The following is a 57479-nucleotide window of genomic DNA, read 5'->3' on the forward strand; positions in this document are numbered from 1 at the left end:
CTCGCCAGTTGTGGACCGATGGTGATTTCGCGGCCAATTCCAGACATTTCAACATTACCGGGCAATCCGCATTGTCTTCCCTTCCGCAAGACGCTCCGGTGATCGCGCAGGCGGGAGATTCCGACCAGGGGCGGGAGCTTGCCGCCAGCCATGCCGACCTGATCTATTCTCGCCACGGCACGCTCGAAGCCGGTCAGGCCTTTTATGCCGATGTGAAGCGTCGTCTGACGAAATACGGCCGAAGCCCGGATGCGCTGAAGATCCTGCCCGGCGCCAATTTCGTGATCGGCGACACGCAGGCGGATGCCGAGGAGAAGTTGAAAGCAATCCGTCTTCAGCAAGTCAGCCCGAGGAATGCGATCGTGTTTCTGGAGCAGGTCTGGAACCGGGATCTTTCGAACTACGATCCGGACGGACCTTTGCCGGATATCGAGCCGGATATTTCCGAGACGCGGCTGGCACAAGGACGCGCCAACAATCAGGACGTCGCCGGCAGGCTGGAAACGGCGCGTATTTGGCGTGAGCTGGCCGAGCGCGACAAGCTCAGTATTCGCCAGTTGATCATTCGCGTCACCGGCCGCCAGCATTTCGTGGGTACGCCGGATGAGATCGCTACGGAGATCAACCACTATGTGCAGGCAGACGCTGCCGACGGGTTTGTCTTCGCGCCGCACCTGACCCCCGGCGGCTTCGACGAATTCGTGGAACGGGTCGTACCGATCCTCCAGGAAAGAGGGGTCCACCGGACCGACTACGTCGAGGGCACGCTGCGTTCCAACCTCGGGCTGCCGGATCGGGCTGCGCAATATTCGACACCGCATCTTGCCGCCGCCGTTTAGGGCCTTCGCCCTTGTCTCCCGTTCCAGCGGGCGCCAATGAGCAGGCAAGGACGCATGCGCCGATGAGGTGATGACTGTGACGATTTCGATCGCCGCTCAAACCGACAGCCTTCGTTTTACATTTTGACGACGGTGAAGGACGGAACCCGCCACATCGGCCCAGTCGGCCCGAAACTGCGATTTTGGCCAACTCAAAGAACGAATAGCGAACGTGTAATCATGTCGAAGCTGACTGCGAACCTTGACCTTCCAAGGCGCGGTAAACAGTCATCCTGGAAATGTTCAGGTCACGAGCAACGGCGGCTTTCGTTGCGCCAGCCGCGATTCGCCTGCGGATTTCCGCGTCATCAACATTCTTTTTCCTACCCGTGTAGATGCCGTCAGCTTTTGCCGCGTCGATGCCCGCTCGTTGCCTGTCTTTGATGAACTTGAGTTCCATGTCAGCGACCATGCCGAGGATGGTGATGACCATTCGACCCATGCTTCCGGCTGTCGTGACTTCGGGCTCAAGAATGCGGAGTGACGCGCCCTTTTCGTCAAGCTCATGAACGAGATTGAGAACGTCGCGTGTGGAACGGCCGAGCCGATCAAGTCGCAGAACCACCAGCTCGTCGCCCGCATGCAGAAACTGCATAATGGTTTCCAGCTCGGATCGCCCCTTCCGGGACGCTCCGGATCCGGTTTCCGAACGGATGATTTCGCAACCTGCGGCCTTCAGACGCTCGTTCTGAATATCGAGGTCCTCATCTGTAGTGCTGACGCGAGCGTATCCGATGCGGGCCATGCGATTCTGTAACATTAGGGTGGTTCCGATTGTGTAATGTCACTTTGATCGAAAATCCACCCTTTTGTTACACTCTACGCTCGTCACCCTAGGCGAAACGCTGTCGCAAAAGTCCGCCGCTTCAGGCGGACTCTTGCGACCGACATTTGCGAGGCGAACTTTAGCGTGATTTCAGTCCGCGATATTTGCAATGAAAAATCAGGAGTTACGCGACAAAGAAGGACGTTGCTTAACTTGGACTATTGGAAGCCCTTCGAAACATTGCCTGCTCTCGAGCCTACCCCAAGGTACAGTTCGTGCGCGAAGGTTGTCCGCACCTAGCTCACCCGCGCGATCGGGCATCGCATCGCCTTCCGAGTGTAGAATTGCTCAGGCGCTGAGTATGAAGAATGATCATACAGAAGATGCAATTAATTAATTTGAATAATTTTCTTGGTGTGAGCATCATCGTCCTGCAAAACAGCAAAGGGGAACATAATGCTGAACCGAGCCTTTTTTCGTATCGCCGTCGTAGGAACTGTACTTTCCGCACTCTCAAGCACCTCATTCGCCGATGACATTCCGATCATCAAGGAGGTTAAAGACAGTGGCAAACTCACCATCGCAAGCTCCCTCGGTTATGCGCCCTTCGAGTATATCGATGAACAGGGCAAACCAGTGGGACTCGATATTGAACTTGCTACTGCGGTCGCCGAACTGCTGAACGCAAAGCTCGATATCGTAACAATCCCATTCGCTTCGCAGATTCCGGGACTTGCTGCGGGCCGCATCAAGGTCGGCTGGGCAACATTCTCCGTTACGGAAGAGCGCCTTAAGCAGGCTGACTTCGTGACATTTATGCAGGCAGGGACGGTGGTCGCGACTACGCCCGATAACAAAAAGAAGTTTGCGGCCAAAAACAGCCTTTGCGGCGCGAAAGTCGCGGTCCAGAGCGGCACTTCTGCGGATTTTGCCGCAGACAAGCTCGACGTAGAGTGCAAAGCTGCAAACCTCCCCGCCCTCAACAAGGCGATTTACCCCGAGCAGAAAGATACGATCCAGGCTGTTCTTTCCGGTCGTGCCGAAGCACGGCTCGATGACTCAACGTCTGCCGGATACTATGAAGTGACCAGCAAGGGGAAGCTGATTGTGACCGGAGATAGCTTCTATCCCACCCCGCTCGGCGTCGTGATTGCCAAGGGTGACAAGGAGACGGCCGCCATGCTGGAAGCAGCGCTTCAAAAGCTCATTTCGAACGGTACCTATTCGAACATTCTGAAGAAGTACAACATGACGACCTCGTCGGTCGAAAAGCCGACGATCTATACCGACGCGGCTCAACTCGCACAGTGATTGGACCATCGGCGCGTCAGTAGCAGCGCCAACGTCCGGGCGGCGGGTGCCGACAGCAGTTGGCACCCCTCTTCGTCATTTAGCGGGAGGAACTCATGAGCACAGAATCCATTGCACTAGAACACCCATCAAGTATCGATCCCAATAAGGTCAAGGTCGTCCCTTTGCGCCATCCCTGGCGGTGGGCGGCGGCCCTTCTCGTCGCGATCGCTATCATTATGATGGTGAGGTCGGCGATTTCGAACCCCGAGTTTCAGTGGCCGGTTGTTGCCAATTACATCTTCAATCCCATGATTATGCGCGGCTTGGCCCAGACGATCGTGATCACGATCCTGGTCATGATCCTTGCTGTCATCGGCGGCACCGTCGCCGCGCTGATGATGCTCTCCCCCAGCAAGTTGCTATCTGTTCCCGCAGCCGTATTCGTGTGGCTCTTCCGGGGGACGCCAGCGCTCGTGCAGTTGATGCTTTGGTACAACCTTTCCCTTGTCGTCAAGGAGTTCAGCCTTTGGCTGCCCGGTTACGGAACCGTGTTCTCCATAGCAACCAACGACATCATGACACCCTTTGTGTCAGCCGTCGTTGCGCTGTCTCTCCATGAGGCGGGATATATGGCTGAGATTGTCAGAGGCGGACTGAAGTCCGTTAGTCAGGGCCAGTCGGAAGCCGCCGCATGTCTCGGCATGAAGCCGAGCCTCTCTCTTCGCCGCATCGTTCTGCCGCAAGCCATGCGCATGATCATTCCGCCGACTGGTAATGAAACGATCAATCTGCTGAAGACCACCTCATTGGTCAGCATCATTGCCGTCAGTGACCTTCTCTATTCCGCCCAGGCGATTTATGCCCGGACCTTCGAGACCATCCCGCTGCTGATTGTCGTCACCTTCTGGTATCTCGTGGTGGTTTCGGTCATGTCCATCGGACAGTACCACCTCGAACGCCACTTTAGCCGTGACGAGCGTGGGCACGAACCAGGTCTGCTAAGTGCAGTGTTCGGCAAATTATTTCGCTTCCGTCGAAAGGAGGTCATGGCATGACCGCCCCCTTAACTCACCACGACCGGTTTGGCGTTGCCCGATCCACAATGGTCCATGCTGCTGGCATCCGTAAATCCTACGGGAACCTTGAGGTTCTAAAAGGCGTAGATTTGACTGTGCCGGAAGGCTCGGTGGCCTGCATCATCGGGCCGTCAGGATCGGGCAAAAGCACGTTCCTACGTTGCATCAACCACCTTGAAGAGATCAATGGCGGGCTTATGATGGTCGATGGCGACTTCGTCGGTTACCGGCTGGAGGGAGACAAGCTCTATGAGTTGCCGCCTTCCGCCATCTGCAAACGGCGGGCGGACATCGGCATGGTGTTCCAGCAATTCAATCTATTCCCGCATATGACGGTGCTGGAAAACCTAATCGAAGCGCCTGTCCGGGTGCGTCGCGAGCCTATAGCAAAGGCCACAGAAAAGGCCGTAGCGCTCCTCAAGAGGGTTGGTCTGGCCGAGAAGTGCAATGCCTATCCCAAACAGCTCTCAGGCGGTCAGCAGCAGCGTGTTGCCATCGCCCGCGCATTGGCGATGAGTCCCAAAGTTCTGCTGTTCGATGAACCTACGTCGGCTCTCGACCCTGAGCTGGTCGGCGAGGTTCTCGAAGTTATGAAGGATCTAGCGCGCGACGGCATCACGATGGTCGTCGTGACCCATGAGATCGGCTTCGCGCGTGAGGTCGCAGATCAGCTCATTTTCATGGACGGAGGCGTCGTTGTCGAGGCAGGCGATCCTCGCGAAATGATCGCCAACCCGAAATCGCCGCGCACGCGCGAATTCCTCGCGCGGGTTCTCTAACAAACATTCCATTTCGATATTGCGCTGGCAGTCCTGTCCGCGCCGAGGGATATCGCATGACCAAAAGCCAAGCCAACACATCAAGCTCTGCTCCACCGAAAGTCGATGGACTCGATTTCGGGTTCAACGTGCCTCTTGATCGGGCAGAGCTTAGCTCCGCCAAGTGGGAATATGAGATTGCCCGCAAAGGCGATCCGACGCTCCTTTGTTTCGGGACCGCAGAGATGGACTACCGGGCGGCCCCGCCGATCTGCGCAGCGCTTGAACGGGTCGCCAAGGCAGGGCACTTCGGATACCCGTATAAACGGGTGTCATATTACGAAGCGATCATCGGCTACTTTAACCGGCACTTTTCATGGAGCATACAGAAGGATTGGATCGCCAGTAATGTGGGCATCTATCCCTCGATGCAGCCGATCATCGATGAGCTGACGTCTCCTGGCGATGAAATCATCTACCAGCCGCCAGTTCATCATATCTTCCCAGAGGTGATCACAGCAGCCGGTCGCACAGCCGTAGCAAATCCGCTGGTCAAGCGCGGCACCCGTTACGAAATGGACTTTGAGGATCTCGCTGCCAAGACCACAGCGCGGACCAAGATTTTGCTCCTTTGCAGTCCGCACAACCCAGTCGGGCGCGTCTGGACGCGCGAGGAACTTGAACGCCTGAACGCCTTCTGCTTGGAACGCGGCGTTATCGTCGTTGCCGACGAGGTGTATTGCAGCCTTGTCTTCGAAGGCGTTGAGTTTACGCCCTTCGCTGGCTTGTCCCAATCGGCCTCTTTGAATTCGATTACGCTCGTCTCGGCAAGCAAATCCTTCAACGTGACCGGTTTAAAGCACTCGCTGTTTGTTGCCGAAAACCCGGATCTCCGTGACGCCTATATGCGCGGATTGAAACGGAACAATCTTTATTTCGGGGGGTGCATCTTTGGCCAGGCGGCGACCGAGGCCGCGTTCCGCGACTGCGATGACTGGTCGCTGGCGGCGGTTCGCTATATCCAGGGCAACTTCGAATATCTCAGGTCCTTTATTGAGAAACATCTACCGCTCGTCACGGTAACAACGCCGGAAGCCACATATTTCGCATGGCTTGATTTCGGCCGTCTCGGGCTATCGGTAGATGAACTTCGCAGTTTCTTCGAAGATGAAGCGCATGTCGTCGTGACCCTCGGCGAGCCTCTCGGAGCTGGCGGCAAAGGCCATGCCCGCTTTAACCTTGGCACGACACGGTCATTGGTTGAAGAGGGTCTTCACCGCATCGCGCAGGCCTATGAGCGCAGAACTGCCTCCTGATCCGTAAAACAAGGACAACTCCATGACATCTTCCTTCGAAGCCCGCATATTAGAACTCGGCCTTGAACTACCCCGGCCTCCCAAATCTCTCGCCAATTATGTCGCCACTTACACGACCAGTAGCCTGCTGTTCATCTCCGGTCAGCTCTGCATGGGCGTCGACGGCAAGCTGGTCGCCGCTGGCAGCGTTGGCGAAGAAGTATCGTTGGAAGACGGTGCCCTCGCTGCGCGGGCTGCCGCGATCAATGTCCTGGCGCAGGCAAGGGCAGCACTCGGCAGTCTGGACCGGGTCAAACAGATCGTCCGCCTCGGCGGCTTCATAGCGGCTCCAACATCCTTTGCCGACCATGCTCGCATCATGAACGGTGCGTCGGATTTGATGGTCGAGGTATTCGGCGAGCAGGGTCGCCACACACGCAGCACCATTGGCGTAGCATCACTTCCGCTTCAGGCCGCCGTGGAAGTGGAAGCGTTGATAGAAATTCAGTGAGTTTTAGGACTACGGGCGATTCATAGGCAACTTAAGTCGCTGGTAAACAGTCGCCTTGCGCTTCCGCTGAGAATCGGAAACCGACTTGACGAGATCTCGGAACCATCGCTGGCCGGGATCTTCGCTGACACCCCGCTCGAAAATGAGCGAAAGTATTACGTTGGGTAGTGGTATGGGCGGTGAGACGATCCGCATCTCGCTCTCGTCGGAGAGGGCGAGAAGCACGCTGTCACCGAAAGCCGTGATCAGTTGCGTGCCCTTGATGACCCACGGTGCCACCAGATAATGGGGCACAGTAGCAACCACCCGACGCGATAGTCCCATTGCCTTCAACGTAACGTCTGCGATACCCACGGCTGTTCCGTCAGCAGAGATTTGCAGGTGTGGTAACGCGAGATAATTCTCCACTGTCATGTCGTCGAGCATCGGATTGCCACGCCATCCCGCACAAACCATTTCATCCCTTGATAGCTCCTCGACCGCAAGCAGGCCATTCTGCAAGGTCGAATTGCCGAGGATAGCGCACTCGATTTCGCCGTTCCGAAGCAATCCCGATACATCTGTTTCCCGGACGTGCAATACATTCAAAGTGGCATTCGGCGCAGAGCTGGAAAAGGCCTCGATCAGGCGGGGCAAAATCGCGACGGCCGTGTAGTCCGAGAGACCGACGCGAAAGTTCCGTTGGGTCTCTTCGGGTTTAAAATTGAGATGCCGGTCGACTACGGATCGTATATCCGCCAAGGCACGAGACAACCCAACGGCTAGCTCGCGTGCGCGCGGTGTTGGCTCCATGACGCCCGCATCTCGCGAGAACAGCTCGTCCTTGAATATCTCCCGAAGCTTCGCAAGGGAATGGCTGATTGCCGATTGCGTTCTCCCAAGACGAGAAGCCGCTTTGGTGACGCTTCTCTCTTGCATGAGGACATCGAACACTCGCAGTAGATTAAGATCGATATGGGTCAGCGAGAATTCGGCGCGGCTTTGGGATGGATGCATTGGTGTCATGCGATAAAACTAGCATGAACTGTCCAAATATCAGAGCGGTTCATGATGCTGTTGTCTGGCCCAACCCCGGACCGTTGCGAAGTTGAAGGGAAAGTCCGGTTAGTGGTAGCGATCACGCTGATGCAACCACGAGGGCGGATATGGTTGAACGCTCGCGCGCCTGTGAGGTAAACCTCCAGAGACCGGTTGAATTGATTATGTCGCAAAAATCCCATGAAGCCAGCCATCGAGATATTGTTGCCGTTGCGAACGAACGAGCCGTTCGAGCTCCTTGGCAGACGGACCATAGATATTGCGATCCCGGCACCAGAGGAACACCGCCTCGAGCATGGCGCTGACGGATTGTCCGGACGGGCAAAGCTCGCCGATAATCCAGTAAGAAAGCGCTTCGCGGTCTTGTCGCGTCATGCGGCCAAAGCCGAGATACTGCAAAATCTCTGTGCAATGCCGACGTGCTGTTCTCCCGCCGAAATCATTGCTGGACAGTTCGTCGGCTCGGACACCGATCTGCTCAGCCAGATATTCGACGCCATCGTTTGGGATCAATGTGCCATCGTCAGCGAAAAAGCCGCGTGCGCTGAAAACTTCAACTGCGAGGCCAAGCCGAGCCTCGTCGCGGCGGGTTTGGAATTGATGAAATCAATGTCGGCGAAGCTCAGGCTCCATTGGCCGACAAAATCCGAACTCGAAATACCCGTACTCATCAAAACGCTCCTCAAATTGGAACGCAATGTCACGAACAGGCGCGTCGAGGGTCAATCCTGCAGGCTATGTTCCCACAAGGTTCTGCGAGTTGGCCAAAATCGCAGCTTCGGGCCGACTGGGCCACATCGGTGAAGAAGCCGATTTTCCAAAGCTCGCTGACAAGATTTTTGCGGAACGGATTTTTTTAATCCGCAGGCTCAAATGGACCAGAATGCCTTTAGTCTATAAATTTTGTAGACAATAAATGCTAACGCGTTGAATGTTCATCGACGCATGAACAGCCGCCGGGCCAGACCTGAAGCATCACCAACTCCGGGACCAGATATGACCGTAAAGACTTTCAAGACATTGCCTAGACGAAATCCCATTGCCTTTGCGCTGACATTTTCCCTTCTGGCATTTGCAGGCCCACAAGCGCATGCGGCCGAGAGCGCAAAGCCGGTGGATGGCGGCACGCTGACCGTCGGGCTCGCCACGGACACGGCGATCATAGATCCTTCGATTACCGGCAGCTCGATCACCGCCGTCATCACTCGAAACCTCGTCGATTCCCTCGTCGGGCAAGCCGAGGACAATAGTTTTACGCCGTGGCTGGCCGAGCGCTGGGAGATCAACGGCGACAACACGGTCTATACGTTTCATCTCAAGCAGGGCGTGACCTTCAGCGACGGCACGCCTCTCGATGCCGCCGCGGTCAAGTACAATTTCGAGCGGATCCTGGATCCGAAGACGACGTCGAGCTACGCGAAATCGCTGCTCGGTCCGATCGACAAGATCGAGGCGATCGATGCCGGTACGCTCGTCATCCACTATAACAAGTCTTTCGCGCCGCTGCTTCAGGGGCTGAGCCTGCCTTATCTCGGAATCCAGTCACCGACCTATCTGCAGAAGGCGACGAGCACGACCAATACGGTTGTCGGCTCCGGCCCCTATATTCTCGAAAGCTTCGTCAAGGGCAGCGGCAGCAAGCTCACGCGCCGTGCCGACTACAATTGGGGGCCGGGTTATGCCAAGCATGTCGGCCCGGCCCATTTCAACGGGATCGACTTCAAATATCTGCCGGAATCATCGGTTCGCCTCGGCGCCCTGGCAAGCGGCCAGGTTCAGGCGATCGACGAAGTTCCGCCGGCCAATTACCGCTCCGTGCAGGGCGATGACAAGCTTCAGGTCGTGACCCGGGAGAATCCCGGCGTCAACAGTTCCTATTTCCTCAACACGTCCAAGGAGCCCTTCCAGGACACCAAGGTGCGCCAAGCCTTCCAAAGCGCCGTGAACGGGGCGGCGGCAGTAAAGGCAGCCTATCTCGGCACGCTCAAGCCGGCCGACAACATCCTTGGGCCGTCGACGCTTTATTACGATGGCAGCGTGGCGAGTAAGTGGGGCTTCGATCTCGCCAAGGCGAACAAGCTGCTCGACGAGGCCGGTTGGACGAAAAAGGATGCCGAGGGATTTCGCACGAAGGATGGCCGACGCCTGACCGTGCATTATGTTTACGACAGCGCGTCCGTCGGCGCATCGAACGTGACCCTTGCGCAGGCGGTGCAATATCAGGTCCGCCAGGCCGGCTTCGACCTCCAGCTCGATCCGGCCGACGCCGGCGGCTACACCGCCCGGGCCAACAGCAATGATTACGATCTGGTTTCCTTCTACTATGTGCGGGCGGAACCGGACATATTGCGCACCGTGTTCCATTCGGCCTATGTGCCGCCGAACGGATCCGATTACGTCCGCGTCAACAGCCTCGATGAGAAACTGAGCAAGGCCATCGGGGAAAGCGATGCGGAACGAAAGCAGCTCTATGGCGAGATCCAGTCGGAAATCGTCGGGCAGGCCTATGTGGTACCGCTCTTTGTCGCAGCATATCAGCTCGGGGCGTCGAAGAAGCTTCACGGCATCAACTGGGCAACAAACGCAAAGCCGCTTTTCTATGATGCTTGGCTCGAGCCGTGATTTGATCCGCGCCGGGCTGAAGCGGCTCGGTGTCGTCGTTGCGGTGCTCTGGGGCGCCGCAACGATTGCCTTTATCGCCGTAAAGCTCATTCCCGGCGATCCCGTCTCGGTGCTGTCGGGCGGCGAGAATGTGGTCGATGCGGCTGAACGGGCCGTGCTGACACAACAATATGGACTGGATCAGCCGCTCTACGTGCAATATGCGCGCTACGTGCTCAATGCCCTGACCGGCGATTTCGGTGAAAGCTACCAATATCGCCAGCCGGTTACGGAGCTCATCTACGAGGCGGCGGGGCCGACATTGCAGCTCGCCGGCAGCGCGATTTTTATCGCCTTGATCCTGTCCTTGAGCATTGCCCTGGCGACCGCCGGCCGGCGCAGGGGGATCGCTATTGTCGTCTCCGGAATCGAACTGGTCCTGCTCAGTACGCCCGTCTACTGGATCGGGATCGTGCTGCTGTCGGTCTTCAGTTTCCGGCTGCAATGGTTTCCGGTGACGGGCAATGCTAGCTTTTCGGCGCTGGTCCTGCCGGCCATTGCGCTGAGCCTGCCGCTGGCGGCACTGCTGACCCAGGTACTGCGTGACGGCCTGGAGGAGGCGCTGTTTCAGCCCTTTTCGCTGACGGTTCGCACGCGTGGCGTCAGCGAGACGGCTCTCCGGTTACGGCACGGCCTGCGCCATGCGGCCCTTGCCGCTTCGACTTTGACGGGAACGCTGTTTGCAAGCACGCTCGGCGGCTCTATCCTCACCGAGACCGTGTTCGGCCGCTCGGGCATCGGGCAGATCACCCTGCAGGCCATCAAGACCCGCGACATGCCGCTCGTCCTTGGGCTGGTGATGCTGTCCGCCTTCGTCTTCGTCATCATCAATCTTCTGGTAGATGCCCTCTATCTGCTGGTCGATCCGCGCCTGCGAAGGAGTGCAGCATGAGCAATACGGAATTGTTCGATACGGTGCTGCGCGGCCGGCCGGCTGCCGGTTCTCGTCGCAGGCATCCCTGGCTCGCGCCGGGGCTGCTGCTGCCGCTTGCCGCGGTCGCCGTCCTCGCCTTCGCCGTCTGGCTACCGCAATGGTTTACGGCGTTCGATCCGGACGCGATCGACACCAATGCCATATTGGAAGCGCCAAGCGGCATTCACTGGTTTGGAACCGATGAACTGGGACGCGATCTCTTTTCTCGTATCGTCTACGGAACATCGCAGTCGCTGACGATCGGGATCGGGGCCACGGTGATCGCCTGTTTCGGCGGCGTCATTCTGGGGACGGCTGCAGCCCTGTCGCCGAAGCCGATAAGCCGGCTTCTGGTCCGTGTGATAGACATTCTTCTGGCATTTCCGGAAATACTGCTGGCGCTGCTGGTGATCGCCGTGCTCGGGCGCGGCCCCCTCAACACCCTGCTGGCCGTTGGCCTGTCCTCCATCGCCGGTTACGCCCGCCTGATCCGCTCGCAAGTCTTGCAGGTCAAGCTCTCCGGTTATGTCGAACATGCCGTAGCGCTTGGTGAACATCCCTGGACTGTCATTATCGAGCATATCGTGCCGAACGCCGTCCGGCCGCTGGTCATCCTCGCGACGATCGGCGTCGGCGCCTCGGTGCTGACTGCCTCGGCCCTGAGTTTTCTCGGCCTCGGTGTCGTACCGCCTGCCGCCGAATGGGGAGCGCTCTTGGCGAACGGCCGCAATTTCATCGATATTGCCCCCTGGACAAGTCTGCTGCCGGCCACCGTGGTCGCGGTCTCGGTGATTTCGATCACCCTTGTCGCCAGGCGATTGCAGACGCTTCTGGCACGGGGGGATGCCCGATGAACATACGACCCGGTCCGAGCCCGCCCGCCTCCGCCTCGTCCGGCCCACCGCTGCTCGAGATCGACGGGCTGCATGTCGCCTTCGATACGCCACAGGGCGTCGTCGAGGCTGTTTCGGATCTTTCCTTGCGGATCGCGCCGGGCGAGATCCTCGCGCTTGTCGGCGAATCCGGATCGGGAAAATCGGTGACGGCGCGCGCGCTGGTCGGCCTTGCTGGTGCACATGCGCATGTCCAGGCCCGCAGAATGGTGCTGGAGGGACATGATGGCCGGCCGCTCGATCTGCTGCGGCAGTCGCAGAAGGCCTGGCGGGAGATCCGCGGGCGCGAGATCGGTTTCGTGCTGCAAGACGCCCTGGTTTCCCTTGACCCGCTGCGTATGGTCGGGCGCGAGATTGCCGAGCCGTTGCTTGCGCATCGGCTCGTGGCGCGATCGCAGGTGGCCGCGTGCGTTGGCGAACTGCTGACACGCGTCGGCGTTGCCGAGCCGGAGATCCGCGCTGCCCAATATCCGCATGAGCTTTCCGGAGGGCTCCGGCAGCGGGCCCTCATCGCATCGGCCCTTGCGGGGGAACCGCGTTTGCTGATCGCCGACGAACCGACCACGGCGCTCGACGCGACTGTCCAACAGCAGATTCTATCGGTCTTCAAAGGTCTCGCGAGCGCCGGCTTCGGCGTTCTCCTGATCACCCATGACCTCGCCGTTGCAGCCCAACTGGCCCATCGTGTCGCTGTCATGCAGAATGGCTGTCTCGTTGAATCTGGCCCGGCACAAGACGTGCTCTCCGCCCCGCAACATGCCTATACCCGCCGTCTTCTGGCCGCAGTCCCGACCGGCGCCACGCGCGGCCGGCGCCTGAGCGCGCCGGATCCCGCGCCGGTCTACAGCCGCGCGCCGGTGGATGGAGAGCCGCTGCTTCAGGTCCGTCATGCCTCCGTTAGTTTCAAGCGCCCCGACGGCAGCCTCTTGGAAGCGGTTAGGGAGGTGTCGTTGCAGATCGGTCGAGGAGAGACGCTGGGCATTGTCGGCGAATCCGGTTCCGGCAAGACGACGCTCGGCAAGATCGCCCTGGCGCTGCGCAGGCCGGATAGCGGTGACGTGCTCTTCGACGGGGGCCCCTGGAGTGCGCTGACCGAAGCCGTCCGCCGGCCGGTACGAGCCGGCATCCAGACGATCAGCCAGGATCCTTTGAGTTCTTTCGATCCGCGCTTTACCGTCGAGCGCATCATAGAGCAGCCATTACGGCTGCTCGGCGGCCTCGACAAGACGGCACGCCGGCGGAAGGTGGCAGAGCTTATCGAGATGGTTGGCCTGAGGCCGGAGTTGCTCGCCCGCCGTCCGACCGCGCTTTCCGGCGGGCAGCGCCAACGTGTCTCCATTGCGCAGGCCCTGGCAGCACAACCGAAGCTTTTGGTCTGCGACGAGCCGGTTTCCGCGCTGGATGTGACGACGCAGGCTCAGGTGTTGGATCTGCTGGTGGACCTTCAGCACCGGCTGGCGCTTTCAATGATGTTCATCTCGCATGATCTGGGTGTCGTCCAGCACATGAGCCACCGGATCGCCGTCATGAAGGATGGGGTGATCGTCGAAAGCGGACCGGTGGAGGAGGTCTTCGACCATCCGCAGCATCCCTACACGCGCTCGCTCATCGCTTCCGTCCCGAATTTGGCGGCGCATCAGGCGCATTTCAGGGCTCCTCAAACCGAAGGCAAGTTCGCCGAATAGCAGTTCAGTTTGCCGAGAATGCCGCACCCTGGTCCTGATGGACGACGATATTCCTTCCAAAGGGATTGAGCGCGACGAGGCCGAACATGGCCGCAAGCAGGATCACGGTTATGATCGAAGACATGCTCAGTTTCATGGGCGGCCCCGCGCCAGATGTGTCGATCCCGGCGTCCTTTGGTGAACGCAGGGTGGTCAAGGTCTATGTCGCTTGCGCGTCCAAAAGGTCGGCATGATGCTCCCGCGCCACGTCAGGATGCGAGCGCAGGCGCGATTTCAGCACGTTTCGGCCCACCTCGCGGAACAAAGGATTGAGCGGATCCTGCGTCACGCCCCGCACCTCTGCAAGAAGCGCCGGCGGTAAATCGAGAACAGGGATGGTCGCAGCCAGGTTCGCGCCGAGGAAGAACGGAATGGATAGCCTGTTACCGCCGGCCGGCGGGGTGACGACGCGATGGATATTGGCCTTGAGGTAACCGTTGGAGGCGAGTTCCAGCAGCTCGCCGACATTGACGACAAAGGTGCCGCGGATGGGCAGCGCGTCGATCCAGCCGCCTTCGCCGTCATCGACCTGCAGGCCGCCGATGACGTCCTGCAACAGGATGGTGACGAAGCCGCCATCCTTGTGGGCGCCCACGCCCTGGTCGCTTTGCGTTTGATCGCGACCGGGATACCGCACGATCTTCAGAAGCTGGTTCGGACCATTGGCATAGATCGGCGCGAAGACATCCGGGCTCTGGCCAAGCGCCTCGGAAAATGCCTGGAGGACCTTGAGGCCCACACCGGTCACCTCTTCGATCCATTCGAGCACGGCTGCGCGCATTTGCGGAAGCGCCGAGGGGAATTGGTTCGGGCCAAACAGTCGCTTCCATGGAGGATCGCCCGGGCCGATCTCCAGCTTCTGGCGCTCGGGACCAAAATCAACCTGCTCACGCCAATCCTGCTTGCCGCGCGTATATTCGAAGCCAGCCCTGTTATAGCCGCGAAAATGCGGCGACTTGCGCATCTCGATTTCCAGCTTCTGCTCTTCCGGCAACGAGAAGAAGCGGCGCGCGAGTTCGGTCAGATCGTCAATCCGTCGCTGCGGAATACCGTGTCCGGTGAGATAGAAAAATCCGAGCGTCCGGCTGACGTCGCGAAGCTCCGCGAGCGCCTGCTCTCGTTCCGGATGAGCGGATGCAAAACGCCCGAGGTCGAGTATCGGAAGCGTCCTTGTTGCAGCGGCCACGGCATTATCCTTCTTGATGAAATTATTACGCCGGAAATGGTGAGCTCAGATCTTGAAGATGGGCATCCGCCTTACCCTTGCGGACAACGTCCGCAGTCGTCATCTTCTTCCTAGAGTGTACGTGCTCCCGCATCAGCTTCTCCGGGATTCGCTTTTTTGTTCTGGCCCGGCAGCGAGCAAAAAGAACTGCGCCAGGAATAGATAACGCCAAGGCTATGTTCAGGGCGCGACGCGCACGATCAGTTTTCCGAAATTTTCCCCTTCCAGAAGGCCAAGGAAAGCCTCCGGAGCGTTTTCAAGTCCGTCAACGATATCTTCCTTGTACTTGAGCCGCCCTTCGGAGATCCACGCTCCGGCCTGATGATAGAAGTCAGGACGCTGGTCGGCAAATTCGCGCTGTATGAAGCCTCGTATGGTGAGGCTTTTGCGCAGGATGGCACGCATCACCGCAGGAAGCTGATCATGTCCACTCAAGACAGACGATCCTTCGTTGTAATGCGCGATGAGCCCGCAGACCGGTATGCGCGCGAAGTCGTTCAGCAATGGAAACACCGCGCTCCAGACGTGGCCACCAACATTCTCGAAATAGACATCGATTCCGTTCGGACAGGCGGCTGCAAGTTGTGCCGGAAATTCGCTCGAATGATGGTCTATCGCGACATCGAAGCCGAGCTCCTGGCGTAAGTGGTCACATTTCTTGGACCCGCCTGCAATTCCGACAACACGCGCACCGTAAATCTTTGCCATCTGCCCAACTGCCGAGCCAACCGCGCCGCTCGCTGCTGCGACCACAAGTGTTTCCCCGGCTTTGGGTTTGCCGATATTGCGAAGGCCGGCATAGGCCGTGAAGCCGGGCATTCCAAGAATGCCGAGCGCTGTCGTGATCGGTGCGGTTTGCGGATCTAGCTTCTGCAAGCCCCTACCATCTGAAATCGCATAGCTCTGCCAGCCGGAATGCGAGAGGACGATATCCCCCGCCTTGAACGCCGTGTTGCGGCTGCGCGCGACCTGCGCAACCGTGCCCCCTTCCATCACACCGCCGATTTCGACCGGCTTGGCATAGGACTTGGCATCGTCCATGCGGCCCCGCATGTAGGGATCAAGGGAAAGATAAAGCGTCTGGAGAAGAATCTCGCCCTCGGCGAGATCCCGAACCGTCTCCTGCTCGAGCCGGAAATTCGCAGCCACCGGCTTTCCGGATGGGCGCGATGCAAGGACGATGCGGGTGGTAACGGGTTGACTAGCCATTGGTGTTCTTCTCTTCGGATTATTCCTTGGTGTATCAGGAATTTGCTTCAAGCAAACTGAGCGCTCGCCATCTGGGTTCTACCGGAGCACCCCTTGTCGCCATACCACGGGCGCATTTTGAATGGCCGCATGATTTTATCCTTCAATCGATTTCAATTTAGGCAATTATGCAGCAACCGACACCGGACGGTTTCCCACACGAGACGAAGTCGACAACACGTGCTGACACATGCCTATACGGTCATCAGTCGGCGCTCGTTATCTGATGGCCAGGTTGCTGGTGATCCAACTGCCCGCGCACCTCGTTTCCGCGTTTCAGGAGATTGAGGATTGGACAGAGCTTTTCCACGGTCGCCTGCAGTCTGGCGATGTCCGCGGTACTTGCGGGAGATACCAGGGTGACCAGGTAGTTGATGTCCTGGGGATAGACGGGAATGTCTTCATATCCTTCTGCACCTGCACGCGCATCGATCGTGGCGGAGACTTCGGCATGCAGCGATTCCAGTGGCACGCCCTGATCGGAAGCATGGATCAGAAAGGTATGGGTCAGGCAGCTCGAAAGCGCGCCGAGCAGCAGTTCTGGAGACGATGGACCCAGATTGTAGCCGGCGAAATCGTGCGGGCTGTCGGAAATGACCTGAAAATCCCGAATTCGGATACGACGTACGCCGCTGCGGCCCTCAGCGCTCGCACTGGCCTTCAATGTGACCGCGCCCAGTTCGCCGTTTCTGACGCGCACCCGCCGATCGAGTAGTGCTTCGCGCTTCTGTCGGAGATACTCATTCAAAGTTGTCATCGCTTGATAGTATTCCCTGTTGTCGAGACCGATGCCGGGATGGCCGAAGCGGACGGCCGTTTCTTCGCCAGAGACGGAGCCAGGCGAGGCAACAAGCGCGGCAAGCACCGCGCGATATGAAGCTGTATGGTCGTCCCAAGCATCCGCGTGGCGTTCGAAAATCTCGTTGTTAAAATCGACAGGGCTATGGAACATTATAATCCATATAATCGATAGACAAAATCTTCTAATTTTGTCCGCTTGCCCGAAACAGCCGCCTCCACCACCAACGGTTTGTGCGTGGGCGCCTCGCACACGCCCTCATTCATCTCGGTTCCAGCCCTTGCTTTCAGCCGTCTTTGCGACGAGGGATGCATAGTCTTTACTGATCTCGTCGAGCTTTTTCACCAATTCACCGTCCTGTCCGCCGAGCAGACTTTGATAGTCCTCGCCTCTCTTCGACGTCTCCCAATCATTCCCAATGAAGCGTGCGGTTGCCTTGCCAGAAGAAGACACTTCCAGTGCGGGATCACCGAAGGATGCGGCAGCGCGTTTCAGGCCGTCTTGGAAGGTTGCATCATCAAGGCCGCTATAGGGCTTTCCTTCGGAATTCGTCACGTTGAGGAAGATCTGTTCGTCTCCAAACACGGTGTATCCGCCGCCCAAGCCCTTTTCCGTTGCGTCTGCTGCCTCGAAGAATTTCTGCGCGACGGTGGCGTTAAGGCTGTCTTGGTGAAACCGCACGACAACAAAGCCCGTCTTACCTGTTGTGTCATTGAGGCGAGAGGCAAGAACGCTATATTGGCGGAAGACGTAGCCCAGGGAGCCGGCAAGCCGATCAGCCGCGGTGTTGTCAAGATCCCCCTCGGTCTGAAGTGACGCATTGGTTTTCAGGAGATACCCGCCGGGCGTCACCTCTGTCTCCAAGGTCGCAGGGTCGATACCATTGGCTGTTACGATCTTCGGCACGATCTCTTTTAGCACTTCGGCTGAAAATGCCGCTCGATCATCATAACTGGCCTGGGAAAGCCGCGGCAGATGGAAACCTGCGGAGGGCGTCGCCTCGTAGGACAGAAGCACCTTTTGGTCTGCAAGCGCCGTATTCTGGAACGCAAACGGGATGATGGCAGCCAGAACGGCTGCTCTCAATGTGGTTCGCAACACGCCGGCTCTTTGGGCGAAAAATCTGCTTTGCATGCCTTGTAGTCCTGGTTGAACGTTGCAATGTTTTGTTGTCGATGACGATGTTGAAGATCACCTGTTGAGGGCTGACGGCGCTGTTCCTGCCATGGTGTGAGGAGCCAGAAGCTCTTTCAATGGCAGTGCCGATACCGGCGCGAAGAGATTTCGATAGTGAGCTCGGCGCATTTCGATTGGAGTTCCTTGTCCGTGCCGTCTTCGAAATGGTCGTCGAGGAGCAGGGAGCGATACTCTCGAGCGAGCAACCTCGTTTCAAGATCGTCGCGCAGTGCGGAAAGCCGGAAGAATTGGCGTAGCCTGCCCATGGTGTCTCTCCGATTAGGCGGCGCGATGAACGCCGGCGTTTGATGCCGACATCAGTTTGTGGATTGCCCGCAGCACGTCCGACGGCGAGGCAAAGTGCTGGCCGTCGAGGTCATGAACATGAAACTTCACGGCGATGAACTTCAGCAGGTCCTTGTCTGGAACGACGATACCGACCGGAACGCCGGCGTATTCGATCACCTGTTTGGCCATTGCGATCATCCGATAAAATCGGCCCTCTTGCGAAGTGCACTCGGCGGAGGCACGTTATAGTCTATTAATTTTATAGACTATATAAGAAGGAAATACGGGAGACCATTCCCATCGATGCCAACTTCTCCCCGTAATTTGAGAAAATATTTCTAATTTGAGAGCGTGCGGCTTTCGGGCATGGGTCTAAGTGGCACCCAGACCTTGATTTCCGACGGCGTCAGCATCAGCAAACAAATTATTCTTTTCCAACGCAAAAGAAATTCTGCCTTCCGGCCAGCCACATCCTAAGGATAACTGAACGGGCCGCGGCGACTGCATAATTCATAGTGTGCAGAATCCTCTGTACGTCCAAAAAGACGCGCAGCACCGTAGTCCCGAGCAAGGCAGCGCAGGCGGACACGTTATTCATGCAAAAGCGACTTATCCTTACGGCTGGTATCAACAGTACCGGATATCTTGCCGATTCCTGGCGCCATGTCGGCGGTTCGCCACTCGTCTTCGCGGAGTTCGACCATTATCTGCGCACGACCAGGATTGCCCATGCCGGCACTCTTGATGCGGTGTTCTTTTCAGACCATCCGGCGCTCGGCGCCGATCCTGCGCAGCGGCCACTGCACAGCTTCGAACCGCTGACCCTGTCGACGGCGCTTGCTGTTGCCGTGCCAGATATCGGCTTCGAGATTACGGTTTCCTCCACCTACAGCGCGCCCTATGATCTGGCGCGCCGGCTGGCGACCCTCGATCACATTTCTGGCGGCCGCGTCATCTGTAATATCGTCTCGTCCTTCAACCCTGCCGTCGCGGCGAACTATGGCTCTGCACCTTTGCCGCCGCGCGAGGCGCGCTACAGGCAGGCACATGAATTCATGTCGGTGGTCGGTGCGTTGCTGGACAGCTGGGAGCTGCGTCGGCCAGCCGATCCACAGGCTGGGCTTTGGGATCGGGATTTTGCCCGTCCGATCGGGCACAGGGGCGAATTCTACAATGTCGCCGGGCCGCTCAACGTGCCTCGCGACCGGCAGCGGCGCGCCCTCATCGGCCAGGCGGGAGCCTCCGGGCCGGGGCTCGATTTTGCCGCGACATATGGCGAGATCATTTACTGCTCGCTGCTGTCGCTATCGGCGGCTCGCGCCTTTCGTGACGAGCTCCATAATCGGGCCATCGCGAAGGGGCGTGACGTCGACTCTTTGCGGGTTGTTCCCGGACTGGTTCCGATTATCGGGCGCAGCCGGGAAGAGGCGTTGGAGCGGCACGAGGCGGTGTCGGGCACAGGCAGCGAGGAGGGGCTGTTGCGGCGCTTCGCCAGGGATGCCGGGATCGACTATGGCGCGCTTGATCCCGATGCGCCGGTCTCCGGCGATCTCTTTAAGACGACGGCCGATCAGCAGCGCCCGGCAGGTTTCTCGCAGGCTCTGGCCGAACTTGCGCGCCACGAGCGTATCACGCCGAGGCAATTCGTTCGGCGCATGGAGGGAGGCCACAGGCTCGTGGCCGGCACGGCTGACGATGTCGCGGCCGACATTATCGCCTGGTGGCGTTCTGGCATCGTCGACGGTTTCAACATCCAGGCTCCGGTCCTGCCCGACGATCTCTCCGACTTCGTCGAACAGGTAGTCCCACGCCTGCAGGATGCCGGCATATTCCCGCGGCATTATGAGAGTGGAAGCCTGCGGGAGCGCTTCGGGCTGACGCAGGAAGCATCATCATCAGATCGTTATCTCAAGGAAAGCGGCAGCGCATGAGCGGCAGATTGGACATCGTCGATATTCATACTCACCTCTGGCCGCGAGAATGGGGCCATGATGGCGCCAGGCGCCTTTCCTCCGGGCTTTCCGACGATAGCCTGAGGAAGGTCGTCGATCCGGCCGCGCTGCTCGACGAATTCGAGGCGGCGGGTGTATCGCTTGCGGTGTTGAGCACGACGGTTGAAAGCCTGTTCGGCGTTGCGGGATCGATCGATGCCGAGGTGATCTCCAATGTCAACGATTGGCTGGCCGGACTGGTTAAGGCCAATCCTGGGCACCTTGCGGCATTGGCGACCGTCGATCCTTTTTCAGGCGAGATCGCTGCGCGCGAGGCAGAGCGAGCGCTTGGCGAACTCGGCCTGTCAGGCCTCGTCATCGATTCTTCCCGTGACGGCAAATTCCTGGGCGACGCCAGTGTGCGGCCGACACTTGCGGTCGCAGCCAGGTTCAAACGACCGGTCTTTGTGCATCCGGTCAACGCACCGCAGGCGGATATTCTGATCGCAGGCGCCGGCAAGCTTGGTAACTCCCTTGGCCGTGGGCTGATGAACGGCGTCGCCTTCCTGTCGGTGTTGGAGAGCGGCCTGCTGGACGAATTTCCCGACCTCGATTTCGTTTTCGCGACCCTTGGCCTCGGCGCCATCGTGCAGGCATCACGCGGCGGCCGTTACTCCCGGCAGAACCGCGCCGAGGGCCGTAGGCCGAATATCTATTTCGATACGATGGGTGACGATCCCTCGATCATCGCCATTCTCGCGGAATTCTTCGGTCCCGACAGAGTGCTTGCCGGAACCGACTGGCCGATCCTGCCATCGCTTTCGCACCAATCCCTGGGCAGGAGTTTCAAGAGGGCCGGCCTCGACGCGGCGGCGCAGGCGCTTATTGCTGGCGGCAATGCGCGACGGCTTCTCGGCCGCGCCGACCGGTAGATCGACGGTTCGGCAGATGCTCGATCGTTGCAGCGATCCGGAGACAGGCTCGAAACGCTGACAAGCTTTGCTTTCAAAGAACGATAGAAAATCTGCCTTTGAGTTAGAGGGCTGTACAGGGATCATCCGGACAACGGGGCATGGGGCTCCGTCCGCGGCCTGCCGTGTTTGTGCTTTCGGAGCAGCCTATGTCGATCAATCGCCGCCAGTTCAACCAATTGCTACTCGCAAGCGGGGCGGGCCTCGCGATGGTCGGCGTGCCTCGTTTTGCTGAAGCGGCCGCTGAAACACCGGTCAGGGGTGGTACGCTCAATTGGGCCTATTATCCCGACCCGAGCGCACTGATCGCCATCAACACGTCATCGGGCACCGGTCAGGCGATCGGACCGAAGATCAATGAGGGCCTGTTCGATTTCGACTACGACCTCAATCCGATCCCGCTGTTGGCGACGGAATGGTCGGTCAGCGACGATCAGCTGCGCTATACCTTCAAACTCCGCGAGGGCGTGAAATGGCATGACGGCGCAGACTTCACCGCTGCCGACGTGGCCTTTTCGATTCTTCGGTTGAAGGAAGCCCATCCCCGCGGCCGCATCACCTATCAGAACGTGACCGCGGTCGAGACGCCCGATCCGCATACGGCGATTGTCGTCCTCTCCAAACCCGCGCCTTATCTGATCACGGCACTCAGCAGTTCGGAATCGCCGATCGTACCGAAGCATGTCTATGAAACCTTCAAGCCGGAGGAACAGCCCAAGCTTGCGCAGACGATCGGAACCGGACCGTTCATCCTCAAGGAGTGGGTGCCGGGCAGTCATCTGATCTTCGACCGCAATCCGAACTATTGGGACGAAGGCAAGCCCTATCTCGACCGGGTCGTCCTTCGCGTCATCCTCGATCCCTCGGCTCGCGCTGCCGCGCTCGAAACCGGTGAAATCGACATCGGCGCCAACCCGGTGCCCCTGTCGGACATAGAACGCCTGAAGGCCAATCCAAACCTGGTCGTGGATACGACGACCTACGCCTATTCCGGCCCGCAGCAGCAGCTGTTCTTCAACTATGAGAACGAGATTCTCACCAAGCGCGAGGTTCGGCTGGCAATCGCCCATGCCATCGATCTGCAGAAATTGCTGGATATTGCGCTGTATGGCTATGGCGCCGTTTCGCCGAGCCCAGTCAGCACCGCATTGCCGAAATGGTATGATCCGAGCATCAAGGCCCGGACGCCAGATCCGAAACTCGCAGAAAAACTGCTCGATGAGGCCGGCTATCCCAGAGGCGCAAACGGCAGCCGTTTCAAGCTTCGCCTCGCCTATAACTCTTTCCTCACGCCTTCTTACGCCGACTTCATCAAGCAATCCCTCGCCGTCGTCGGTATCGAGGCGGAGATCCTCAAGTTCGATCTCGCGACCTACCTCAAGACCGTTTACACCGACCGCGCATGGGATCTGGTCATCGAATCTCTTTCGAACACCTTCGATCCGAGCCTCGGCGTCCAGCGCGCCTACTGGTCGAAGAACTTCAAGATCGGCCTCGTCTTCTCCAACGCCAGCCACTACGTCAATCCCGAGGTGGACCGGCTTCTTGAAGCGGCGGCAGTCGAGCCCGATGAGGCGAAGCGACGCGACCTCTGGTATCAGTTCCAGCGCATCATTCACGAGGATGTTGTCTCCGTCGATCTGGTCGCGGCCGGTTCACAGATCATTGCAAGCAAAAAGGTCAGGAACTTCGCGCCGGGTGCGCAGGGCATCAACAACAGCTTCGGCCAGATATGGCTCAGCCCGGAGAGCTGATGCTGGTGACCATGCGATGACGCGGGTGGAGAGACGTCGTCCACGTCTCTCCACCCGCCCCAATATCTTTCAAAGATCAACATCAATGCGTGATGGAGGTCCAGCGTGACCCAGAAGACAATCTCCCGAGACACATTCCGCAACTGGCTCGCAGACGGTGAGGAGCTGGCGGTGTTCGACATCAGAGACCCGGCAGCTGTCGGCTATGCGTCGCCTCTCTTCGCCACCAATTTGCCGGCCGAACTTGTGGAAAGCGAGATCGGCCGCTTCGTCCCGCGCACCGTCGTGCGCACCGTTCTTGTCGATGGAGGCGATGGCGCCGCTATCCTGCTTGCCGAAAATCTGGGGAAAGCAGGATGGGCGAATGTCTTCGCGCTCGATGGCGGCATTCCCGCCTGGACGGCGAAAGCAGAGGCTTCCCTTCCGACATTCGACACGCCAGGCGTCGATTTTTCGCTTGCAGTGCGAGACGAAAGGAACACGCCGGTCATCTCGGTTGAAGAATTGAAGCGCTTGCGCGATGCCGGTGAAGACGTCGTCGTCATCGATACGCGCACTGTTGCCGAATTCAGTCGCGATCATGTCCCCGACGCGGTCAGCGTGCCGGGTGCGGAGTTGCTATTGCGCTTCAAGGACGTCGTGCCGTCGGATAAGACCAAGGTCGTCGTCTCCTGCGCCGGCTTGCCGCGCGCAATCCTCGGCGCCCAGACGCTGATCGACGCGAAGGTCGCCAATCAGGTCTCCTATCTGCATGACGGGACGAAGGCCTGGACCGGCGCCGGCCTGGAACTCGAAACCGGCAGGAGCCGTGTCTACGGCGAGGCAAGCCCAGCGGCGCTCGATTTCGCGCGCGCGCATCTCCAGACACTGAGCGCCGATGACCGTTTTCCCGAGATCGATGTCGCCACCGCCCGCAAGTGGGCGCACGATCCCGGCCGAACGACCTATCTTCTTGATGTGCGCACGCCCGAGGAGTTCGAGAAGAGCCATCTCGACGGGACGCTTTCGTCGGAGGGCGGCCAGTTGCTCGGCGTCGCCTACCGCACCATCGCCGTTCGCGGTGCGCGCGTCGTCCTCATCGACGACCCGCTTGGGGTGCGGGCGCGCACCGTTGCGCATTGGCTTCAGCGCCGTAACTTCGAAATCGCAATATTGCTGGTTGATTTCTCGGCTCAGCAGCTGAGCGCAGTTGCTTGATGTGAAATTCAGGGGAGCTTGCAAAAGCGAGGTCTCCGCAGCGGTTCGCTGGGAACCATGCGAACGGCTGAAACCGCCGCAATCCCCAGCCTTCGTCAGATCCCCGTCGCCGCCAAACGTGCAAGGGCATTCTTTGCGGCGATCGTTCTGATCATATGGTTCTGTGGCGCGTGCGAGCGGGCGGTCATGGCATCGCGATGCTGGCGTTCGAGCTGGAAGTCGCGGTTCAGACCGGGATTGCCGGCCAGGTCGAGGGCCAGGCTCGTTACGGCGACGCTATTGTCGATGACGACATGGCGAACGTTCATGCCATCCATGCCGACGGCCCTGCCGGCATCGACATCTTCGCCGAGCGATCTGAGCAGTCTGGCGCTGGTCGCGAGCCGGACTTCGATCTCGCCCAGTCCGTCCTGGATGCGGGGCACCGTCGCAATCGGCGCGCCGAGGCTTGCCGGCGTATGGCGGGCGGCAAAGGACAACACCCGGTCGCGCGCGGACAAGGCAACGCCGTGATAGACGGCGCCGATCAGCGAAAAGAAGAAGGCCGTCGCATGCTCTTCACGCCGTATCGGTTCCGATGCGGGCTGCGCCTCGATCACATCTGAAAATGGGATGACGACATCGTCAAGAATGATGTCGTCGCTGGCCGTCGCATGCATGCCGGCCGCGTTCCAGGTTTTTTCTATCTGCAGGCCGGGACTGTCGGTCGGGACGAGGAAGGACGCCAGACGTGGCTCCGGCTCATCGGTGAGCGCCAGCAGCGATACCCATCTCAAGATCGGAATACCCGTGACGTAAGTCTTGCGACCGGTGATCCGCCAAGTGTCGCCGTCGCGCCTGGCGACCGTTTCGGGAAGCGCTCCATGGGCGGGCGAGCCGATGCGAGGTTCGGCCTGAGCGGCGTTGATGAGGGCAGGCCCGAGACGATTTGCCGACAAGACCCGCTGTGCCAGATGGTTCGGCCAGTTTCCGAAGCGGCGCAGGCTGTAGTGACTGTTGTAGTGCATGGCGAGCACCAGTGCGGTCGAGGGTTCGCCACGAGCGATCTCGCTGATGACGGCCTGTGCTTCGACCAGACCGCCGCCATGGCCACCATGTTCTCTGGCCGTCACGAGGCCGAGCAGACCGGCCTCGTAGAGATGGGTGAAGTTTTCGAAGGGAAACTCCCCCGTCGCATCGAAATGGGCCGCGCGCTCGGCAAAGTCGATGGCCAGCCGCCGCGCCTTGCCGACGGGATCGATTGCTTCCTGCAACATGGTCTTACACGCCTTTCTTCTCAGGCTACGGCGCGCTTGGCGAAAGCTTCGAGATGACGGCGATCGACCCACTCGGCAACATCGAAGTCGGCAGCGAGGAAGCCGAAATCGCGCAGGAAATCCTTGTAGTGGCTGACGGCCTCGACCAGTTCGGGCTGCAGACCGAGGCCGAGGTGGCGGTGAACCTCCGCACCATTGGCGGCGAGCACCTGTTCTTCGGTCGCGCCGGCTTCGCGGGCGACGAAACGACGTGTCTCTTCCGGATGCGCTTCAGCCCAGGCGCTGGCCTTGAAGATCGATTCCAGCAGCCGGTGAACCAGATCGGGACGTTCTTCGGCAAGCAGCTCGTCCACGGTCAGCACACGAGGTGAGTCGGAATTGATGCGGATCTTCGGATCGGGATGGAAGCCGAATTCGGCGACCTGAACGGCGCCGACCAGATTGGCAACGTTAATGCCCGCCGTTCCCTTGACGTAGATCGCATCCACCTCGCCGCGAATGAGCGAAGCGATTTCCTCGCCATATGCCTGCCGGCGCTTCAACCCGAAGAGAGAAGGGCCCTCCTGGCTCGCAAGGACGGAATCGGCAAGCGCGATGTCGACGACCTCGACGTCTGCAAGCTCCAGCCCTTCAAGCGAAAGAGCGGAGATGAGGCCCTTCAGCGCGGTCGCCCGCATGAAGTCGACAATGCCCTCCGGGCGGCGGGCGATGCCGAAGCGGCGGCCTTTGAGATCCCTAGTGCTCTTGATGCCGGTCTGCGGCAGCGTGATGATCGCCTGGAACTCATCCGTCCAGGTAATGCCCACCAGTCGGGTTTTGCGGCCTTCCGATCGGGCGCGGATCGGGGGCACGTTGCCGCCATGGCGGAATGACCAGTCGAGCGTGTGGTTGAAATGGCTCTGGCGGATGCTGCGATCGGGCGAGTCGATGATCGATCTCAGCGTCACGCCTTCCTTGCGGAAGTTCTCCTCGAGATAGCCGAGCTGTGCGGCAAGCCCGACGGGCGTCGGCACCGGGCAGCGGGTATACCAGATTTCCGAAATGGCATTGCTCGTCATGATCGTCCCTTTCAGTGGCGCAGCCCCGCCTGTTTCATCAGCGGCAGCACCTCGCTGCCGAAGAATTCGAGATCGTCGCGGAAATCGAAGAAGCTGAGTTGCAAACCGTCGACGCCGGCTGCCTTCAGCTTGACGAATTGGTCGACGACGCTCTCGGGCGATCCAATCACCCTGATATTGCCGCCGACAAAACGATAGGCGTCCTGCGGATCGCGGCCCTTCCACGCTTGCGCGTCGGAATTCAATGACTGGAAACCCTGTGGCGAGCGCTGGTCGGCATGCGCGACGATGCGGTCAGCGAAGGCCCATGCCTCCTTCTCGGTCGGACGGCAGATGACCATCGGATTGAGCAGCGTGCGCACGGTGCGCCCGACATCGGTCGCAGCGTCCTTGACCCTTTTGGTGTGTGCCGGCAGCGACTGCAGCGCGCTGTCGATGTCGGCACCCGTCGGACTGGTGATGAAGACGATGTCGGAGTAGCGCCCGGCAAAGGCAATGCCGGCATCCGAACCGGTGGCGTTGACGAGGATCGGACGGCCGAAATTCGGTTTCGGCGTCACGAAGCCGCCGCCAAGTTTCCAGCTGCTTTCGCCTTCGAAGGAGAAGTTCTCGGTGTCGCTCCAGAGACGCTGGACGACTTCGAGGAATTCGGCCGCAAGTTCGTAGCGCTTGTCGTGTTCGATGCGCGGCCAGCCGAACATCTCGTGTTCGACCGCGCGATGGCCGGTGACGACGTTGATACCCCAGCGCCCGCCGGTGATGTGGTCGAGCGTCGCGCCGAACTTTGCCAGATGCAGGGGATGCCAGGGGCCGTAAAGAACGTGCATGGTCGAGATCAGCATGATCTTCTTGGTCAGGCCCGCAAGTGCCGCCGTGGAGACGAAGCTGTCGAGCGCCTGGCCGTCGAAGACGCCGCCATAGCCGCCCTTCGGCAGCCATTGCGACAGGGCAAAGACAAGATCGAAGCCCAGTTCCTCTGCTCTGAGAGTAAGGGCCTTGTTGTAGTCGAACCGCCAGTCCGTCGAGCGTTCGAGCGTCGACTGCGTCCAGCCGCCCGCCTGGATCGGCAGGAAGAGACCGAGAAGAACCGGCTGTTTGAGAGCCTGCGACAGCGGGCTCTCAGGAAAATCGGTCGGGGCGGCGAATTTCGGCAGACCGACGATGGAGCCGGGAAGATGTTGAACGGACATGGTTGTCCTCCGCTTGATCGTTGGCTCGTCGCTCAGGATGCTGCCACATAGGCGTAGGCGAGGCTGCTGGAGACCCCTTCGCCGCCGACCGTGTGATCGGCGATGCGCTTGTTGTAGATGGTCAACTCCGGCTGGCTGACGATATCGATCGCAGGCAGGTCTTCGACGAGGATCCGCTGGATCTCGCGCCACTGTTCGACGCGCTTGTTCGGATCGACCTCGATTGCCGCGGCTTCCAGCAGCGCGTCGACCTTGGGATTGCTGTAGGCCGAACCGTTCGAGAAGGGAACGCCGGGCTTGAAGTTCTTGCTCCAATAGAGGCGCTGTACGCCGACGGTCGGATCGAAGAGGTTGCTCATTCCCTCGAAAGCGAAGTCGAAGTCGCGATCGGTATAGATACGCTTGGTATAGGTGGCGAAATCCTGGCTGCGCACCGTCGCGTCGATACCGACCTTGGCGAGCGCCTGGCGGATATATTCGGAGCCACGGGGGTAGCTTTCTCCGCTCGGCACATAATCGAGATTGATGCGCGCGCGAATGCCGTCGCTGCCGCGCGGGTAACCCGCCTCATCAAGCAGCTTTTCGGCTGCCGCTAGATCGATCGGATAGGTTTTCAGATCCGGATCGTACCATTTCGTCAGGTTGGGACTGATCGGGCCGGGAATGGCGCTGCCATAGCCGTAGTTGATGGTGTTGAGGATGACTTTCCGATCGATGACGTGGGCAAAGGCCTGCCGCACGCGGATATCCTTGAAGAACGGACGCTCGAGATTGAATTCGATGCGGCTGATACCATTGGCATACTGATAACCGCGCGGCTCGAAAGCGATATCGGGGAGGGACTTGAAGCGTTCCAGGTCGCTGAGCGGCACGGGTGTGGAGGGCGCAAGATCGATCTCACCGGTCTCAATCGCGATCGAGCGTGCTGCTGCATCGGGAATGAAACGGACGATAAGCTGATCGAGATAGGGGCGCGGCTGATCCCAATAGTCGGAATTACGCTCGTAGACGATATGGCTGCCGCGGATCCATTCCTTGAACTTGAAGGCCCCGGTGCCGATCGGCGCAAGATTTGCCGGGTTTTCGGCCACCTTGGTGCCCTCGTAGATGTGACGCGGCACGATAGGCGTTTCGGAAGCCGCAAGCGCCGTGATCAAATAGGGCGCCGGCTTGGATAGCGTCAACACTGCCGTCAGCGGATCGGGGGTCTGGACGTCCACCAGATTGAGGAAAGTGTTGCGGCCGCGCGGGTGAACTTCCTTCAGCGTCTTGATGGAGAAGGCGACATCGGCCGATGTGAACGGCTGGCCGTCGTGCCACTTCACGCCGTCGCGCAGCTTGAAGGTATAGGCCAGCCCGTCCTGGCTGACCGACCATTCCTTGGCCAGAAGCGGCTTCGGATTGAGATCGAAGTCATAGGTCAGCAGTCCTTCGATGACTTTCGGCGAAACATAGACCGAATTGAAGGCCGTGTTGGCGATGGTCGTCAGCACCGGCGGTTCTGCCGAAAGCAGCAGTGTTGCCGTGCCGCCGCGCGCAGGTGCTGCGAGGGCTGGGATGCGGGCTGTCGCGGTCACGCCGAGTGCGACGGAAGCCAGGAGAAAGCTGCGGCGCGTGGATGCCGGAAATACTGCCATAGGTTCAACCCTCGTCTGCGGGCCGCGTGATGCCGGGCGGCCCTTGCTGTTTCGACTTTCCAACGACAGGCCCTCTCGTAGAGTTTTTTACCCGGCCGGAAAGCATCCTTGATCTTTGGTTCCGAAAAGAGACTTATAGACAGTAAATAATTCCAAGATGCGCCGTTAATTGCAGGCAAGTTGGAAATATTTACCAATACGGATTTGACAAAACCCACCGATTTAGTCAACTACTATTGCATCGCAAAGCCGAAATCTTCTCAAGCGGCGAGGAAAAACAATGTCAACTTACGGGCGGCTCGGCCGCACCATCAGAAAGACGATCCTCCAGGCCGTTCCGACGATGCTGGGCATTGTCGTCCTGAATTTCTTTCTGCTGAAGCTCGCGCCTGGCGATGCCGCAGATGTCATGGCGGCGGAGTCGGGATCTGCGACGGTCGAGACCATGGCCGCACTGCGTGAACGTTTCGGGCTCGACAATCCGATTCTCGTTCAACTGGCCAACTACCTCAACAATCTCGCGCATTTCAGCCTCGGCTTTTCGCCGCGCTATGGAATGCCGGTCGCCGATCTCATCGGTCAGCGTTTGCCGGGCACGCTGATGCTGATGCTGGCGGCGCTCGCGATCGCCATCATTGTCGGCCTCCTGCTTGGGTCGCTGATGGCGACATTCTCCGGCCGGGTTGCCGATCGCGCAATCTCGATCGTCTCGCTGCTTTTCTATTCCATCCCAGGCTTCTGGATAGGGCTGATGCTGATCCTGCTGTTCTCGGTCAAGCTCGGCTGGCTGCCGAGCGGCGGGGATAGCACCATCGGCTCACGGCTGACCGGACTGCCTGCGCTCCTCGACCGTGCCCGCTACATGGTACTGCCGGCAACATCGCTGGCCCTCTTCTATCTGGCCATCTATGCACGCCTGACACGCGCTGCCATGCTGGAAGTGAAGTCGCAGGATTTCGTTCGCACGGCCCGCGCCAAGGGCGTCTCGCCATTTTTCCTGACCACACGCCATATTCTGCGAAACGCGCTGATCCCGATCACCACGATGGCCGGCATGCACTTCGGCGGCATGCTCGGCGGCGCCGTCGTCGTCGAAACGGTCTATAGCTGGCCGGGTCTCGGCCGACTTGCCTTCGAGGCCGTCATGGCGCGCGACTTCAGCGTTCTCCTCGGTATCCTGCTGCTTTCGTCCTTCATGGTGATCGTCGCCAATGCGGCTGTCGATCTTCTGCAGGCCTGGATCGATCCGCGAATTGGAGCAAGTCGATGAACAGCCATAAACTTGGAACCTATGCGGCAGAGACGATCGATCTCGCGCCGCCGGCAAGGGCAGAGGCCGCACGCCCCGCAACCCAACCGGCAGCCCAACCGCGCTGGACTCACGTCCACGCACCGGATGTGCGCGCTTCCGCCGTTCACGGCACGGCCTGGCGTGGCTTGCGCCGCGAGTTCAAGGTTTTTCTGTCCAATCCGAATGCATTGTTCGGCGTTGCTTTCCTGCTCGTCGTTGCCGTGTCGGCACTTCTCGCTTCGCTGATCTATCCCGGCGATCCGATGGAAATGGTGGCGAGACCGTTTCTCTGGCCAGGCCAGGATGCAGCTTATCCACTCGGTACGGATTCGATGGGCCGTGACGTGCTTGCCGGAATCCTGCATGGGGCCCGCATCTCGCTGACGGTCGGCATCGCCGCGACACTGCTCGGGCTTTCGGCCGGGATATTGATCGGTGCGGCCGCTGGCTATTTCGGCGGATTGGTGGACGACATCCTCGTCAAGTTGGTCGAGATCTTCCAGACTATTCCGAGCTTCGTCCTGCTCGTCGTGCTGGTCGCCATCGCTCAGCCGACCACCGGAACGGTGACGGTGGCCATCGCCCTCGTCAGCTGGCCGACCGTTGCACGCCTGACCCGGGCCGAATTCCGCGCGATCCGGGAGAAGGATTACGTGCTTGCCGCGCGCAGCCTCGGCTTTGGCCATGCGCGCATCATCTTTCGGGAAATCCTGCCCAACGCCCTGCCGCCGCTGATCGTCACATCGTCAGTCATGGTGGCCAGCGCAATCTTGATGGAGTCGGCGCTCTCGTTCATGGGACTTGGCGATCCCAATCGCGTCTCCTGGGGTTCGATGATCGGCGCCGGCCGCGACGTGATCCGCACCGCTTGGTATCTCACGGCCCTGCCAGGCCTGGCGATCGTCTTCACCGTGCTTGCCCTCAACCTGATCGGCGACGGCCTCAATGACGCGCTCAACCCGCGTTTTTCGGAGGAGCGCTGATGGCAGCCTTGCTTGACGTTCGCGACCTTTCCGTTCGCTTTCCCTCGGCCGAACCCGTCAAGGGCGTAAGCTTCACCGCCAATCCCGGCGAGATGCTGGCGATCGTCGGCGAATCCGGATCGGGAAAGTCCCTCACGGCATTGGCGCTGATGGGGCTTTTGCCGAGGCAGGCGCGGGCTGGCGGTCAAATCGCCTTCGACGGCCACGACCTGCTGTCGCTTCGCGAGCGGGACCTGCGGCGCATTCGTGGTCGCGACATCGCAATGATCTTTCAGGAACCGATGACATCGCTCAATCCGGTGCTGACAATCGGCGATCAGATCGTCGAGGTGCTGCGCATCCATGAGGATCTCAGCCGCCGGCATGCCCGCGCCAGGGCGATCGAACTTCTGGAGCTTGTCAGTATCCCGGAACCTGCCAGGCGCATCGATGACTATCCTCACCAGCTCTCCGGCGGCATGCGCCAGCGGGTGATGATTGCGATTGCCGTTGCCTGCAATCCGAAGCTCCTGATTGCCGATGAAGCAACGACCGCGCTCGACGTCACGATCCAGGCGCAAGTGCTGCAGCTGCTCGACAATCTCCGCGTCAAACTGAACATGGCCGTCATCCTCATCACCCACGACCTCGGCATCGTGGCGCAATGGGCCGATCGTGTCGTCGTCATGTATGCCGGACGTAAAATCGAGGAAGGCTTTCCAGGCCCCGTGTTCGACGCGCCGTACCATCCTTACACCCGCGGGCTGCTTGCCGCCTCTCCGCGACTGAAGGCCGACTATCACTACAGCGATGGTCCGCTTTCCGAAATCCCGGGTTCGATCGTCTCGGCATCAGGCGAAAAAGGCTGTTCCTTCCGCCCGCGCTGTCCCGTCGCCCGGCCGGCCTGTGGTTTGGCGGTACCGGAACTGCTGTCGGTTTCCGCCGAGCGGCAGGTCGCCTGCCCCTATGTTCCGGTCCTTTCGGAGGTAGCCCATGTCGCTCCTGTCGGTCGATAGTCTCTCGACCCATTATCCCGGGGCCGCCGGTACGGTGAGAGCCGTCGACGGCGTATCGCTTGAGATTGCCGAGGGCGAAACGGTGGCATTGGTCGGTGAATCCGGCTGCGGCAAGTCGACGCTCGGCAAGTCCTTGATGCGCCTCGTCACGCCTTCGTCCGGCCGCGTCCGTTTTCAAGGACGTGACGTCACGGCGATGTCGGCGAAGGAATTGCAGTTAATTCGCCGCAGCGTTCAAATGATCTTCCAGGATCCCTTCGCCTCGCTCAATCCGCGCCAGACGATCCGCACGATCCTGACGGCGCCGCTCGCTGTCCATGGCGTCAGCGGCCGCAAGCGGCGCGAAGCAATCGCCGCCCAGATGGCAGAGCATGTCGGCCTGCCCGCTGATGCGCTTGATCGCTTCCCGCATGAATTCTCCGGCGGCCAGCGCCAGCGCATCGGCATCGCCCGCGCGCTGATCCTGCAGCCGCAGCTGGTGATCTGTGACGAGCCGGTTTCGGCGCTCGATCTCTCCATCCAGGCGCAGATCCTCAATCTGCTCGTCGAGATGAAGACCGAACTCTCGCTTTCCTACCTCTTCATTTCCCACGACCTGTCGGTCGTTCGCTACTTCGCCGATCGCGTCCTCGTCATGTATCTCGGCCGCATCGTTGAAAGTGCGTCGACGAGCGATCTCTGGCGCGGTGCAAAGCACCCCTATACGCAGGCGCTGCTTGCCGCCGTTCCCGACCCGAGCCGCCGCAAGCAGGCGGCTCCCATCACCGGCGATCTGCCGAGCCCGCACAATCCGCCGGCCGGCTGTCGTTTCCACACCCGTTGTCCGCTTGCCACCGACATCTGCCGGACCGAGGACCCAACGTTTCGCCAACTCGCCGACGGCCACGCCGTTGCCTGTCACCACGCTCAATGAATGGAGAATGAAATGGTCGATTATCGCTACCTCGGACGCAGCGCGCTGAAAGTCTCGCCGCTCAGCTTGGGAACGATGATGTTTGGTGGGCCGACACCGGATGACATCGCCTTCCGCATCATCGACAAGGCGCGCGAACAGGGGATCAACTTCATCGATACCGCCGACGTCTATCACGACGGCAAGTCGGAAGAGGTGGTCGGGCGCGGCATCAAGGCGCATCGCGATCACTGGGTACTGGCGACAAAGTTCGTCAATTCCCACACCAAGGGGCCAAACCTTGGCGGCCATTCGCGCAAGTGGGTAATCGAGACGGTCGAGAATTCGCTGCGCCGCCTCAACACCGACTATATCGACATTCTCTATTTCCACCGCGCCGTCTTCGACGCACCACTGGAAGAGCCGCTGCGTGCCATCGCCGACCTCATTCGCGCCGGCAAGCTGCGTTATTTCGGCGTTTCCAACTTTCGCGGCTGGCGCATCGCCGAGATCTCGCATCTTGCCGATCAGCTCGGCATCGATCGTCCGGTGGCAAGCCAGCCGCTCTACAATATCGTCAACCGCACGGCCGAGGCCGAGCAGCTTCCCGCAGCGCATTATTACGGTCTTGGCGTGGTCTCCTATTCACCGCTCGCCCGCGGGGTGCTGACCGGCAAATACGAGCCTGGCAAAGAACCGGCCGCCGATACCCGTGCCGGCCGCGGCGACAAGCGTATTCTCGAGACCGAATGGCGACCGGAATCGATTGCCATCGCCAAAGAGATCGCAGCACACGCGACCCGCAGGGGCATCAACCCGACCGAATTCGCATTGGCTTGGGTGCTGAACAACAGGCTGATCTCAGCAGCCATCACCGGTCCGCGCACCGAAGAACACTGGGACAGCTACGTCAAGGCCCTCGGCGTCAAGCTCGATGCCGAGGACGAAGCCCTGGTCGATCGGCTGGTCGCGACCGGCCACCCCTCGACGCCCGGTTTCAACGATCCGAGCCACCCGGTCGAAGGCCGCGTGCCGCGCAGCCCGGCATCGGGCGCCGACAATGTGGTGCCATTGACACGCGCCGTCGCCTGACAACCCCGGCTGGACCCGCAGATCGCGGATCCAGCCGGTCCTTTCCAATTGGTGCTGAGAAGGTTTCCACCGCATGCCGAACACCGCCCCTTCTGCCCTGTCGCCAGTCGCCGGGTCCGCATCTGTTGCAACCGACCTTGCCGCACTGCTCGCCAAGGTGCCGGAGCTTGCGGCCGAAATTGCCAGAGAAGCGGCAAAGCGCGATCTCGAGCGCGAGCTGCCGTTCGAGGCCTTTCGTCGGTTCAAGGAGGCAGGGCTCGGGGCGCTGCGCATTCCAGTCGCGCTCGGCGGACCGGGGGGCTCCGTCGTCGACTACATTGAGACGATCATGACGCTTGGCGCGGCCGACTCGAATGTCGCCCACGCACTGCGCAGCCACTTCAATTTCACCGAAAGCCTGCTTCTCAACCCGAATTCGGCCATCGACCGCACCCAGCTCGGACGTGTGCTTGCCGGCAAGCTCTTTGGCGGTGCGCACACCGAGCAGGGCACCAAACGGCCGGGCGAAGTAACGACACGACTGACGAAGTCAGGCGAAAGCTTCCGGCTCAACGGCCGCAAGTGGTACGCGACGGGAACCGCCTTTTCCGACTTTGCCTCCTTCAGCGCCAGGAATGACGAGGATCAGCTGGTCAGCCTTCTCCTGCCGGTCGACCGGAGGGGCATCACCATCCTCGACGACTGGGATGGGATGGGCCAGCGGCTGACGGCAAGCGGCGGCGTGTTGCTCGAGGATGTCGAAGTGCTGCCGCACGAAATCTCCACGCGCGGCCTCAATACGCTGGTCGGGCGCCACACCTCGACGCTGCGCCAGCTCCATCTCGCCGCTTGCATGGCCGGCGCCGTCCGAGGCGCCGTGGCCGAAGGTACCGACTACGTGCGGCGGCAGGCGCGTTCCGCCGCCCATAGTGCGGCCGAAACCGCCAATGCCGATCCGTTCGTTCAGAAGATATTGGGCGAGATCGCCGCCGGCTCGTTTGCTGTCGACACGCTGATCCGCGAGAGCGCCCGTGCGCTCGACCGCTCAGTCGAGGCCTTCGGTGCTGGAGATCCGGACAGGCTGGAGGCGGCGCTGATCGAAAGTGCTTTGACGACGGCACGCACGCAAATCGTCGCCTCGCAGATCGCCCTTGCGGCGGCCACCAACGTCTTCGAACTTGGCGGCGGTTCGGCCACGTCCCGTCATCTCAATCTCGACCGGCACTGGCGCAATATCCGCACGGTTCTGAACCACAATCCGCTGCTGCACAAGGCGCGCGTGGTCGGCGATTATTACATCAACGGAACGACGACACATTTGGAGGAAGGCAGGGTCTTCTAGCCCCGTCGTCTCGTGGGAAAGGCTGTTTCATGACTTCGGAATTCATCGGGCATGTCTCGAACCGCGAAGGTTCGGATATCGTGCCACCGCAGGGGTCCGTTATTGACAAGGACTATATCCTGAGACATGCCCGGGCGGCCGAAGGAGCCGGCATAGACCGGTTGCTGATCGGTGCATTCTCGACCTGGCCTGACAACAACCAGATCGCGGCGCATGTCTTTTCCCACACCAGCCGCATCGGGGCGCTTCTGGCTCACCGCACCGGCTTCATGGCGCCGACACTGGCTGCCCGTCAGCTTGCGACGCTCGATCAGTTTTCCGACGGCCGTCTCTGGGTCCATATCATTACCGGCGGCTCCGACGCCGACCAGCAACGCGACGGCGATTTTCTCGATCACGACCGACGCTACGAGCGCACCGACGAATATCTGACCGTGCTCAAGAAGGTCTGGGAAAACGAGGCGCCTTTCGACCACGAGGGTGAGTTCTACAAATTCAAAGGCGCGTTTTCGCAGGTCAAGCCGGTCCACGGCACGCGCATCCCGATCTCTTTCGGCGGCTCGTCGGAGGCAGCCTTCAAGGTGGCGGGAAAGCACGCCGATATCTATGCGCTCTGGGGCGAGCCGCTGGACGGCGTGCGTGAGACGATCGGCAAGGTGCGGGAAGCGGCAGCGCCGTTCGGCCGGGCCGATGACATCCGCTTCACGCTCGCCTTCCGCATTGTCGTTGCCGAGACCGAGGATAAGGCATGGGAAAGGGCTGACGCCATTCTCGAGCGGGTCAAATCGGTCGCGCGGCCGGGCGGCAATGGCGAAAAACTGCCGTCCAATGTGGGTTCGTTGCGGCTTCGCGAAGCCGCAACGCGCGGCAAGGTTCTCGACAAGCGGCTCTGGACGGAGGTTGCCGCGGCAAGCGGAGCGGGCGGCAATTCAACGGCCCTCGTCGGCACGCCAGACCAGGTCGCCGAGGCGATCCTCGACTATTACGACGCCGGCGTTTCCAACTTCCTGATGCGCGGGTTTTATCCGACCGAGGATACCGTCGCCTACGGGCGCGATGTCGCGCCGCCGGTCAAAGCGGGCATCGCGGCACGCCAGGCGCGTGCTGTCGCGGCGGAGTAATTGGCCAGGCAACGATCGCCATCCGCAGCTTTCATATTCCAATCTGATCCCCTGCCGCCGGCGGGAAGGAGTTTTCATGCGCATAGACCATCGTCCTCACCATTCCATTATTATCGTCGGCGGCGGCTTTGCGGGGGCGTTGACGGCGCTCAACCTCCTCGATCGAACGGCAGTGCCGCTCGCCATCACCATCATCGAACGGCGGGAAGAGCTCGGTCGCGGTGTCGCCTACAGCACGACCGAGCCCGCTCATCTGGTAAACGGACCGGCCGACAATTTCTCGCTCTACGTCGATGATCCCGGGCATCTGTCCCGATGGCTTTCAGAAAAGCCCGCCGCCAATGGCTGGCAGCCGCCGGAGAATATCGGCTCGAGCAGTCCGCCGCGTTACCTTTACGGAACCTATGTGCGCGACGAGCTGAAGCGTGCCGTCGGCGAGGCCCGGTTCGGATCGAGCCTGCGCCATATTCGCGCCTCGGCGTCAACTTTGTCGTCCACCCCGCATCGGATCCAGGTTTCGACGAGCGACGGCCTTGTCGTGGAAGCGGACGAGGCGGTGCTGGCGCTCGGCGTTTTTGCGCCGGATCCACCGACGCATGAGGTTGCCGGCCATCCGCGCTTTGCCGTCAATCCCTGGGATGCGGCAGCACTCGACAGGCTGAAGGACTGTGAAGAAATCCTGCTCATCGGCGCGAGCCTTTCGATGGTCGACGCCGTTGCGAGCATGGAGGCAAGAGGGTTCCATGGCCACTACAGAGTGATATCGCGGCGCGGCCTGTTCGTCGAAGGCAGGCGGGACGTCGCGGCCGCACGAGACTTCCTTGCCGACAAACCGCTGCCCTCGACCGCCCGGTCTCTGCTTTCGCTTGTTAAGACCGAACGACGTGCGATCGCGGCGAGCGGCGGTGACTGGCAAGGCCTGCCGCTTGCCATCCGCCCGCACATCCTGTCTCTCTGGCAAAAGGCGGAGGACTTGGAAAGGCTGCGCTTTGCCCGGCACCTCCGAGCCTTCTGGGATGTGACGGCGCATCGCTCCGCTCCGGAGAGCAACCTGATCGTCGAGAGGGTTCTTTCGCAAGGTCGCCTGTCTCACGGCGTGGCGCGGCTCATCGATCTGGCCGTCGACAAGAAGGGCATCGCCGCTAAACTGAAAACGCGGACCGGCATCGAAAGACACGTGTTCGATGGCGTCATCGATTGCCGCGGTCACCAGTTGCACGACTGGCGGCGCATCTCCGATCCCTTCATACGCCAGCTGCTTGCGAGCGGCGAAGTGCGCCCCCATACCACCGGCTTTGGCATCGACGCCACGCCCGAGGGGGATCTCATCGATGAGGAGGGACAGATCCACCGCAATCTCAGCGCCATTGGCCATCCCCTGCGCGGCGTTGCCTGGGAGTCGAGCTCGATCACGGAACAGCGAGCGCAAGCGATCGCGCTTGCGGATCGTATCCTGCTGAAATTCACGCCTGCCCGAGCCGCATCCTGACGGCGCCGTCGGACAAGGAGAAAACCTGACAAAGGAAGGGGCGCATCGCCGATGCGCCCCTTATCCTTGCAAGCCGGCCGCCATTGCCCACTCAGCCTTGCCCGTCCTTGATATAGACCTCGGCGAAATTCGCCTGGACACCTTCGGCGCCGGTCGTGTGGTTCTTCACGCGTTTGTTAAAGACAGTGACGTTCTCGAGCGCGATGAGGTTCACGACCGGAACTTCGTCAGCGATGATCTTCTGGAACGCGTTGAATTCCTGCTTGCGCTTGTCCTCGTCGATTTCGACCGACGCCGTTTCCAGAAGGCGATCGACCTCGGGATTGGCATAGTGGCTGGCATTGGAGAAGGGCAGGCCGAGTTTGAAATTCTTCGACCAGTAGACGCGCTGCACGCCGAGCGTCGGATCGAACTGGTTGCCGAGGTACTCGGCCGTCACGTCGAAGACGCGCTCCTTGTAGACCTTCTGGATATAGGTCGAGAAATCATAGGAATCGATCGTTCCGGCAATGCCGATGCGTGCCAGGTTCTGCTTCAGATATTCAATGACGCGCTTGAAACCCTCATTGTAGGAATTGTGAGTCAGCCGCAGCTTGAAGCGGATGCCGTCTGCGCCGCGCTTGTAGCCGGCCTCATCGAGCAGTTGTTCGGCAGCCTTGAGGTCGAAGGCATAGGGCTTGATCGAGGGATCGTAGTAGCGCGGCAGGAAGACGCTGATCGGTGTCGGAGAAATATGGCCGTAACCATACCAGACGGTGTTCAAGATGACGTCGAGATCGATGGCGTGGGCAATCGCGCGTCTGACTTTGACGTCCTTCAGATACTCGTTGTCGAGATTGAAGATCAGCTGGGTCAGGTCACCCTTGGTTTCGTATCCGCGGGAATCGACGCCGATGTTCGGCAACGCCTTGATCCGCTCGAGATCGCTGAGCGGTATTGGATTGTCGCCGCCAAGGTCGAACTCACCGGTTTCGAATCCGGCCGCGCGCGCCGCGCCGTCCGGCACGAAACGGATGGCGATCTGATCGAGATAGGGCTTGCCGGCATCCCAGTAATCGGGATTGCGCTCCAGAATGATATGCGAACCACGCACCCACTCCTTGAAGACGAAGGGGCCGGTTCCGATCGGTGCGCTGCCGTTCGGATTGACCGGCACGTCGGCGATCGCGACATTGTCGTAGACATGCTTCGGCACGATCGGCGATTCTGCTGCATAAAGCGCGCGCAACAGATAGGGTGCCGGTTTGGAAAGGCGGATGATCGCCGTCAGAGGATCCGGCGTCTCGACTTTCGTGACATTGGCAAAAGTTCCCCGGCCTCGTGGGTGGACCTGTTTCAGGAGCTCGATGGAATAGGCGACGTCGTCTGCGGTAAAAGGCTTGCCATCGTGCCATTTGACATTCGGACGAAGCTTGAAGGTGTAGCTGAGCCCGTCATCGGCGATCGACCATTCGGTCGCAAGCTGCGGCTTAGGCGTCAGATCGAAATCATAGGTCAGAAGTCCCTCGGTGATCTTGGGACTGATCTTTTGGGTGCCGCCTGCCGTATGCGCCAGCGCAAGGATTGTCGGCGGCTCCGGCTCGACGATGAAATTGAGTGTTCCGCCACTCCGTGGCGACTGGTCATTTGCTCTGGCGGCGAAGGACGGCAGAAGCGTGCCGGCCGTCGACAACAGCAGCAATTGGTTGAACCGGCGTCGATTGATGCTCATCGGACCATTCCTTGTCAGCGTCAGGCGTTCTTGAGGATGTAGGTGGAGGAAAGGCTGCCGGAGAGGCCGTCTGCGACGACCGTATGGTCCTGCACCTTCCTGTTGAAGATCGTCAGCTGCCGGAAGGAGACCAGCGTGATGTCGGGCAGGTCACGGGCGATGATCACCTGCATGCGGTTGAAGAGTTCGACGCGTTTGGCGTGATCATTCTCGACCGCCGCCTGTTCGAAGATCGCATCGATTTCCGGATTGCTGTAGCCGGAGCCGTTGGAGAAGGGCACGCCCTTCTTGAAGTTCTTCGACCAATAGAGGCGCTGGACGCCGATCGTCGGATCGAAGGTGTTGCCCATACCATTGGTGACGAAGGCGAAATCGCGATCGGTATAGACGCGTTTCAGCCATGTCGGCACGTCTTGACCGCGCAGGCTGACCTTGACGCCGATTTTCGACAGCGCGTCGCGCAGATAGTTGCCGATCCGCGTGTAGGTATCGCCATAGGGCATGACGTCGTGCGGCACCTCGAAACGGATGCCGTCGGCCCCTCGCGGAAAGCCGGCCTCGTCAAGAAGTTCTTCCGCTTTGGCGGGATCATAAGCATAGACCGGCACGTCGGGATTGTAGAAGGCCTTGAGGAAAGGGCTGATCGGGCTTGGGGCCGGAACGGCGTAGCCGTAGAAGGCGATATCCGCAATCTTCTGCCGGTCGATCGCGTGGGCTACCGCCTGGCGGACCTTGTCATGTTTGAAGTAGTCGTTGGCGAGATTGAACTCGATGCGGTAGACGGTCGGTGAATAGTCGTTGCCGCGGTCGTCCACGGCAAGCGTCGCCGACGCCTTCAAACGATCGATTTCGCTGAGCGAGACGGGCGTGTCGGGTGCGATGTCGACCTCGCCGGTCTCCAGTGCCGCGAGCCTGGCGCTCGCATCGGGAATGAACTTGATGACGATACGATCGAGATAGGGCTTCCCTTTGTCCCAGTAATCAGGATTGCGATCGAGAATGATGTGACTGCCGACGGCCCATTCCCGGAAGATGAACGGCCCGGTTCCGATCGGCGCGCGGCCGTTCGAATGGGCGGCGAAGTCTTTCGTGCCGTCATAGACATGTTTGGGCACGATCGGCGACTCGCTCGCCTGCAATGCGCCGATCAGGTATGGCGCGGGCTTCGAAAGCCGGATGATCGCCGTATACGGATCGGGGGTCACAACCTCCTTCACACTGGAAAAGGTGGCACGACCGCGCGGATGGACCTCCTTGAGCGCCAGGATCGAAAAAGCCACGTCCTCGGACGTAAAATCTCTCCCGTCATGCCACTTGACGCCCTCTCGCAGCTTGAAGCTGTATTCCAACCCGTCGTCGCTGACATGCCATTCAGTGGCGAGCTGTGGGATCGGCTTGAAATCGAGGCCATAGGCGAGCAGGCCTTCGGTGACCTTGCCGCTGACACGGGTTGTCGGGCCTGCCGTATGGGCAAGCGTGACCAGCGTTGGTGGCTCGGGCTGGACGAGAAGGTTGAGCGTTCCGCCCGCGACGGGTTGTGCGGCTTGCGCAAAATCCCTGAAGGGCAGGATGGCACCGACCGCGCTCAAAGCGAGAATCTGGTTAAGCTGACGTCGGCGAATGTCCATTCATACCCCTTGATCCGGAACGAACCCTTTCGGGCAATGCTTTTTCGCGACCATCATCGGGCGGGAAAAGCCAAATCGCGAAGAATGTTTTTCTGCCAGTGACCGAAAGAAAAGCTTGCGTTCGCTCGCGAGCCGCCGGCACGCACGCGCCTATAGTCTAGTGTTTATATAGACAATTCGCGGGTTTTAGTTTTTGCTCCTCATCTGAGCGGCTTAGGGAGAAGAAAATGTCCCCGCCTGCAGGCCTCGCGCAAAGCGGATGCTCGTCTAGCCGGGCCTGTTTGTGGTGCAATCGCCTCATGAACACCTCCGTCCAATCTCGCAAGACAGTCATCCAGCCGACGCTCGCGCGGCTTCCGCCGCTGACGTCGTTGCGCGCCTTTGTTGCGACGGCGCGGCATCTGAATTTCATCCGCGCAGCAGAAGAGCTGCACGTCACTTCAGCCGCCGTCGGTCAGCAGATCAGGCTGCTGGAAGATTATCTCGGTCAGTCGCTGTTTCATCGTGCGCGCGGCCAACTGCAGCTGACGCCAGCGGGCCTGGCATTGGTCCCTGGTCTCACGGCCGCCTTCGATGCCGTGCTGTCGGCGATGACGCAGTTCGTCACGAGCGACCACGAACAGCCGATCCGTGTGTCCGTCGCTCCTTCCTTCGCCAGCAAATGGCTGATTCCACGGCTCGATGCCTTGCGTCGTGCAGCGCCCGGCCTGCAAATCCTCGTCGATGCCTCGACACAGCTGACGGATCTCGATGCGGGCGATGCCGATTGCGTCATCCGCTACGGCAGCGGAGCCTATTCCGGCCTCGCCGTCGACTATCTCTTGTCCGAAGCGGTGTTGCCGGTCTGTAGTCGCGAATTCGCCGATCGCCACGATCTCTGGAAAGGGGCGGAAGCGATCGAGGGGGTGCCGTTGTTGCACGAGGAGGGTGCCGAACACGACCACTCCTGTCCCGATTGGCACAGCTGGTTGCGCGCAGAGGGGCTTTCGTATCGGCTGTCGCAGGGCGGCTTTCACCTCAATCAATCCTCGCTCGTGCTCGATGCGGCAATGGCGGGGCAGGGGCTTGGCCTTGGCAAGATAAGGCTTGCTGAAGCCGAAATCCGGTCCGGCCGGCTCGTCAGTCCTTTTGGAGCGCCGCAGCCGGTGAGCTTTTCCTATTTCTTTGCGACAACGCAGCACAAATCTCGGCTTATGCGCGTTGATCTGTTTCGTAATTGGCTGCTTACTGAGGCGCGCGCCTCGCAGACGATCGATGCGATCGCGATGGGCAGCATCCGTCCGGCGCTCGGCATGATCGCGGCCGAATAAGAGCCTGCGTCAAGCCGGGGCCGATCCGTCTTCACTTCAGTTTGAAGCCCAGCCTGCGCGCGACATCAACGAGGACATGACGTCCCTTGAGGGATTCGACCGTAGCGATGCGGCTGCTCACCTGGTCGGTCCAGTCTACCAGAGGCATTGCCTGCTCGCTCTGGAAGCTTTGGAGCACACGATTATAACCGGCAAGATCTTCCTGCGGCAGCTCGCCGTCATAGCTCTCGCGATGCAGCACCGTGGTCTGCGGCAGGCGCGGCTTTACACCTGCAGGCACCGCCGGATCGGGAAAGCCGACCGTGAGGCCGAACACCGGGAAGACGCCGTCCGGCAGGCCGAGTTCACGGGAGACGGTCTCCGGATCGTTGCGGATCGCACCGATGTAGCATGTCCCGAGCCCGAGCGATTCAAAGGCGACGACGGCATTTTGCGCAGCAAGAGCTGCGTCGATGACGCCGAGAAGGAAGCTCTCGACATAGTCGAGACCCTCTGCCGTCGAGCCGCGCTCTGTCGCGATTGCGCGCGGGCGGGCCAGATCGGCGAGCCAGATGAGCAGGAGCGGCGCCTGTGCGATCTGCCGCTGATTGCCGGCAACGGCATTCAGTCGGCTGCGGCGATCCGCATCCTCGACGGCGACCACGCTCCAGGCCTGCAGATTGGATGAACTCGGCGCCGACTGGGCGGCGGCAATAGCAAGTTCGACCGTTTCGTATGGCACCGGGGTGGGCAGATAGTGGCGTACACTCCGATGACTGAGGATGGTATCGACCGTCTCATTCCAGCGTCTGCCCAGGCGTTGGTCATTGCGATAGCGCTCTCCGCCAAGCTCCCTCAGGCGATCGCTCTCATCTGTCTTGGTCGCTACGGAAGGGGTCATCTCATTCTCCTTGTTGATCTCGTCATTCCGCCGCTGCGGCATAAGGGTTGGCCGGACGGGCGAGACCAAGATGCTCGCGCAATGTCCTGCCGGTATATTGCCGCCGGAAAAGGCCGCGTTGACGCAGGATCGGCACGACCTCGTCAACAAAGACCTCCAGGCCGTGGGGCAGCACATCCGGCATGAGATTGAAACCGTCAGCGGCCCCCGCGCTGAACCACCGCTCGATATCGTCGGCGACATCCTTCGGCGTGCCGACGATGGTACGATGGCCAGTGCCGCCGTTGAGTGCCCGGATGAGGCCGCGCACGGTCAGACGCTCGCGCCGCGCAAGCGCCAGTGTCGCCCGGAAGAAAGTATGGCCGCCGTCCGGCGGGAGCGGAATATCTTCCGGAAGCGGCGCATCGAGATCGAGGCCTCTCGGATCGAGCTGCAACACCCCTGCAAGGCGCGACAGGCTGTATTCCAGTGGGATCAGTTCGCGGAGCTCCTCCTGGCGGCGGCGCGCCTCTCCCTCGGTGCTGGCGATGATCGTTGCAAGGCCGGCCAGGACCAGGATGCCGTCCGCCGGCCGGCCGAAGCGGCTGGCGCGCCGCCTGAGGTCGGCAGCGTACTCCAGGGCTTCCTCGAAGGATTGCGAGGCGGAAAAAACGGCTTCGGCGTGTTCGGCGGCAAGTTCCCTTCCGTCATCGGAGCCGCCGGCCTGGACAAGGACCGGGTGGCCCTGCGGGGGGCGCGGGATGTTGTGCGGCCCATGGACGGAAAAGTGCTTTCCGCGATGGGCGATGGCATGGACCTTTGCCGGATCGACAAAACGCCCCGTCGCGACGTCGCCGACAAAAGCATCCTCTTCCCAGCTGTCCCAGAGGGCCTTGACGATTTCGGCGAATTCGCCGGCGCGCTCATAGCGGCTGCCGTGGGCGACCGGTTTTTCCAGTCCGAAATTGCGGCTTTGAGACAGGTCCGCGCTGGTGACGATGTTCCACCCGGCCCGCCCCCCGCTTGCATGATCGAGCGTCGCGAACCGCCGCGCGAGATTGTAGGGTTCGTTGTATGTCGTCGACGCCGTGGCGATCAGACCGATCCGCTCCGTATGGGCCGCGACCAGGGCCAGTACGATGGTCGGCTCCAGCGACGTCAATGGCCGGAAGTCCACCCGGTCCGAGATCGCCGCCTGGTCGGCGAGGAAGACCGCGTCGAAAGTGCCGCTTTCGGCGATCCTGGCGACATTGATGTAGTGGTTGACGTCGAATGAAGCGCGCGGATCGCTGCCCTCCATCCGCCAGGCGGCGGGGGAGAAGCCGGAATGCAGGATGTTGATGTTGAGATGAAGATCGCGCCGGCTCATTGAAAGATCCCAGGCTCGGGATATTCGCCCGTCAGAAACCATGTCCCGACATTGCGGGTCTTATACTCTGCCGGATTGTGCAGCGTGTGAATGCGGACGTTGCGCCAGAAGCGGTCGAGGCCGTAGGGGCGGACGGCCGAGCGCGCTCCCATGACCTCGAAGATCTCGCTGGTCACTTCGAGCGCGACGCGACCCGCAAGGACATTCGCCGAGGCGACGGCGATCGCGGCCGTCCCCCGGTCGGCCTCCGTCAGATCCTGTCCTTTTTCATAGACCGCATCGACCGCTGTCAGGGCGCGGTCGGCAAGCGCGGTTGCCGCCTGGACCTTGATCCAGAGTTCGCCGTACTGGCGTTTGATCCAGGGATCGTCCTGATGACGCTCGACACCGGAAAAAATCCAAGGGCGCGATCTGGAAACAGTGTAATCCCGCGCGGCGATAAACGCTCCCTGGGCGCTGCCGATGAAGACGTTCAACAGCACGCTTTGCTGCTGCAGCGGCGCAAGCAGCGCGATCGGATCGCGCGGCCGCTCGGGCACGATCTCATCGGCGTGGATTTTCACGTCCTTGTAAAAGACCCGGCCACTTCCCGTCTGCCTCTGTCCGATGCCGTCCCAGTCGTTGGCGATGGTGACACCTGCGCGTGTGGGCGGGATATAAGCGATGCTGCGCGCGTTGGTCTCTTCGTCCTCCCAGGCAACCAGCAGATAATCGGCCACATGCGACCCCGAGGCGAACGGCCTGAACCCGTTGAGGACAACCCCATCCGCTTCGCGCCGCCCGAAAAGGCTTTTCGAAAAGCTGTTGCTGGTATTGCCCCAGAACCAGCGTCCTGCCGCCGAACGACGGAGAAGGTCGCGGGCGTGAGCGTCTGGTCCGGAGTTGATCGCATTTTGCAAGGGGCTGAAATGGTATCCGAACAGATGTCCGAGCGATCCGTCGGCCTTGGCGAACTCGCGAACGATCCGCATCGCCGTCGAGTAACGCTCGCCGATGCCGCCGAATTCCTCAGGGATCAGCAGGTTGACCAGTCCGCTTTCCTTCAACAGCCGGATCTGTTCTTCCGGTCTGCCGCCGGTTTGGTCTCGCTCGATCGCATCCCTTGCGAAAATATCGCGCAGCTCCGTCGCCTTGGCGATATGGGGGTTCGTTCTGTCCGGCTCGAAAAGCTCAGGCGAGGGGGTGGGTCGTTCGAAGCTAGCGGGTTTTACGGTCATGGCTCGTCACTCCTCATTTGTGCAGGCGCGGAAAGCCGTGCCGCTCGGAAAGCAGCTCGAGAATGCGATCGGTCGTGTTGACAAAACGCTTGCCGTTCCAATCGCCCGCATCAGGCGGGGCTGCCTCGGCAAGAATGAAGACCGGCAAGGACTGGTTCTCTTCACCGACCTCTTCGATGACTTTGCGACGCGGACGAGGGAAGGGTACCCGCTCGACATCGATCGTTGCTGCAAGCTGCGGAAAACTGGCAAGCAGCCCTTCGATCGCGTTGCAATGAGGGCAGACAAAGGTGATGCCGGGATGTTTCGGATCTGAAAAGCCAGGCTCGATCAGGTAGAGTTTGTCACGCGCCATTGATCTTGTCCTATTCCGCGGCTGCCGCATTGTTGACGGCAAAGCGATTGACTGGACGCTTGAGGCCGAGATTTTCTCGAAGTGTCGTACCCTCGTACTCGGTGCGGAAGAGGCCGCGGCGGCGCAGCTCCGGCACGACGAGTTCAATGAAATCGGCAAGGCCGCCCGGCATCATCGGCGCCATGATGTTGAACCCATCCGCACCGTAGTTTTCGAAGCGCTCTTCCATCACGTCCGCGATCTGAGACGGCGTACCGACGACCTGCCAGTGTCCACGGGCGCCGGCGATCCGCAGATAGAGTTGGCGGATGGTGAGGTTTTCCCGGCGGGCGAGATCGAGCACCAGTTCCTGGCGGCTCTTGCCGGCGTTGGTTACCGGCAGATCGGACGGGATCGGCCCGTCGAGCGGATAGGGGCTAAGGTCAACGCCGCTCAGCTGTGACAACAAGTTGAGGCCAACCTGCGGCTGGATCAGCTCCTGCAGTGCTTCGAACTTCTCCTGAGCTTCCGTCTCGCTGCGGCCGACGACGGGAAAGATGCCGGGCAAGATCTTGAGATCGTCGGGGGAGCGGCCGTATGTGCCGAGCTTTCCTTTGACGTCGGCATAAAAGGTCTTGGCCTCATCAAGCGTGATGTGCGCGGCGAAAATCGCTTCTGCGGTGCGGGCGGCAAGCTCTTTGCCCGGCCCCGATGCGCCCGCCTGAACCAGGACGGGGCGTCCTTGCGGCGAACGCGGAATGTTCAGCGGGCCGCGCACCTTGAAGTGCCGCCCCTTGTGGTTGAGCCTGTGCAGCCTTACCGGATCGAAATAGCGGCCACTTTCCCGATCACGGATAAAGGCATCGTCATCCCAGCTGTCCCAGAGACCGAGCACCACGTCGGCGAATTCCTCGGCCCGATCGTAGCGGTCGGCATGCAGGATCTGCGCCTCATGACCGAAATTATAGGCGGCCTCCGGGTCTGACGACGTCACCAGGTTCCAGCCGGCGCGGCCGCCGCTCAACCGGTCGAGCGATCCGAACTGGCGGGCAAGGTTGTACGGGTCGGAGAAACTGGTCGAGGCCGTGGCAATCAGGCCGATGTTGCTCGTGACGCTTGATAGGGCAGACAGGAGCGTGATCGGCTCAAAGGGGTAGACGCCGCTATGCGCTTTCCGGCTTGCGGCTTCGACATCCTTCAGCCGAGCGGCCACGCCGTCAGCGAAGAATATCGCGTCGAACTTTGCCGCTTCGGCAAGCTTGGCGAGTTCGAAATAGTCCTCGAAATCGGTTCCGACCGAAGCCTGCGGATGACGCCATGCCGCAACGTGATGGCCGGTAAACAGCAGGAATGCGCCAAGCTTGATCTTATCTTTACGTCTACCCATGAGATGTCCCTTCAGCGGTACATTGCCGGCACCGGGAATTCGCCCGAAAGGAGCCAGGTGCCGATCGTCCGCTTTTTATATTCAGCTGGATTATGGAGAGTGTGGGTGCGGACATTGCGCCAAAAGCGGTCGAAACCGTTGGCATTGGTTGCCGAACGCGCGCCCATGACCTCAAAAATTTCACTTGAAACTGCCAGGCCGGCCTCGCCCGCGTAGACGTTGGCTGTCGCGATGTCGATTGCCGCAGCACCCCGATCACCGGCAGTCAGACCGGGCCCCTGGTTGAAGGCTTCGTCGAGGCTGCGGGCAGCCTTGTCTGCGAGTTCGGTCGCGGCGAGCGTCTTGATGTAGAGTTCGCCATATTGCCGTTTGATCCACGGATCGTCGGTGTGTTTTTCGACGCCGGAATAGATCCAGGGACGCGACAGGGTCGAGCTATATTCCCTGCCTTCGTCCAGAGCGCCTTGGGCGCTACCGACGAAGACATTGAGAAGGACGCTCTGTTGTAGCAGCGACGTCAGCGAGGTATAGGGCGTCAAAGGGACCTGCGGCGAACTGATCAGCTCTTCGTCGAGGATCTCCAGATCTTTGAAGCTGACGGTGCCGCTGCCTGTCTGGCGCTGGCCGATACCATCCCAGTCGTCTTCGATCACGATGCCGGCCCGGTCAGCCGGAACAGCAGCAGTCAGCCGCTCTCCCTCCGGATTTTCCCATGACACCTGGATGTAGTCCGCAATGTGGGATCCGGAGGAAAACGGGCGCGAGCCGTTCACGACCCAGCCGGTGTCGGTGCGCCGGCCCGACGAGGTTTTCGACATCGCATTGCCGGAGTTGCCCCACATCAGATTTCCGGCGGCTGACGCGCGCAGCCAGTGGTCTTTCTGCGCGCTCGAGCCACGAAAAAGCACGAGGTTGAGGGGAAGATGATGATAGCCGTAGAGATGGGCCAGCGAGCCGTCGGTGCGGGCAAATTCTCGCACGACACGCAGGATCGACAGCCAGGAGGCTCCCCGTCCGCCGTAGCCGACCGGGATCTGGGCCGACGGCAAGCCGCTTTCTTTGAGAAGCCGGATCTGCTCAACCGGCCTGCCACCCTGCTTGTCGCGCTTGACCGCGTCTTGATGAAAAATCGTCTTTAGCTCGATGGCCCTGGCAATGAAGGGATCCGTTACATTGCGTTCGAAAGACATTTCAGCCCCATACCTCTCCGCCATGTGGCAGCGCTTCGGGCTCAAAGGTTCGGCGAATGTCGGTTCAAGTCCAGCAATATCTATTTGAGTTCACGGCAAGAGATTCTTTCTCGCGCCAGGTCGCGACGTGGCACGCGAGTTGCCATTGACGTCGGCTCGATGGTCGAGTCCTGCCAAGAGCAAGTACTCGAACACTCAGCGGTCGGGCATTCGACTGCCGAGGACAAATTGGTACCGCTCTGGTCGAATAAAAAATTCAGACTTTTCGGCGCAAGCGCCCGTTTCGAAATAGGAGCTCCGTTCCAGCACAAGCAGGACCGCATGTTCAGCCGCTCCGATCAGCGACGTTATCCGAGGCGAAACAGCACGCGCCCCGATCGCAATCTCAGCGGAGACAATGTCGGCGCCGGCTTTGTCTTTCAGTAGTGCATAAGTTGGTTGCTGTTCGGCGATCTCTCGCTCCAGCTCCGACATGAATGCCGGCAAGAAGCTTCGGCCCAATGCAATCGGCTCGTCGTTCACCACATGAAGCCGTTCCAGAAGTGCGCATGTCGTTCCGAACAGCGGGATGAAAGCAGACGGTGTTTCAATTGCGGTCAACTCGACAATCCGCATCGTAGCATCGAAGCCCTGGATTTTCAGCGATTCATGAAAGCTACGCAGTGTATCAATTTGATGGCGCACCTGCTTGCCGGCCACGAAAGTGCCTTTGCCTTTCCGGCGTTCAATCAACCCATCTCTATCGAGCTGTTGGAGCGCCAGCCGCACGGTGACGCGACTGACTGTGAAGCGTGCCATAATTTGCGATTCCGACGGGAGCCGTCCGGACGGCTCATAGGCGCCTTCGGTGATCTCGGCACGAAGCCGATCGGCGATCTGCTGGTACATGGCCACCGGGTTATTGCGTATGAGACTCATCTATTTTCCATAGGGTCGAAAACACCACGAAGCAGCGAAGCTTTGGAATAGCGTTCCCTTTTGCTGCCACACAAGGGGAACTCTTCACGTTGATGACCTGTATTATAATGTATTAGAAATTGGGACAACTCCAATCCAGGGTCGTCCTAACGCAACATGGCATCTCCAGTTATCCCAAGGCAGGTTTCATCCGGTGCCGCCTTCTCGGTGGACCGCATGGCTTTCGCCTATCCCGAAAGCCGACGCGCCGTGTTCGAACGGTTTTCGCTGAAGGCTCGGCCGGGAGAATTCGTGGCGATCCTGGGTCCGTCCGGTTGTGGCAAGTCGACGCTCCTTAATCTTCTCTCGGGCTTCCTGCGCCCGCAATCTGGGCATATCACCATAGACGGTGTGGCTGTTGTCCCGGAGCATCCGGTCCTCGGATATGTATTTCAGTCGCCAAACCTCTTCCCTTGGTTGAGTGCCCTGGAAAATGTTCGCTTTGGCCTGCGCATGAATCGCCGTGGATCTGCGCAGGAGCAGAGAGCCGTCGCGCTTAATTTTCTTCGACTTGTCGGTCTGGAAGAGCAGGCACATGAGCCACCTCACCGATTGTCGGGCGGCCAGCGTCAACGGGTTGCGCTGGCGCGCTCACTGGCGCTCGAGCCGCGCCTCCTGCTCATGGACGAACCCTTCGCAGCGCTCGACGCCCTGACGCGCGCATCCCTTAATGACGAATTGCTGCGCATCTGGTCGGGCTTGGGGAAGACCGTACTGTTCATCACCCATGACATCGACGAAGCGATCTATCTTGCCGACAGGGTTCTCGTCCTTGGGCTACCGCCGACGGGCATCACCGCTGAAGTGGCGATCGACCTGCCGCGTCCTCGCGATCAGCGCGGCACGAGAGCCAATCCTTTATTCGCGCAACTTCGCGAACAGCTCTCGGAGGAAATTGCCAAAGTCATGATCAGCAATCAACCCGTTACCTGAAGGGAGCATCCGATGAAACACATTCTACCTGCAGTTCTTCTCGCCCTTGCAGCCGCTTTGCCTGCCCATGCCGAGGACCCGCGGCCGCTTCGCATTGGCTGGGTCCAGGCTATGGCGAATGCACCTGCCCTGATCGCCGAGGAGAAAGGTTATTTTCGCGACGAGGGGTTGAACGTCGAGCTCAAGGGTTTCGGCGATGGTCCCGTCATCCAGCAGGGGGTGGCTGGAGGCGAAATCGATGTGGCCTATATCGGTGCGCCCCCGGTCTATCAATGGGCGGCGCGCGGTCTTGAGGCGAAAATCATCGCCAAGGTCAACTATGGTCAGGCAGCGGTAATCGCGAAGACTGACGGTCCGATCCACGCCCTTTCCGATCTCAAGGGCAAGAGGCTTGCCGGCGTCAACAGGGGCAGCGGCATGGACGTGCTGCTGCGTGGCTACGTTCTCAAAGAGGCCGCCGGCCTCAGCCCGGACGCAGATCTTGCGCTGTCGCAAATGCCCGTGGGTAACATGAACGCTGCCCTCGATACCGGCGTCGTCGATGCAGCCTTTTTGTGGGAGCCCTTCATCAGCCAATCGGTGCTCCGCGGTACAGGTCGCGTCGTCTTCGACGTGAACGGAGCTTTGCCCGGCTATCCCTGGTACGTCATAGCAGCGCCTGCCAAGACGCTGAAGGAACGCCCGGACGATCTCGTGAAATTGTTGCGAGCGAATTCGAAGGCCATTGCGTTTCTGCGTGAGCATCCCGAAGAGGCCGACAGGATCATCGCCCGGAGCTTTAAGCTGGAATCCCTGACGGCCGCGGACGGACGTATCGTTCCGCCGGAAGCGATCGTCACGGAGGCGAGGAAGCGCCTTGGGTGGTCGGCGGAAATCGAGCCGTCCGATCGTGCCTTCATCCAGCGGCTCATCGACTACTCGGTGGCCCTCGGCTTTCTCGAAAAGCGCTTGAATGTCGACGACATCATTGACGACAGCTTCGCCGCAAAAGCGGCCGCTCAGCGATGAGATCCGATCGATGAAAAAGTTGGCAGCGCGGCTGCGTTTTCCGCAACCGTCCTGGCGCTGGGCAGCGCTTCCGTTCCTCCTTGTCGTGTGGAGCATCGCGGCAAGCCGCGTTCCCTCCTATGTGCTGCCGCAGCCGTGGGACGTCGCGGCCGAGGGGGTTCGCTGGATCCGGTCGGGCGAGTTGGGTCGCCAGGTCATGGCGAGCTTGTTGCGCGAATTCGGCGGCTTCGGCGCGGCCGTCGTGGCCGCTGTGCTCATCGGCGTGTCTGCCGGACTTTGGCGGCCGTTTCGCGAATTCGTCCAGCCGCTGCTCGGTCTCTTCATGGCCATCCCTCCGATCGCCTGGGCGCCGTTGTCGCTGATCTTCTTCGGCCTTGGATATCTCTCCATTGCCGTCGTCATATTCATCGCATCGGCCTTTCCGATGGCCCAGACGATTCAGGAAGGCGTGCTTTCCATCAGCAGCGGCGAGGTGCGTGCAGCGCGCATGCTGGGTGCCAAAAGGCTGCAATTGCTGGCCCATGTATATCTTCCCGCCTCTCTCCCGTTCCTCACTGCCGCCTTGCGCATCGGTTTTGCCCAAGCGTGGCGGGCGCTTGTTGCAGCCGAGATGATCGGCGCATCTCAAGGTATCGGCTGGATGGTCGCCATGGGCGGGCAGGTTGGCAATTCGGCGCAGGTGCTTCTCGGCATCGCGCTGATAGGAGTTACCGCGTGGCTGATGGAGAGCCTCGTGTTTCGACGGATAGAGCGCCGCTACGAAGGCTGGCGCGGACAATAACGGACGTTCCCCATGACAAAGATTTTGCCAGACAAGACGATTCAAGCCAGCGCCCATTCTCCGATGGGCCTTGCCGATCATTTCGATACTCTGCCCTTCCTCGGCCGTCTAAGCTGTCAGAGGCAGACGCTGACGGCGGGCGAGTGGACCGAATTGGAGCTCGTTTATGAGGTCGGAGCTGTCGGTCTCGCAGACGGAGCGTGGCTGAAGCTTGCCTTCAAGTTCTATTCCGACTGGGCGCTGTTCCAGACAACGGAGCCGACGGGCGCCAACTATATTTCCGCCGAATACCACGCCGGTCCTCTGGTTTCGGGGCAAAGCCCAGGTACCGTTCAAGCACTGAAGGTGCGTTTCGATCAAAAGGGACACGAACGTCCCTTCCAGAAGGCGGTCATCATCGACGTCGTCGACGGCTATCTCAACCCCGGCGACAGGATCGTCATCCGTCTGGGCGATCGGCGGCAGGGCGGCGCCGGCACACGTGTGCAGACTTTCGTGGAGAAAGTGTTCCGTTTCCGGCTGTTCGTCGACCCGCTGGGCAGCTCAAAATTTGCGGAGGTGCCAGGCGACTGCAAATTGGAGATCGCGGCCGGGCAGCCGCATGCCCTTCAGGTCATCGCGCCGCGGCTGGTTGGCAGCGGTCACTTCTTCGACGCTATCGTGCGCGTCGACGATATATGGGGAAACACTTGCCAGGACCGCGACCTGCATGGTGCGCTCGTCATTACTGCCCCGGATGGCGGGCAACGAACGGAGCTGGTGGCCTTCGCCACGGAAGGCTGGACATTTGCGCGGATTTCCGCCCTTTCCTTCGCTGCTGCCGGCGAGTGGAAATTGGAAGCATGGCTGAATGACGAACCCGGCGTTGCCCCGGGCGTCGCTTATGTCCAGAGCGAAGAGGGAGCCTTGCGCCCTCTCTATGCCGATCTGCACGTTCATTCCGACGACACCGTTGGCACCAATGATGCCACCTATAATCTCACCTATGGGCGCGACATCGCCGGACTTGACGTGGTGGGCTACACCGTCAACGATTTCAACATCACCGAGACGAACTGGGACGCGGCCGTCAAGACCATCCACGAACTCAACGAGCCCGGCCGCTTCGTCTGCTATCCAGGCACCGAATGGTGCGGCAACTCCGCTGCCGGTGGTGACCGAAACGTCGTCTTCCTGCGCGACGGTAAGCCCCGGTTTCCGTTCGACGAGCAGGGGCGCTCACTTCGCTCTTTCGAATGGAATGAGACGACGGCGGGAGCGATCCGTCCTGGGATATGGCCGGTTGACCGGCTCTATGGAGCCTATGAGGATGATCCGGAAGGCCATTTGATGATCCCGCATGTGGGTGGCCGGCGCTGCATTCTGGACTGGAACCATCCGGAGCTGGAACGCCTCATCGAAATTGGCTCCGCCTGGGGACAATTTCATTGGCTCTACGCCGAAGCTCTAGCTCGCGGACACAGAGTTGGCGCTTCCGCCGCCAGCGACGAACATCAGGGCCGATGCGGCGGTGGTGCGCCGGCCACCGGAACCTTCGGTGCACGTGGGGGACTCACCGGCGTCATCGCCGACGGTTTCGACCGTGCTGGCGTTGGCGCTGCACTTCGGGCGAGGCGCACTTTTGCCACGACTGGTGAACGGAGTTTTGCGGTTCTGTCCCAAGGCAAACATTTCATGGGCGAGGTGTTTGATGCCCAGCCCAATGAGCCGCTCTCTTACCGCCTGCTCGGCCACGCCGGCTGGGAGGAAGTTCAGCTTTTCGACGGCGACCAGATGGTGTGGCAACGCGATCTGCATGCCGAAGCTGGCTTCAGCGAGCGCAGTATGCGGATCCGTTTCGGCGGCGCGCGAATAAAGGATCGCTATCGCGCGGCCTATTGGAGCGGCGAGGTGGCTGTTACCGGTGCAGCGCTTCTGGATGTGCGCGGCATCGGCTTCGATCATCCCGAACAAAGCGTTTGGCGCACTGGGTTAGGCACTCTCAGCTTCAGGACGGCAACACATGGCGACGTCGACGGAATCGAAGTCAAGCTTTCGAATCTGCGCGACGCGCGCATCGTCGTCGCCGCTAAGCTGCACGGCTACAGCAAGATCGGCGATCCGCTTCAGCCGCCGCCACATGTCCATGCTCCCGAGGTGTTGCTAGAGGCATGCGGAAACGAGCTGATCGCAAAGGGCTCCATCTCGGTCGATCTTCCGGGCGTCGAGCTTAGACTTCTGTTGGAGCGTGTCACCGATCGTCCCCTTCCACGCGATCTCTCAGGCGAGATACCGCTGTCGGGACTAAAATTGAGCCAGGGCCGCGAACACCCTCTTTTCCTGACAGCGAGACAGAGGGATCAATCCCGCATTTGGACGTCACCGCTGTTCATGACAGCTTGAAATGAGCATAAGCTACAATCCGGAAGGTGGTGACTGGCTTCCACTATCGGAACGTGAAATGCTGCCAAACGGCCGATGCCTGGAGAAGGCGTCCTGGTACCCAATACGGTCGCCAGCCGGACTGGCTTTGACTTCGCCTTGGAAAAACGCTGCGGAATCCGTTACTTTGACATTGGTCGGATCAAAATCAGGACGTTGGACTTGGCGCATCGTGTGGGCGATCTGGAAATCAATCTTTTGCTCACGCTCGACGCGCTGCTGCGCGACGAAAACGTCACGCATGCGGCCGCAAGGCTAAATATTACCCAATCTGCCTTGTCCGGTCGGTTGAACAAGCTTCGGCAGATCCTCAATGACCCGCTGTTTCTTCCGGCGTCGACTGGACGGGGCGTAACGGCGACGCCGCATGCCCTGGCAATGAAGCCGGAATTGGAGCAACTTCTCGAGCGCTTGAAGCAATTCGCGCAGAGGGCCCATCTCTTCGATCCCGCATCGAGCGATCGCACATTCAGGATCGCAGCTTCGGACAATCCTGCGGCAATCCTCGCTCCCGACCTGCTTCCTCTTATTCATGATCGGGCGCCCGGCCTCAGGATCGCGTTCATCTTTCCCGACAGGAGCAGGATCGGCGAGCTGTTGGAGCATGGCGACCTCGATCTCTACATCGGCGCACCGGATGATGCGCCCCAGGATCTGATTGGCCGCAGCCTGTTCGACGACGAACTGGTAACCGCCCAGCGGATCGGTCATCCCCGCGGAACCGGACCGTTGTCCCTCGATGAATTCTGTTCGCTTGACCATCTGTTGATTTCGTCAAACGGGGGCATGTTTTCGGGGATTATTGACGGAGCCCTGGCTGAGCACGGTCGAAGCCGCAGAGTGACGGTGTCCGTTCAAAGTTATGCGCTCGCTCCTCTCCTCGTGGCGACGACCGACTGCCTGTGCACGCTGCCGAGGCGGTTGCTCCAACGCTTCACCCACAGCCTTGACCTTTTCGAACCACCACTCGCCCTCGGCAGGTTCGCATTGAAATACTTCTGGCATCCGAAGATGGCGGCGGACCCCGCGCATCGCTGGCTGCGGTCCATGGTGGCTGAAGCGGCGCTTGACAAGGCCTGAGGCGGAATGCAGCCATCAGGCAAAGCGATAGGTCACATGATCCATTGCGATTGGTCCTCGACGTCGGAGAATGGCACTTTTGGGTCGGCCGCAAGAACGGCCGCCGAGAGCTGGATCTCGCTTTAGACGTCGAGCCGATCGACATCGTCCAGCGTCATTCAGTTCAAGCATCAGATGAGCGGTCGCAAGCCAGCTTGTCTTCTCGCCACTGACGTTTCCGGCGCGCATTCCAGGCCACTCGCTCACTCTTTGTCGCTCCTCGCCGCCATCTGTCCGGCGACGGGTTTCAACGTCCAAAAAAGCAGGAATGAAAGAACATGACAACTGCAAGAACCCTACTCTTCTCGACCGCCGTGGTCCTTCTGACCGCGGGTTCTGCACCCGCCTTCGCAGTCGACAACGCACCGGCGACGGCGAGCTACCAGCAGGTCACCGACGGCTACTCCTTTCCTTTTGGTGATTTGCGGATCACAGCCCTTTCGGATGGCACCGTCCCGCAGGATCTCTATAAGCTCCTGATCGGAACATCCCACGCCCATACCGACGATCTCCTCGACAAGGAATTCCTCGCAAA

General features: G+C 60.3%; 50 protein-coding genes and 1 pseudogene (2 of these 51 cut by a window edge). 29 read left to right on the top strand and 22 right to left on the bottom strand.

What is annotated here, in order from left to right; genetic code table 11:
* On the top strand, positions 1-839 hold the 3' portion of the coding sequence (locus tag CUJ84_RS27110; RefSeq protein WP_050595887.1) for an LLM class flavin-dependent oxidoreductase. The gene continues 475 nt to the left of window position 1, outside the view; only the last 839 of its 1314 coding nucleotides appear in the window; the start codon falls outside the window, past its left edge; its stop codon occupies positions 837-839.
* Between the two features lie 217 nt (positions 840-1056).
* Here CUJ84_RS27110 and CUJ84_RS27115 read toward each other — a convergent pair whose 3' ends face one another.
* Positions 1057-1638, bottom strand: coding sequence for a recombinase family protein (locus tag CUJ84_RS27115; RefSeq protein WP_245457570.1), 582 nt, complete (start codon positions 1636-1638; stop codon positions 1057-1059).
* Positions 1639-2100: 462 nt separating this feature from the next.
* Here CUJ84_RS27115 and CUJ84_RS27120 point away from each other — a divergent pair, with 462 nt between their 5' ends.
* The 5 genes from CUJ84_RS27120 (at position 2101) to CUJ84_RS27140 (ending at position 6577) form a co-directional block, all read left to right on the top strand.
* Entirely contained in the window at positions 2101-2955 is an 855-nt protein-coding gene (locus CUJ84_RS27120) for an ABC transporter substrate-binding protein (RefSeq protein WP_105008748.1), read from the top strand.
* Positions 2956-3050: 95 nt separating this feature from the next.
* Entirely contained in the window at positions 3051-3992 is a 942-nt protein-coding gene (locus CUJ84_RS27125) for an amino acid ABC transporter permease (protein WP_050595888.1), read from the top strand.
* Positions 3989-4792 (top strand): amino acid ABC transporter ATP-binding protein, encoded by an 804-nt coding sequence (locus tag CUJ84_RS27130; RefSeq protein WP_027690839.1) that lies wholly within the window; start codon positions 3989-3991, stop codon positions 4790-4792. Before CUJ84_RS27125 ends, CUJ84_RS27130 begins: the two co-directional genes overlap by 4 nt.
* A gap of 56 nt (positions 4793-4848) precedes the next feature.
* Positions 4849-6087, top strand: a complete 1239-nt coding sequence (locus CUJ84_RS27135; protein WP_105008749.1) for a MalY/PatB family protein — start codon at positions 4849-4851, stop codon at positions 6085-6087.
* 22 nt (positions 6088-6109) lie between these two features.
* Positions 6110-6577, top strand: coding sequence for a RidA family protein (locus CUJ84_RS27140; protein WP_027690840.1), 468 nt, complete (start codon positions 6110-6112; stop codon positions 6575-6577).
* A gap of 9 nt (positions 6578-6586) precedes the next feature.
* On the opposite strand, the gene CUJ84_RS27145 is transcribed toward CUJ84_RS27140, so the two are convergent.
* On the bottom strand, positions 6587-7582 hold the full coding sequence (locus CUJ84_RS27145; protein ID WP_233942561.1) for a LysR family transcriptional regulator: 996 nt from the start codon (positions 7580-7582) through the stop codon (positions 6587-6589).
* Between the two features lie 207 nt (positions 7583-7789).
* Positions 7790-8286 (bottom strand): annotated as a pseudogene (locus CUJ84_RS27150) (DUF4158 domain-containing protein); the annotation flags it as partial.
* Positions 8287-8611: 325 nt separating this feature from the next.
* On the opposite strand from CUJ84_RS27150, the gene CUJ84_RS27160 reads away from it, so the two are divergent.
* The 4 genes from CUJ84_RS27160 to CUJ84_RS27175 are packed head-to-tail and all read left to right on the top strand — an operon-like array spanning position 8612 to position 13767.
* A complete protein-coding gene (locus tag CUJ84_RS27160; RefSeq protein ID WP_105008751.1) occupies positions 8612-10237 on the top strand; it encodes an ABC transporter substrate-binding protein in 1626 nt (541 codons plus the stop codon).
* Entirely contained in the window at positions 10215-11168 is a 954-nt protein-coding gene (locus CUJ84_RS27165; protein ID WP_105008752.1) for an ABC transporter permease, read from the top strand. Before CUJ84_RS27160 ends, CUJ84_RS27165 begins: the two co-directional genes overlap by 23 nt.
* Complete coding sequence (locus CUJ84_RS27170; protein ID WP_027690845.1) at positions 11165-12043, top strand: ABC transporter permease; 879 nt, start codon at positions 11165-11167, stop codon at positions 12041-12043. The genes CUJ84_RS27165 and CUJ84_RS27170 overlap by 4 nt, the downstream gene beginning before the upstream one ends.
* Positions 12040-13767, top strand: a complete 1728-nt coding sequence (locus tag CUJ84_RS27175) for a dipeptide ABC transporter ATP-binding protein (protein ID WP_105008753.1) — start codon at positions 12040-12042, stop codon at positions 13765-13767. Before CUJ84_RS27170 ends, CUJ84_RS27175 begins: the two co-directional genes overlap by 4 nt.
* Positions 13768-13966: 199 nt before the next feature.
* Here the strand turns inward: CUJ84_RS27175 and CUJ84_RS27180 are convergent, their stop codons facing one another.
* The 6 genes from CUJ84_RS27180 to CUJ84_RS27205 form a co-directional block, all read right to left on the bottom strand.
* Complete coding sequence (locus CUJ84_RS27180) at positions 13967-14992, bottom strand: isopenicillin N synthase family dioxygenase (protein ID WP_105008754.1); 1026 nt, start codon at positions 14990-14992, stop codon at positions 13967-13969.
* A 219-nt stretch (positions 14993-15211) separates the two neighbouring features.
* Positions 15212-16240 (bottom strand): NADP-dependent oxidoreductase, encoded by a 1029-nt coding sequence (locus tag CUJ84_RS27185; RefSeq protein WP_105008755.1) that lies wholly within the window; start codon positions 16238-16240, stop codon positions 15212-15214.
* A gap of 244 nt (positions 16241-16484) precedes the next feature.
* Positions 16485-17036, bottom strand: coding sequence for an OsmC family protein (locus tag CUJ84_RS27190; RefSeq protein ID WP_105009189.1), 552 nt, complete (start codon positions 17034-17036; stop codon positions 16485-16487).
* 300 nt (positions 17037-17336) lie between these two features.
* Entirely contained in the window at positions 17337-18053 is a 717-nt protein-coding gene (locus CUJ84_RS27195) for a hypothetical protein (protein ID WP_105009190.1), read from the bottom strand.
* Positions 18054-18328: 275 nt separating this feature from the next.
* A complete protein-coding gene (locus CUJ84_RS38055) occupies positions 18329-18520 on the bottom strand; it encodes a hypothetical protein (protein WP_027687159.1) in 192 nt (63 codons plus the stop codon).
* 13 nt (positions 18521-18533) lie between these two features.
* Positions 18534-18731 carry a hypothetical protein gene (locus tag CUJ84_RS27205; RefSeq protein ID WP_027687160.1) on the bottom strand — a complete coding sequence of 66 codons (198 nt, stop codon included), beginning with the start codon at positions 18729-18731 and terminating at the stop codon, positions 18534-18536.
* 407 nt (positions 18732-19138) lie between these two features.
* On the opposite strand from CUJ84_RS27205, the gene CUJ84_RS27210 reads away from it, so the two are divergent.
* From CUJ84_RS27210 to CUJ84_RS27225, 4 genes are all read left to right on the top strand, one after another.
* The gene (locus tag CUJ84_RS27210) at positions 19139-20473 is read left to right on the top strand and encodes an NtaA/DmoA family FMN-dependent monooxygenase (protein WP_105008757.1); all 1335 of its coding nucleotides are present in this window, start codon (positions 19139-19141) and stop codon (positions 20471-20473) included.
* Positions 20470-21405 carry an amidohydrolase family protein gene (locus CUJ84_RS27215; protein ID WP_105008758.1) on the top strand — a complete coding sequence of 312 codons (936 nt, stop codon included), beginning with the start codon at positions 20470-20472 and terminating at the stop codon, positions 21403-21405. Before CUJ84_RS27210 ends, CUJ84_RS27215 begins: the two co-directional genes overlap by 4 nt.
* A 188-nt stretch (positions 21406-21593) precedes the next feature.
* Positions 21594-23198, top strand: a complete 1605-nt coding sequence (locus CUJ84_RS27220; protein WP_105008759.1) for an ABC transporter substrate-binding protein — start codon at positions 21594-21596, stop codon at positions 23196-23198.
* Positions 23199-23303: 105 nt separating this feature from the next.
* Positions 23304-24395, top strand: a complete 1092-nt coding sequence (locus CUJ84_RS27225; protein ID WP_105008760.1) for a rhodanese-like domain-containing protein — start codon at positions 23304-23306, stop codon at positions 24393-24395.
* A 95-nt stretch (positions 24396-24490) separates the two neighbouring features.
* Here the strand turns inward: CUJ84_RS27225 and CUJ84_RS27230 are convergent, their stop codons facing one another.
* Genes CUJ84_RS27230 through CUJ84_RS27245 form a run of 4 tightly spaced genes read right to left on the bottom strand, consistent with a single transcriptional unit; the run spans position 24491 to position 29536 of the window.
* A complete protein-coding gene (locus CUJ84_RS27230) occupies positions 24491-25651 on the bottom strand; it encodes an acyl-CoA dehydrogenase family protein (RefSeq protein ID WP_105008761.1) in 1161 nt (386 codons plus the stop codon).
* Positions 25652-25671: 20 nt separating this feature from the next.
* Positions 25672-26709, bottom strand: a complete 1038-nt coding sequence (locus tag CUJ84_RS27235) for an ABC transporter substrate-binding protein (protein ID WP_105008762.1) — start codon at positions 26707-26709, stop codon at positions 25672-25674.
* A gap of 11 nt (positions 26710-26720) precedes the next feature.
* On the bottom strand, positions 26721-27899 hold the full coding sequence (locus tag CUJ84_RS27240; protein WP_027690858.1) for an LLM class flavin-dependent oxidoreductase: 1179 nt from the start codon (positions 27897-27899) through the stop codon (positions 26721-26723).
* Between the two features lie 32 nt (positions 27900-27931).
* Positions 27932-29536: an ABC transporter substrate-binding protein gene (locus tag CUJ84_RS27245; RefSeq protein WP_027690859.1), complete on the bottom strand. Its 1605-nt coding sequence runs from the start codon at positions 29534-29536 to the stop codon at positions 27932-27934.
* A gap of 280 nt (positions 29537-29816) precedes the next feature.
* On the opposite strand from CUJ84_RS27245, the gene CUJ84_RS27250 reads away from it, so the two are divergent.
* The 8 genes from CUJ84_RS27250 (at position 29817) to CUJ84_RS27285 (ending at position 38720) form a co-directional block, all read left to right on the top strand.
* Complete coding sequence (locus CUJ84_RS27250) at positions 29817-30806, top strand: ABC transporter permease (protein WP_105008763.1); 990 nt, start codon at positions 29817-29819, stop codon at positions 30804-30806.
* Positions 30803-31810, top strand: coding sequence for an ABC transporter permease (locus CUJ84_RS27255; protein ID WP_105008764.1), 1008 nt, complete (start codon positions 30803-30805; stop codon positions 31808-31810). Before CUJ84_RS27250 ends, CUJ84_RS27255 begins: the two co-directional genes overlap by 4 nt.
* On the top strand, positions 31810-32805 hold the full coding sequence (locus tag CUJ84_RS27260) for an ABC transporter ATP-binding protein (RefSeq protein ID WP_105008765.1): 996 nt from the start codon (positions 31810-31812) through the stop codon (positions 32803-32805). The genes CUJ84_RS27255 and CUJ84_RS27260 overlap by 1 nt, the downstream gene beginning before the upstream one ends.
* Positions 32783-33718: an ABC transporter ATP-binding protein gene (locus tag CUJ84_RS27265; protein WP_105008766.1), complete on the top strand. Its 936-nt coding sequence runs from the start codon at positions 32783-32785 to the stop codon at positions 33716-33718. Before CUJ84_RS27260 ends, CUJ84_RS27265 begins: the two co-directional genes overlap by 23 nt.
* 12 nt (positions 33719-33730) lie before the next feature.
* A complete protein-coding gene (locus tag CUJ84_RS27270; RefSeq protein WP_105008767.1) occupies positions 33731-34789 on the top strand; it encodes an aldo/keto reductase in 1059 nt (352 codons plus the stop codon).
* Positions 34790-34862: 73 nt separating this feature from the next.
* Entirely contained in the window at positions 34863-36110 is a 1248-nt protein-coding gene (locus CUJ84_RS27275) for an acyl-CoA dehydrogenase family protein (protein WP_105008768.1), read from the top strand.
* Between the two features lie 29 nt (positions 36111-36139).
* Positions 36140-37231 carry an LLM class flavin-dependent oxidoreductase gene (locus CUJ84_RS27280; protein WP_105008769.1) on the top strand — a complete coding sequence of 364 codons (1092 nt, stop codon included), beginning with the start codon at positions 36140-36142 and terminating at the stop codon, positions 37229-37231.
* Between the two features lie 76 nt (positions 37232-37307).
* Positions 37308-38720 (top strand): FAD/NAD(P)-binding protein, encoded by a 1413-nt coding sequence (locus CUJ84_RS27285; protein WP_105008770.1) that lies wholly within the window; start codon positions 37308-37310, stop codon positions 38718-38720.
* 91 nt (positions 38721-38811) lie between these two features.
* On the opposite strand, the gene CUJ84_RS27290 is transcribed toward CUJ84_RS27285, so the two are convergent.
* Positions 38812-40431, bottom strand: a complete 1620-nt coding sequence (locus tag CUJ84_RS27290; RefSeq protein ID WP_105008771.1) for an ABC transporter substrate-binding protein — start codon at positions 40429-40431, stop codon at positions 38812-38814.
* A 20-nt stretch (positions 40432-40451) separates the two neighbouring features.
* On the bottom strand, positions 40452-42059 hold the full coding sequence (locus CUJ84_RS27295) for an ABC transporter substrate-binding protein (protein WP_105008772.1): 1608 nt from the start codon (positions 42057-42059) through the stop codon (positions 40452-40454).
* A gap of 299 nt (positions 42060-42358) precedes the next feature.
* Between CUJ84_RS27295 and CUJ84_RS27300 the strand changes: the two genes are divergently transcribed.
* Complete coding sequence (locus CUJ84_RS27300) at positions 42359-43369, top strand: LysR substrate-binding domain-containing protein (RefSeq protein WP_105008773.1); 1011 nt, start codon at positions 42359-42361, stop codon at positions 43367-43369.
* Positions 43370-43400: 31 nt separating this feature from the next.
* On the opposite strand, the gene CUJ84_RS27305 is transcribed toward CUJ84_RS27300, so the two are convergent.
* From CUJ84_RS27305 to CUJ84_RS27335, 7 genes are all read right to left on the bottom strand, one after another.
* Positions 43401-44249, bottom strand: a complete 849-nt coding sequence (locus CUJ84_RS27305) for an NADPH-dependent oxidoreductase (protein WP_105009191.1) — start codon at positions 44247-44249, stop codon at positions 43401-43403.
* A gap of 22 nt (positions 44250-44271) precedes the next feature.
* On the bottom strand, positions 44272-45597 hold the full coding sequence (locus CUJ84_RS27310) for an LLM class flavin-dependent oxidoreductase (RefSeq protein WP_105008774.1): 1326 nt from the start codon (positions 45595-45597) through the stop codon (positions 44272-44274).
* The gene (locus tag CUJ84_RS27315) at positions 45594-46814 is read right to left on the bottom strand and encodes an acyl-CoA dehydrogenase family protein (protein WP_105008775.1); all 1221 of its coding nucleotides are present in this window, start codon (positions 46812-46814) and stop codon (positions 45594-45596) included. Before CUJ84_RS27315 ends, CUJ84_RS27310 begins: the two co-directional genes overlap by 4 nt.
* Before the next feature lie 13 nt (positions 46815-46827).
* Positions 46828-47169, bottom strand: a complete 342-nt coding sequence (locus CUJ84_RS27320) for a DUF3088 domain-containing protein (protein ID WP_105008776.1) — start codon at positions 47167-47169, stop codon at positions 46828-46830.
* Between the two features lie 10 nt (positions 47170-47179).
* On the bottom strand, positions 47180-48535 hold the full coding sequence (locus tag CUJ84_RS27325; protein ID WP_105008777.1) for an LLM class flavin-dependent oxidoreductase: 1356 nt from the start codon (positions 48533-48535) through the stop codon (positions 47180-47182).
* Positions 48536-48546: 11 nt separating this feature from the next.
* Positions 48547-49725: an acyl-CoA dehydrogenase family protein gene (locus tag CUJ84_RS27330; RefSeq protein ID WP_105008778.1), complete on the bottom strand. Its 1179-nt coding sequence runs from the start codon at positions 49723-49725 to the stop codon at positions 48547-48549.
* A gap of 195 nt (positions 49726-49920) precedes the next feature.
* Entirely contained in the window at positions 49921-50643 is a 723-nt protein-coding gene (locus CUJ84_RS27335) for a GntR family transcriptional regulator (protein WP_105008779.1), read from the bottom strand.
* A 216-nt stretch (positions 50644-50859) separates the two neighbouring features.
* On the opposite strand from CUJ84_RS27335, the gene CUJ84_RS27340 reads away from it, so the two are divergent.
* From CUJ84_RS27340 to CUJ84_RS27365, 6 genes are all read left to right on the top strand, one after another.
* On the top strand, positions 50860-51615 hold the full coding sequence (locus tag CUJ84_RS27340; RefSeq protein WP_196236932.1) for an ABC transporter ATP-binding protein: 756 nt from the start codon (positions 50860-50862) through the stop codon (positions 51613-51615).
* A gap of 12 nt (positions 51616-51627) precedes the next feature.
* Positions 51628-52623: an ABC transporter substrate-binding protein gene (locus CUJ84_RS27345; RefSeq protein ID WP_027690879.1), complete on the top strand. Its 996-nt coding sequence runs from the start codon at positions 51628-51630 to the stop codon at positions 52621-52623.
* Positions 52624-52633: 10 nt separating this feature from the next.
* The gene (locus CUJ84_RS27350; RefSeq protein WP_105008780.1) at positions 52634-53404 is read left to right on the top strand and encodes an ABC transporter permease; all 771 of its coding nucleotides are present in this window, start codon (positions 52634-52636) and stop codon (positions 53402-53404) included.
* Between the two features lie 12 nt (positions 53405-53416).
* Entirely contained in the window at positions 53417-55786 is a 2370-nt protein-coding gene (locus tag CUJ84_RS27355; RefSeq protein WP_105008781.1) for a hypothetical protein, read from the top strand.
* Positions 55787-55861: 75 nt separating this feature from the next.
* The gene (locus CUJ84_RS27360) at positions 55862-56905 is read left to right on the top strand and encodes a LysR family transcriptional regulator (RefSeq protein WP_245457572.1); all 1044 of its coding nucleotides are present in this window, start codon (positions 55862-55864) and stop codon (positions 56903-56905) included.
* 317 nt (positions 56906-57222) lie between these two features.
* On the top strand, positions 57223-57479 hold the beginning of the coding sequence (locus tag CUJ84_RS27365; RefSeq protein ID WP_105008782.1) for an MBL fold metallo-hydrolase. It continues 724 nt past the right edge of the window; only the first 257 of its 981 coding nucleotides appear in the window; its start codon is at positions 57223-57225; the stop codon falls past the right edge of the window.

Origin of the sequence: Rhizobium leguminosarum (genome assembly GCF_002953715.1) — a bacterium.
Lineage (GTDB): Bacteria > Pseudomonadota > Alphaproteobacteria > Rhizobiales > Rhizobiaceae > Rhizobium > Rhizobium leguminosarum_V.

Excerpts from the sequence above, each read along its gene's own strand:
- CUJ84_RS27115 (WP_245457570.1), bottom strand. The coding sequence starts at position 1,638 with ATGTTACAGAATCGCATGGCCCGCATCGGATACGCTCGCGTCAGCACT.
- CUJ84_RS27270 (WP_105008767.1), top strand. The coding sequence starts at position 33,731 with ATGGTCGATTATCGCTACCTCGGACGCAGCGCGCTGAAAGTCTCGCCG.
- CUJ84_RS27140 (WP_027690840.1), top strand. The coding sequence starts at position 6,110 with ATGACATCTTCCTTCGAAGCCCGCATATTAGAACTCGGCCTTGAACTA.
- CUJ84_RS27165 (WP_105008752.1), top strand. The coding sequence starts at position 10,215 with ATGATGCTTGGCTCGAGCCGTGATTTGATCCGCGCCGGGCTGAAGCGG.
- CUJ84_RS27230 (WP_105008761.1), bottom strand. The coding sequence starts at position 25,651 with ATGTTGCAGGAAGCAATCGATCCCGTCGGCAAGGCGCGGCGGCTGGCC.
- CUJ84_RS27260 (WP_105008765.1), top strand. The coding sequence starts at position 31,810 with ATGGCAGCCTTGCTTGACGTTCGCGACCTTTCCGTTCGCTTTCCCTCG.
- CUJ84_RS27250 (WP_105008763.1), top strand. The coding sequence starts at position 29,817 with ATGTCAACTTACGGGCGGCTCGGCCGCACCATCAGAAAGACGATCCTC.
- CUJ84_RS27135 (WP_105008749.1), top strand. The coding sequence starts at position 4,849 with ATGACCAAAAGCCAAGCCAACACATCAAGCTCTGCTCCACCGAAAGTC.
- CUJ84_RS27130 (WP_027690839.1), top strand. The coding sequence starts at position 3,989 with ATGACCGCCCCCTTAACTCACCACGACCGGTTTGGCGTTGCCCGATCC.
- CUJ84_RS27320 (WP_105008776.1), bottom strand. The coding sequence starts at position 47,169 with ATGGCGCGTGACAAACTCTACCTGATCGAGCCTGGCTTTTCAGATCCG.
- CUJ84_RS27205 (WP_027687160.1), bottom strand. The coding sequence starts at position 18,731 with ATGGCCAAACAGGTGATCGAATACGCCGGCGTTCCGGTCGGTATCGTC.
- CUJ84_RS27310 (WP_105008774.1), bottom strand. The coding sequence starts at position 45,597 with ATGAGCCGGCGCGATCTTCATCTCAACATCAACATCCTGCATTCCGGC.
- CUJ84_RS27355 (WP_105008781.1), top strand. The coding sequence starts at position 53,417 with ATGACAAAGATTTTGCCAGACAAGACGATTCAAGCCAGCGCCCATTCT.
- CUJ84_RS27295 (WP_105008772.1), bottom strand. The coding sequence starts at position 42,059 with ATGGACATTCGCCGACGTCAGCTTAACCAGATTCTCGCTTTGAGCGCG.
- CUJ84_RS27265 (WP_105008766.1), top strand. The coding sequence starts at position 32,783 with ATGTCGCTCCTGTCGGTCGATAGTCTCTCGACCCATTATCCCGGGGCC.
- CUJ84_RS27245 (WP_027690859.1), bottom strand. The coding sequence starts at position 29,536 with ATGGCAGTATTTCCGGCATCCACGCGCCGCAGCTTTCTCCTGGCTTCC.
- CUJ84_RS27275 (WP_105008768.1), top strand. The coding sequence starts at position 34,863 with ATGCCGAACACCGCCCCTTCTGCCCTGTCGCCAGTCGCCGGGTCCGCA.
- CUJ84_RS27305 (WP_105009191.1), bottom strand. The coding sequence starts at position 44,249 with ATGACCCCTTCCGTAGCGACCAAGACAGATGAGAGCGATCGCCTGAGG.
- CUJ84_RS27170 (WP_027690845.1), top strand. The coding sequence starts at position 11,165 with ATGAGCAATACGGAATTGTTCGATACGGTGCTGCGCGGCCGGCCGGCT.
- CUJ84_RS27235 (WP_105008762.1), bottom strand. The coding sequence starts at position 26,709 with ATGACGAGCAATGCCATTTCGGAAATCTGGTATACCCGCTGCCCGGTG.
- CUJ84_RS27125 (WP_050595888.1), top strand. The coding sequence starts at position 3,051 with ATGAGCACAGAATCCATTGCACTAGAACACCCATCAAGTATCGATCCC.
- CUJ84_RS27350 (WP_105008780.1), top strand. The coding sequence starts at position 52,634 with ATGAAAAAGTTGGCAGCGCGGCTGCGTTTTCCGCAACCGTCCTGGCGC.
- CUJ84_RS27315 (WP_105008775.1), bottom strand. The coding sequence starts at position 46,814 with ATGACCGTAAAACCCGCTAGCTTCGAACGACCCACCCCCTCGCCTGAG.
- CUJ84_RS27190 (WP_105009189.1), bottom strand. The coding sequence starts at position 17,036 with ATGACAACTTTGAATGAGTATCTCCGACAGAAGCGCGAAGCACTACTC.
- CUJ84_RS27145 (WP_233942561.1), bottom strand. The coding sequence starts at position 7,582 with ATGACACCAATGCATCCATCCCAAAGCCGCGCCGAATTCTCGCTGACC.
- CUJ84_RS27300 (WP_105008773.1), top strand. The coding sequence starts at position 42,359 with ATGAACACCTCCGTCCAATCTCGCAAGACAGTCATCCAGCCGACGCTC.
- CUJ84_RS27360 (WP_245457572.1), top strand. The coding sequence starts at position 55,862 with ATGCCTGGAGAAGGCGTCCTGGTACCCAATACGGTCGCCAGCCGGACT.
- CUJ84_RS27240 (WP_027690858.1), bottom strand. The coding sequence starts at position 27,899 with ATGTCCGTTCAACATCTTCCCGGCTCCATCGTCGGTCTGCCGAAATTC.
- CUJ84_RS27220 (WP_105008759.1), top strand. The coding sequence starts at position 21,594 with ATGTCGATCAATCGCCGCCAGTTCAACCAATTGCTACTCGCAAGCGGG.
- CUJ84_RS27120 (WP_105008748.1), top strand. The coding sequence starts at position 2,101 with ATGCTGAACCGAGCCTTTTTTCGTATCGCCGTCGTAGGAACTGTACTT.
- CUJ84_RS27345 (WP_027690879.1), top strand. The coding sequence starts at position 51,628 with ATGAAACACATTCTACCTGCAGTTCTTCTCGCCCTTGCAGCCGCTTTG.
- CUJ84_RS27325 (WP_105008777.1), bottom strand. The coding sequence starts at position 48,535 with ATGGGTAGACGTAAAGATAAGATCAAGCTTGGCGCATTCCTGCTGTTT.
- CUJ84_RS27210 (WP_105008757.1), top strand. The coding sequence starts at position 19,139 with ATGCAAAAGCGACTTATCCTTACGGCTGGTATCAACAGTACCGGATAT.
- CUJ84_RS27290 (WP_105008771.1), bottom strand. The coding sequence starts at position 40,431 with ATGAGCATCAATCGACGCCGGTTCAACCAATTGCTGCTGTTGTCGACG.
- CUJ84_RS27285 (WP_105008770.1), top strand. The coding sequence starts at position 37,308 with ATGCGCATAGACCATCGTCCTCACCATTCCATTATTATCGTCGGCGGC.
- CUJ84_RS27340 (WP_196236932.1), top strand. The coding sequence starts at position 50,860 with ATGGCTTTCGCCTATCCCGAAAGCCGACGCGCCGTGTTCGAACGGTTT.
- CUJ84_RS27280 (WP_105008769.1), top strand. The coding sequence starts at position 36,140 with ATGACTTCGGAATTCATCGGGCATGTCTCGAACCGCGAAGGTTCGGAT.
- CUJ84_RS27215 (WP_105008758.1), top strand. The coding sequence starts at position 20,470 with ATGAGCGGCAGATTGGACATCGTCGATATTCATACTCACCTCTGGCCG.
- CUJ84_RS27160 (WP_105008751.1), top strand. The coding sequence starts at position 8,612 with ATGACCGTAAAGACTTTCAAGACATTGCCTAGACGAAATCCCATTGCC.
- CUJ84_RS27255 (WP_105008764.1), top strand. The coding sequence starts at position 30,803 with ATGAACAGCCATAAACTTGGAACCTATGCGGCAGAGACGATCGATCTC.
- CUJ84_RS27330 (WP_105008778.1), bottom strand. The coding sequence starts at position 49,725 with ATGTCTTTCGAACGCAATGTAACGGATCCCTTCATTGCCAGGGCCATC.
- CUJ84_RS27175 (WP_105008753.1), top strand. The coding sequence starts at position 12,040 with ATGAACATACGACCCGGTCCGAGCCCGCCCGCCTCCGCCTCGTCCGGC.
- CUJ84_RS27335 (WP_105008779.1), bottom strand. The coding sequence starts at position 50,643 with ATGAGTCTCATACGCAATAACCCGGTGGCCATGTACCAGCAGATCGCC.
- CUJ84_RS38055 (WP_027687159.1), bottom strand. The coding sequence starts at position 18,520 with ATGGGCAGGCTACGCCAATTCTTCCGGCTTTCCGCACTGCGCGACGAT.
- CUJ84_RS27185 (WP_105008755.1), bottom strand. The coding sequence starts at position 16,240 with ATGGCTAGTCAACCCGTTACCACCCGCATCGTCCTTGCATCGCGCCCA.